The organism is Candidatus Kaiserbacteria bacterium, from assembly GCA_016699245.1.
In the GTDB taxonomy this organism is placed as follows: Bacteria; Patescibacteriota; Minisyncoccia; order Phycocordibacterales; family UBA918; genus Damh-18.
Genome location: CP064968.1, coordinates 1 through 57671, shown reverse-complemented (window position 1 = coordinate 57671; position 57671 = coordinate 1). Strand labels below are relative to the sequence as shown.

At 48.8% G+C, this 57671-nt stretch carries 40 protein-coding genes and 1 tRNA gene (1 of these 41 running past the window's edge); 7 read left to right on the top strand and 34 right to left on the bottom strand.

Annotated features, from left to right (window positions below):
• Both dnaE and IPH92_00200 read left to right on the top strand, forming a co-directional pair.
• Positions 1-1832 carry the 3' portion of a DNA polymerase III subunit alpha gene (gene dnaE / locus IPH92_00205; GenBank protein QQR64993.1) on the top strand. Its footprint begins 1417 nt before the window's first position, so only the last 1832 of its 3249 coding nucleotides appear in the window; its start codon lies off the left edge, out of view; the stop codon is at positions 1830-1832.
• 48 nt (positions 1833-1880) lie between these two features.
• Complete coding sequence (locus IPH92_00200) at positions 1881-2555, top strand: transposase (GenBank protein ID QQR64992.1); 675 nt, start codon at positions 1881-1883, stop codon at positions 2553-2555.
• An 86-nt stretch (positions 2556-2641) separates the two neighbouring features.
• Here IPH92_00200 and IPH92_00195 read toward each other — a convergent pair whose 3' ends face one another.
• Positions 2642-12094, bottom strand: a complete 9453-nt coding sequence (locus IPH92_00195; GenBank protein QQR64991.1) for a hypothetical protein — start codon at positions 12092-12094, stop codon at positions 2642-2644.
• Between the two features lie 274 nt (positions 12095-12368).
• Positions 12369-15992 (bottom strand): hypothetical protein, encoded by a 3624-nt coding sequence (locus IPH92_00190; GenBank protein QQR64990.1) that lies wholly within the window; start codon positions 15990-15992, stop codon positions 12369-12371.
• A 910-nt stretch (positions 15993-16902) separates the two neighbouring features.
• Here IPH92_00190 and IPH92_00185 point away from each other — a divergent pair.
• Positions 16903-18663, top strand: coding sequence for a threonine--tRNA ligase (locus tag IPH92_00185; GenBank protein ID QQR64989.1), 1761 nt, complete (start codon positions 16903-16905; stop codon positions 18661-18663).
• A gap of 493 nt (positions 18664-19156) precedes the next feature.
• Here the strand turns inward: IPH92_00185 and IPH92_00180 are convergent, their stop codons facing one another.
• Complete coding sequence (locus tag IPH92_00180) at positions 19157-19417, bottom strand: antitoxin (protein QQR64988.1); 261 nt, start codon at positions 19415-19417, stop codon at positions 19157-19159.
• Positions 19418-19514: 97 nt separating this feature from the next.
• On the opposite strand from IPH92_00180, the gene IPH92_00175 reads away from it, so the two are divergent.
• On the top strand, positions 19515-19763 hold the full coding sequence (locus IPH92_00175; protein ID QQR64987.1) for a type II toxin-antitoxin system HicA family toxin: 249 nt from the start codon (positions 19515-19517) through the stop codon (positions 19761-19763).
• A complete protein-coding gene (locus tag IPH92_00170) occupies positions 19760-20071 on the top strand; it encodes a hypothetical protein (GenBank protein QQR64986.1) in 312 nt (103 codons plus the stop codon). The genes IPH92_00175 and IPH92_00170 overlap by 4 nt, the downstream gene beginning before the upstream one ends.
• A gap of 119 nt (positions 20072-20190) precedes the next feature.
• Here the strand turns inward: IPH92_00170 and IPH92_00165 are convergent, their stop codons facing one another.
• The 3 genes from IPH92_00165 to IPH92_00155 all read right to left on the bottom strand — a co-directional run bounded on the left by IPH92_00165 (position 20191) and on the right by IPH92_00155 (position 23515).
• Positions 20191-20475 (bottom strand): hypothetical protein, encoded by a 285-nt coding sequence (locus IPH92_00165; GenBank protein QQR64985.1) that lies wholly within the window; start codon positions 20473-20475, stop codon positions 20191-20193.
• 14 nt (positions 20476-20489) lie between these two features.
• Positions 20490-22538 carry a hypothetical protein gene (locus IPH92_00160; GenBank protein ID QQR64984.1) on the bottom strand — a complete coding sequence of 683 codons (2049 nt, stop codon included), beginning with the start codon at positions 22536-22538 and terminating at the stop codon, positions 20490-20492.
• A 251-nt stretch (positions 22539-22789) separates the two neighbouring features.
• Positions 22790-23515 (bottom strand): sortase, encoded by a 726-nt coding sequence (locus tag IPH92_00155; protein ID QQR64983.1) that lies wholly within the window; start codon positions 23513-23515, stop codon positions 22790-22792.
• Positions 23516-23642: 127 nt separating this feature from the next.
• Between IPH92_00155 and IPH92_00150 the strand changes: the two genes are divergently transcribed.
• Positions 23643-24698 (top strand): hypothetical protein, encoded by a 1056-nt coding sequence (locus IPH92_00150; GenBank protein QQR64982.1) that lies wholly within the window; start codon positions 23643-23645, stop codon positions 24696-24698.
• A gap of 118 nt (positions 24699-24816) precedes the next feature.
• On the opposite strand, the gene IPH92_00145 is transcribed toward IPH92_00150, so the two are convergent.
• From IPH92_00145 to IPH92_00075, 15 genes are all read right to left on the bottom strand, one after another.
• The gene (locus tag IPH92_00145; protein QQR65434.1) at positions 24817-26916 is read right to left on the bottom strand and encodes a type IIA DNA topoisomerase subunit B; all 2100 of its coding nucleotides are present in this window, start codon (positions 26914-26916) and stop codon (positions 24817-24819) included.
• Positions 26917-27422: 506 nt separating this feature from the next.
• Entirely contained in the window at positions 27423-29348 is a 1926-nt protein-coding gene (locus IPH92_00140) for a phenylalanine--tRNA ligase subunit beta (GenBank protein QQR64981.1), read from the bottom strand.
• A 38-nt stretch (positions 29349-29386) separates the two neighbouring features.
• Positions 29387-29764, bottom strand: a complete 378-nt coding sequence (locus IPH92_00135; GenBank protein QQR64980.1) for a four helix bundle protein — start codon at positions 29762-29764, stop codon at positions 29387-29389.
• Between the two features lie 46 nt (positions 29765-29810).
• Complete coding sequence (pheS, locus tag IPH92_00130; GenBank protein QQR64979.1) at positions 29811-30533, bottom strand: phenylalanine--tRNA ligase subunit alpha; 723 nt, start codon at positions 30531-30533, stop codon at positions 29811-29813.
• A 5-nt stretch (positions 30534-30538) separates the two neighbouring features.
• On the bottom strand, positions 30539-31675 hold the full coding sequence (locus tag IPH92_00125) for a PEGA domain-containing protein (GenBank protein ID QQR64978.1): 1137 nt from the start codon (positions 31673-31675) through the stop codon (positions 30539-30541).
• A 272-nt stretch (positions 31676-31947) separates the two neighbouring features.
• On the bottom strand, positions 31948-33498 hold the full coding sequence (locus IPH92_00120; protein QQR64977.1) for a glycosyltransferase family 2 protein: 1551 nt from the start codon (positions 33496-33498) through the stop codon (positions 31948-31950).
• Positions 33499-33943: 445 nt separating this feature from the next.
• A tRNA-Thr gene (locus IPH92_00115) sits at positions 33944-34016 on the bottom strand.
• 86 nt (positions 34017-34102) lie between these two features.
• A complete protein-coding gene (locus IPH92_00110) occupies positions 34103-34537 on the bottom strand; it encodes a hypothetical protein (GenBank protein ID QQR64976.1) in 435 nt (144 codons plus the stop codon).
• Between the two features lie 4 nt (positions 34538-34541).
• Complete coding sequence (tsf, locus tag IPH92_00105) at positions 34542-35126, bottom strand: elongation factor Ts (GenBank protein ID QQR64975.1); 585 nt, start codon at positions 35124-35126, stop codon at positions 34542-34544.
• A 56-nt stretch (positions 35127-35182) separates the two neighbouring features.
• Positions 35183-35929 carry a 30S ribosomal protein S2 gene (rpsB, locus tag IPH92_00100; protein QQR64974.1) on the bottom strand — a complete coding sequence of 249 codons (747 nt, stop codon included), beginning with the start codon at positions 35927-35929 and terminating at the stop codon, positions 35183-35185.
• 51 nt (positions 35930-35980) lie between these two features.
• Positions 35981-36967, bottom strand: a complete 987-nt coding sequence (locus IPH92_00095; protein QQR64973.1) for a PCRF domain-containing protein — start codon at positions 36965-36967, stop codon at positions 35981-35983.
• A gap of 76 nt (positions 36968-37043) precedes the next feature.
• A complete protein-coding gene (locus IPH92_00090; protein ID QQR64972.1) occupies positions 37044-37313 on the bottom strand; it encodes a type B 50S ribosomal protein L31 in 270 nt (89 codons plus the stop codon).
• Between the two features lie 463 nt (positions 37314-37776).
• Positions 37777-39141 carry a lytic murein transglycosylase gene (locus tag IPH92_00085; protein QQR64971.1) on the bottom strand — a complete coding sequence of 455 codons (1365 nt, stop codon included), beginning with the start codon at positions 39139-39141 and terminating at the stop codon, positions 37777-37779.
• A gap of 109 nt (positions 39142-39250) precedes the next feature.
• Positions 39251-39907 (bottom strand): 50S ribosomal protein L25, encoded by a 657-nt coding sequence (locus tag IPH92_00080; protein QQR64970.1) that lies wholly within the window; start codon positions 39905-39907, stop codon positions 39251-39253.
• A gap of 193 nt (positions 39908-40100) precedes the next feature.
• Positions 40101-41075 (bottom strand): D-glycerate dehydrogenase, encoded by a 975-nt coding sequence (locus IPH92_00075; protein ID QQR64969.1) that lies wholly within the window; start codon positions 41073-41075, stop codon positions 40101-40103.
• Between the two features lie 82 nt (positions 41076-41157).
• On the opposite strand from IPH92_00075, the gene IPH92_00070 reads away from it, so the two are divergent.
• Positions 41158-42159, top strand: coding sequence for a carbohydrate kinase family protein (locus IPH92_00070; protein ID QQR64968.1), 1002 nt, complete (start codon positions 41158-41160; stop codon positions 42157-42159).
• Positions 42160-42657: 498 nt separating this feature from the next.
• Here IPH92_00070 and IPH92_00065 read toward each other — a convergent pair whose 3' ends face one another.
• The 13 genes from IPH92_00065 to IPH92_00005 all read right to left on the bottom strand — a co-directional run bounded on the left by IPH92_00065 (position 42658) and on the right by IPH92_00005 (position 57635).
• Positions 42658-43653, bottom strand: coding sequence for a transketolase family protein (locus IPH92_00065; protein ID QQR64967.1), 996 nt, complete (start codon positions 43651-43653; stop codon positions 42658-42660).
• A complete protein-coding gene (locus IPH92_00060) occupies positions 43643-44542 on the bottom strand; it encodes a transketolase (protein ID QQR64966.1) in 900 nt (299 codons plus the stop codon). Before IPH92_00060 ends, IPH92_00065 begins: the two co-directional genes overlap by 11 nt.
• Before the next feature lie 477 nt (positions 44543-45019).
• Positions 45020-45682, bottom strand: coding sequence for a hypothetical protein (locus IPH92_00055; protein QQR64965.1), 663 nt, complete (start codon positions 45680-45682; stop codon positions 45020-45022).
• 7 nt (positions 45683-45689) lie between these two features.
• Positions 45690-46136, bottom strand: a complete 447-nt coding sequence (locus tag IPH92_00050) for an RpiB/LacA/LacB family sugar-phosphate isomerase (protein QQR64964.1) — start codon at positions 46134-46136, stop codon at positions 45690-45692.
• 12 nt (positions 46137-46148) lie between these two features.
• Positions 46149-47183: an aldehyde dehydrogenase gene (locus IPH92_00045; GenBank protein ID QQR64963.1), complete on the bottom strand. Its 1035-nt coding sequence runs from the start codon at positions 47181-47183 to the stop codon at positions 46149-46151.
• A 244-nt stretch (positions 47184-47427) separates the two neighbouring features.
• A complete protein-coding gene (locus tag IPH92_00040) occupies positions 47428-49026 on the bottom strand; it encodes a hypothetical protein (protein ID QQR64962.1) in 1599 nt (532 codons plus the stop codon).
• A 7-nt stretch (positions 49027-49033) separates the two neighbouring features.
• Positions 49034-49801, bottom strand: coding sequence for a hypothetical protein (locus IPH92_00035; protein ID QQR64961.1), 768 nt, complete (start codon positions 49799-49801; stop codon positions 49034-49036).
• Between the two features lie 8 nt (positions 49802-49809).
• Positions 49810-50865, bottom strand: a complete 1056-nt coding sequence (locus IPH92_00030) for a DUF916 domain-containing protein (protein QQR64960.1) — start codon at positions 50863-50865, stop codon at positions 49810-49812.
• A 14-nt stretch (positions 50866-50879) separates the two neighbouring features.
• Positions 50880-51593, bottom strand: coding sequence for a hypothetical protein (locus tag IPH92_00025; GenBank protein QQR64959.1), 714 nt, complete (start codon positions 51591-51593; stop codon positions 50880-50882).
• 222 nt (positions 51594-51815) lie between these two features.
• Positions 51816-52664 carry a Bro-N domain-containing protein gene (locus IPH92_00020; protein ID QQR64958.1) on the bottom strand — a complete coding sequence of 283 codons (849 nt, stop codon included), beginning with the start codon at positions 52662-52664 and terminating at the stop codon, positions 51816-51818.
• 395 nt (positions 52665-53059) lie between these two features.
• Positions 53060-53896 (bottom strand): sulfotransferase, encoded by an 837-nt coding sequence (locus IPH92_00015; protein ID QQR64957.1) that lies wholly within the window; start codon positions 53894-53896, stop codon positions 53060-53062.
• Positions 53897-53904: 8 nt separating this feature from the next.
• Positions 53905-56244: a hypothetical protein gene (locus IPH92_00010; GenBank protein QQR64956.1), complete on the bottom strand. Its 2340-nt coding sequence runs from the start codon at positions 56242-56244 to the stop codon at positions 53905-53907.
• Positions 56241-57635: a hypothetical protein gene (locus IPH92_00005; GenBank protein QQR64955.1), complete on the bottom strand. Its 1395-nt coding sequence runs from the start codon at positions 57633-57635 to the stop codon at positions 56241-56243. The genes IPH92_00010 and IPH92_00005 overlap by 4 nt, the downstream gene beginning before the upstream one ends.
• Positions 57636-57671 lie beyond the last annotated feature (36 nt).

Here is a 57671-nt window from a genome sequence, read left to right as displayed (position 1 = left end):
GCCAAGGCTTCCCCATGACTATTGAAAATGCGATGGAAATCGAGCCCGATCTCAAAGCCCTCTATGCAAAAGACCCCGACACAAAAGAGGTGATTGATTTGGCAAAACAAATTGAGGGGCGGGTGCGCCATGTCGGTGTGCATGCTGCAGGAGTGGTGATTGCGCCCGCCCCACTCACCGAATTTGTACCCGTACAGCCCGACCCAAAAAGTGGCAAACTCATCACCCAGTACGAGATGCATTCTGTAGGTGAAGATGGTGTCGGCCTCCTCAAGTTCGACTTTCTCGGTATCAAAAATCTTTCCATACTTGCAGACGCAGTGAAGCGCGTCGAGAAAATTCGTGACATAGAAGTAGATATTGAAAACATTCCCGTCACTGACACCAAAACCTTCGAGATGCTCGCGCGTGGTGAGACTATGGGACTATTCCAGTTAAACGGAACAGGCATGACTGCATTCCTCAAGCAACTCCGTCCTTCCACCATTCACGACATCAATGCGATGGTGGCACTCTACCGCCCTGGGCCGATGGAATCTATTCCGCAGTATGTTGAGCGGAAGCATAATGCAAATCTCGTTTCCTATCTTGACCCACGATTGGAAAAAATCCTCGACCGTTCCTACGGGGTGATTACCTACCAGGACGACGTCATGATGATTGCACGAGAACTCGCGGGCTACTCGTGGCTCGAGGCTGACATGCTTCGTAAAGCGATGGGTAAAAAGATTCCTGCGGTAATGGAGGCGGAGAAAGAAAAGCTCCTCAAAGGCTTTGTGGAATATGGAAAATTGAGTGCATCGCTTGCAGACAAACTGTGGAAACTCATTGAGCCATTTGCCGCGTACGGCTTCAACAAAGCCCATGCAGCAAGTTATGGACGTGTCGCCTATCAAACTGCATACATGAAGGCTAATTATCCCGAAGAATACATGTCAGCAGTACTCACCGCCGATGCGGGTGATACCGAGAAAATATCTGAGATTATCGCAGAGTGTGTGCGCATGGGTATCGAAGTGCTTCCACCCGACATCAACGAAAGTTTTGGGCCCTTCTCGGTAGTGCCTGTTCAACGTGACAAAAAAGCACGCATACGTTTTGGACTAACAACCATTAAAAACTTCGGCGAAGGCATCGCCGAATCCATCATTGACGAGCGCAAAGAACATGGCCCCTACACATCCCTCCAAGATTTCCTTACCCGCGTCACAAGCAAAAACCTCAACAAAAAATCACTTGAGGCACTTATTATGTCGGGCTCATTCGACCGCTTTCATGAGCGCGGGATGCTTCTTCACAATGTGGAAACCATGCTTACCTATCACAAGGAACATAGTAGTCACAAAGAATCTTCCCAAGAATCCCTCTTTGGCGCGTTTGGTACTGCGGACATCCACGCACTCATCTTGGAGCCAGCAGAGCCTGCAGGTAAAGCAGAGAAACTCGTATGGGAAAAAGAATTACTCGGTGTGTATGTCTCGGGGCACCCCCTTGATGCATACAAAGATGAACTCGCAAAACGGCCAAAAATTGGTGTCATTAAGAAGGAGACCCGCAATGGCATACCCATAGTGACCGCAGGTATGGTGGAAAGCATCCACGAAATTCTCACGAAGAAAGGTGACAAGATGGGTTTTATTTTGGTTGGAGACGGAAGCGAGACTATCGAACTTGTTGCTTTCCCCGAGACATACAAAACGCACCACGACCTATTCGTCGTAGGCTCCTGTGTAGCAGTCTCAGGCAAACTCTCAATGAGAAACGAAGAGCCCACCGTTGTCATAGACCGCATAAAAGCCCTCGACCCGAACACCCCCATCCCCCAAGAGTAACACACATGACGGACATCGGATGTCCGTCATGTGTGTTAGAATATCAGTATGCATACAGAGTTTTTTCACGTACTCAACAGAGGAGTTGAGAAGCGTACGATATTCCTTGATTCAAGGGATTATGCCAGATTTATTCATGATTTATATACGTTTAACGTTCAAGGAAGAAGCGACACCAACCATCGACGAAACACAAAAATGACGGACATCCGATGTCCGTCATTAGCAGGTGAAGGTGAACGGCTGGTGCAGATACACTTCTTTTGTCTCATGCCAAACCACTACCACCTCATGCTCTCCCCTCTCGTTGAAGGTGGGGTGTCTCTCTTTATGAAAAAGATAAATATGGGGTACGCAAAGTATTTTAATGAGCGATATGAACGCTCTGGTGGACTCTTTCAAGGTAAGTACAAATCCATACGTATCACCTCAGATGCACACTTCATGTATCTCCCCTTTTATATTCACCTCAATCCACTTGACCTCACCACACCAAAATGGCGCGAGGGAGAAATTCCTTCTGCACAACACGTCGAGGAATTACTTTCAAAATACAAATGGAGTAGTCATCTCGACTACAGTGGCAAAAGTAATTTTGGTTCAGTTACTGACCGAACATTTTTTCTCAAATATTTTGGAGGCTCAGCAGGCTATACAAAAGCATTTCAGTCGCACCTCAAAAAATTTAACATACTTCACCTTGATGGTGTAACCCTTGAGTAATGCGTGTGCGCGTGTGAAGCATACAAAAATGACGGACAATGACGGACATCCGATGTCCGTCATTTTATCAATTTTATTTCTCTTTTCTAAATCGCCCCGCCACCACCACCGCCACCGCCCGTGGCTTGGTGGTATACCTTTGCTTGTATGGCATCCACAGAGAGGGTGTTTGCAGAGGTATTGCCAATAATTTCAATTGCAAAACTACCGTTTGCGAATTCGAGGGGAGTCCAGGTGCGACCCCAATTGTCCGATGATCCTCCGAGAACGAACACCGTGTCGGTGAGTCCGAGGGTGCTCGTGGTCTTCAGTGAGGTGAGTGTTGAGCCGTTATTCCAGGAGAGCCCTATTGAGATAGTCCCTGCTGCCGTACTGCCCGATGCCTCTACCTTTACCTCAACACCCACTATGGTGTTGTTGAGTGGTACATCAAATCCAAAGGTGGTGAAGGTATGGCGCGAGCCATTGCCACTCGTCGTCGTGTACACACCATTTGAGGTGTATACATTCGTACCATTCGTCCATCCACCCTGTGGGCTACCCTGCCCACTTGGTGCATTGAAGCCGGGTTCATTGCCTATCGGGGTGCCACTGTCGGGGTCGACGCCACCTCCTCCACCACCTCCGCCACCGCCACGTATTCCGTCACCCGCTGGAGGTGCACCCCCAATACCGGCGTGTACTCCGCCACCACTACTGCCACCACCGCCCCCTCTCATGTGTTGTACACCAGAGAGCGTGCTGAGGAGCGTGGTGAGACCGGTGGTGTCTCCGGTGAGTGCTACGTCGATGGCACTCAGGTTGAGTGTGAAGCCCTCGGTCACGCGTACATTGTCTACGGAGCCTACGAGTACATAGTTGCGTGCGGTGGAGGTTGCACTGAATGGTGTGCTAAAGGTCACGGTGCCGTTGTCACCCGTGAGGGTAACACTTGGGGAACCGCCCACGGCGGTATCTCCTGCGTCGAATGTCTTGCTGTTGTTGTTGTCACGGTAGAGTGCGAAGTTTGAGAGGTCACCGGTACTCACTCCATTGGCTCCCGTGATACGGAGGGTGAGGTTTGAAATGGTGCTGTTTTCACCCACTGAAGAGAGATTGAAGGCAAAGAGTGGGATGCCTGTCTCTGTGGTGGAATTGATATTGTCACTCACTTGGCCACTCGTGTGATTCAAGAGGGTTCCGAGTCCACTGATGCTCATCGTCTTATCGTCTGCATCGTCACTCACGGCGTCACTTGCGCCACCGAGGTATATGTTGAGTCCAGTGGTAGCGGTACTCACCCCGAGGAACTGGGTGAAAGAAAGCCCGTCTACGGTGAGGGTGTCTGCGGCGCTAAAGTCATTCGAAACAGGTATTACGAGTGTCGTGCCGTTGTTTTCGTATGAGACGGGGTTTGATACTTTGCCCGAGGCGGTACCGCCAAAGGTGGCGGTGGTGTCGGTGGTGTCCCACTTCATGGTGAGAGAGGTAGAGGCGATGCGGATGCGGATGTCGTTTGTGGCGGTGACAAGTCCGCCGGGGGTGTCGGTGATGGTCAGGGTACTTATCGTGGTGGTGGGTTCAGAGTAGTAGAAGGACTGGTTGGAGGCGGAGGAGAGGGATGGTACGGGATCAGCGATAAAAGTCCATCTATTATTATTACCTGAATCCACTGATGTGGTGGCGGTGATATTGCCGAGCGTTGTGGAGCCACTACTATCCTTCACATCAACGTACGAAATATCATATGCACCACTTATTTCAATACCAAAACGTGTCCCCTCAGTCGTTGAGCGAAGTTGTACCTTGTTGCCTGAGGTACCATACAGGGTAGCGGTATTGAGGGATGTGGTAGCGTTTTCTGCAAACTTCATACTAATACTTGGCGACGTTGCCTTGAAGTGGCCGGTGACGGCAAAGGGTGCGCCGAAGATAGTAGGAGCAGACGTATTGAGTATTTCCACGTTCTTAAATGCACTTGAGCCGGTCATGGTGCCGGTGGCGGTCTGTGTCGTATTGCCGTTAAAGGTCGTGGTGCCCGTTACTGCGAGGGTGCCCGAGTTGGTGTAGTTACCCGCAATAGAGAGGCTGGTTGATGACAGGGCTACCACGCCCGAGTCTATCGAGAGATTGGTGGTCGAAGCATTCGCATTGATAAACTTTGGACGTTCATTGTATATCGTAGCGATTTCTCCGGCGGTAAGAATTCGATTGTACATACGGATATCGTCCATGTCTCCATTGAAAGAACGATCATTCCCCGCACGGTCTCCGAACCAGAGGTTGTGTGCCGCATCACTATTCGCTGCACCCGAATTATTAGTGTCAAACGCAAGAGGACTCAATACACCGTTTATGTAAAAGACTGGATCATTGCTTGCCGAACTGTTGTCGTAGGTCACCGCGACATGTTGCCATGTGTTCCCTCCGGTAGTAATAGTGTTGTTTCCAGTATTCCAAAAACCAAGACCTCCTGCAAAATAATGTCCAAAGCGCAAACTACTCACATTGTCTCCGTTCGACACATAAAACAACCACCCAGTCGCTGTGCCTGCATCTTTATCAGCGATTCGCCCATAATCACTATCACCAAGGGTAACCGGATTTATCCATGCGGTGATGGTTTTTTGGGTGACATCATCGAGCGACGCTGGAGACCCCACATTGATATAATCATCATCTCCACCAAGATCAACGGCCTGGCCGACTTTACCTGCTTTCCAGGTTGGACCATTGGTGAGCGTACCGGTATTACCATTTCCCGATGAATCGTATGCTTCTGTCCCCGATCCTTCATCGAGGTTCCACTTCCCTATGAGTCCAGATGGAGAGGTGGTCGTATTACCCACAGAACTAAGTGTACCAAAGGCAGAGGTACCCGAGAGCGTACCACGCAAAAACTGTGCCTGTGTGGTGCTTGCGAAGAGTATCGTACCCCCATTGTGGGTAAAGGTGCCGTTGTTGGTATAGTCACCAAGAATCGTGAGCGTGCTAGCGGGTGCAACAACCGACGCACCTGCGTTGATAGTGAGGTTGGTTGTCGTGGCACTCGTGGCAAAGGACATGCTCGCGGTGTTTGCGAAAGTGACCTTACCAAGTGGCTGAGTGGCGTTAATACTCTTCCCCGTGGTAGACGCAGTGAATTGAAATGTACCATTATTTATGATAGTTGCCGTAGATGATGCAGTGAGTGAACCTCCGATATAGGTCCAATTATTATTTGGCATCATTTGCTTATATGTAGCACCACTCGCTATGTGGAGGGCACCATCGACACTTGAGGAACTGGCGTTGGCACCTATGGTTAACTCTCCATCAGGAGAAAATGTTTTCCCTGCATTGATATACAATTTGTTCCCTGAAAAGATTTGTCCTATATATCCCTCAGCATCAACCGCTTCAAACTGAATATCAGCATCATCACTATTATTATACCGAGTCATAGCTAAGAGCGTGATGGCTTCAGCACCCTCATGCGAGACAATCACCCTATTTTGATACAGATTAAGTCCTGATATATCGGCGGATGATGAATCTGCTTTGGTGACGAGCGACGCCCGCGTAGAACCGTCATTGTCTACCCAGACGAGAATAGGAGTCCCCTGAACAATGGTATGCCCTGCAGGTACGGTAAAACTCCAAGCACCTGATGCTGCAGAGGTCGTACTATGGAGACTCAGTGTCGATGTACCCACCATGATACCCAATGTCTTTGGCGCGGTAATAGGTGTTGTCCCTTCGTCGCTATAGAGGATACCGGAAAGTACAATCACTGAACCTGAGGCAAAAGTCCAACACGTGTTATTGCCACTGTCGGTGAGACCGGTACCACTGAGGGCAATGGCGTTATCACAGGCATTGGAATCTTTGACGTTTATATACGAAAGAGTGTATGTGCCCTCTATATCAAGGGGTGCTTGCGTGCCAGGGGTGGTGGCGCGGAGAGTGATGCTCTCTGTACTGCTACCAATGATTCCTGCAGTAGCGAAGGTGGTGGTGCCCTGTGAACTGAGGATGATGATAGTGCCGGGGGTCGTGGCAGTGAATTTGCCACTTACCGTCAGTGGAGTAACAAAGGTGGTGGAGGCGACACTGTTCGTAATAGTGAGGTTGCTAAACGCACTCGTACCCGTCATGGTGCCGGTGGCGGTCTGTGTCGTATTGCCATTAAAGGTGGTGGTGCCGGTGCCGGCGACGAAACGGCCGTTGTTTGTGTAGTCTCCGGAAAGAGAAAGGCTGGATGGAGCAACGACGATTGTGTTTGATGCAGTGGTGAAATTAGAGGTGCTCGCGTTACTTGCAAAGGTGGTGGTAGCGCTGGTGTTGGTAAAGGCGACGTTGCCGAAGGCGCTCGCGCCGGTCATGGTGCCATTGAGGGTTTGGGCGCTCACGCCACTAAAGGTGGTGGTACCGACCGCGCTTGTCATGACGCGATTGAAACCAGAGTACGCCACCGCCACAAAGAGGCCATTGCCGTAGGTGACGGAGACCCATTCGTTATTGGCGGCGGCGGTCTGGGCGGTCCAGTTGATGCCGTCGGGGGAGGTCATGACGCGGTTGTTCACGGTACCAGCTCCAGTACCAGACACCGCCACAAAGAGGCCATTGCCGTAGGTGACGGAGACCCAGGTGTTGTTGGCGACAACGGTGCGGGGGGTCCAGGTGATGCCGTCGGGGCTGGTCATGACGCGGTCATTGATGGTGCCAGAAAAAGCCACTGCCACAAAGAGGCCATTGCCGTAGGTGACGGAGACCCAGTTGTTGTTGGCAGCGGCGGTCTGGGCAGTCCAGTTGATGCCGTCGGGGGAGGTCATGACGCGGTCGTTGATGGTGCCAGTCTCAGCCACCGCCACAAAGAGGCCATTGCCGTAGGTGACGGACCACCAAGAGTTGTTGGCGGCGGCGGTGCGAGGGGTCCAGGTGATGCCGTCAGGGGAAGTCATGACGCGGTCGTTGATGGTGCCGGCACCAGTACCAGACACCGCCACGAAGACCCCATTGCCGTAGGTGACGGAGCGCCAGGTGTTGTCAGCGGCGGCGGTGCGAGGGGTCCAGGTGATGCCGTCAGGGGAAGTCATGACTTTGTCGCTTATGGTGCCGGAACCAGCCACTGCCACAAAGAGGCCGTTGCCGTAGGTGACGGAGTACCAGTAGTTATTGGTAGCGGCGGTGCGGGGGGTCCAGGTGATTCCGTCAGGGGAAGTCATGACGCGGTCGTTGATTGTGCCAGCGCCAGTACCAGACACCGCCACAAAGAGACCATTGCCGTAGGTGACGGATTGCCAGATGTTGTAGGCGGCGGCGGTGCGGCTGGTCCACACCTTCCCTCCTGGGTTTGAGGACGTGCCGTTGTTGGTGTATTGACCAGAGACGGAGAGGTTTTCCGGCGCGACGACCGTCGCGCCGGCATCCACCATAAAATTAGATGTACTTGCATTCGTAGTCGTCGTCGCAAAAGACTTGAGTCCTCCGCCGGTAAACTCCACGTTTCCAAAGGCGCTTGCGCCCGTCATGGTGCCACCGAGGGTCTGGGCGCTCACGCCACTAAAGGTGGTGGTGCCGTTGAAGGTGGTGGTGCCGGCGTTCGCGAGGAAGGCGCCTGCGTTCTGGTAGTCGCCGGCGATACTCAGAGATGGTGGTGCGGACACGACACCGGATTCAATGATGAGGTTGGTGGTAGAGGCGTTTTGTGAGAAGACTTTTGGACGTTCGTTATAGAGGTCGCTGATTTCGTTCGCGGTGAGCGCGCGGTTGTAGATTCGATTATCATCAAGAGAACCAGCAAAATAAGTCAACCCACCAGACGCGTTGGTCCACCCTGTGGTGTACCCAGCACCAAACTGCGAATAGGTTGCACCAAAATCAGTAATTGCATTACTGAGAATCCCCACAAACGAACCGTCAACGTAGAGGGATTGGCTATTACCGCCTGAGACTGCGAGCGCAACATGGTGCCAAGCACCGTCGGTATACGTTCCGGAAGTTGTGATTGGGTGTGTCGCACCATCCCATAGTTGAGCGTAAATTTTATTATCGGTACCGATATAGATAGCGGGAACATAACTACTGGGACCACTTCCCACCATACCAGCTTGATATCCCGCAATTACACCCGTTGTGGTCGTCTTGAACCACGTGGCGATAGTAATGTCACTACGATGAGTCTGTATCAAGTTAGGAATAGCTACATAATCTGTTGTTCCATTGAGCGAAATTGCCTTACCCCTATTCTCAGAAATCCAAGAAGGAGTTCCATTGAGCGTCCCCGTATTCCCACCCCCACTCGCATCCCGCACCGTCGTGCCACTTCCCTCCTCAAACATCCATTTACCGACGAGGCCTGATGTTGGAGCAGTGGTGGTAGCACCGATGATGCGGAGCGTACTGAAGGCCGACGTACCGGTGGCAGTACCCATGATACCCTGTGCGGCGGTGGTGGAGGCGATGGTGACCGTGGCGTTGTTGTGAGTGAAGGTGCCACTGTTCTGGTAGTTACCGAGGATGGTAAGACTGGTGGCGGGAGCAGTTAGGGTGCCGGCGGTGATGGTAAGGGCTGAGGTGGTGGCTGCTGATGCAAACGCCCATGCACCACCTGCTCCATTGAAGGTGGTGTTACCAAGGGTAGCGAGTGGTACATCAATACTCTTTCCGGTGGTCGTTGCATTAAAGGTGAGGGTGTGGGTGCCAGGGGTAAAGGTTGCGGAGGATGATGCGGTGAAATTGCCGGCAAGGGTGGTGGTGCCTCCTGCGGTGTAGATGCTACTTGCAGGAAGGTGAAGTGAACCATCGGTGCCGGTGCCGGCGTTCCCCTGTATGGTGACGGCGCCTAGGGGAGTGAAGGACTTCCCTGTTTGGATATGGAGTTCGTTGCCAGCGTTTAATACAAGCCCTGCGCTTGTTGTTGTCGCATTGTATTGAATGTCACTGTCGTTGTCGTTGTCATAGAAGGACATGTCAGTGAGTGTCGTTGAGGTACCACTTGTTGCCTCATGCGACACAATCACTCTATCTTTATAGAGACTAAGGCCAGAGATATTAGAGGTGGATGTTGCCTTCGTGAGGAGTGCGGCACGGGTGGTGCCGTCATTATCTACCCAAGCGAGGATAGGGGTAGAGGTGCCGATGGTGTGGCCGGTGGGGATGGTAGCAGTCCATACGCCAGAACCATTGGAGGTAGTGGTGTGGACTGAGGGGGTGGTGGTGCCGATAGCGAGAGCAATGGTCTTCCCTCCGTTTATCGTGGTGACCCCTTCGTCGCTATAGAGGGTACCGGAGATGATGAGATCACTCGTGGAGATGCTGGTGGTAGTACTTATATCGGCTGAGTATGAAGTACCGTATGCGTTTGTTGCGTATGCGCGGGCGTAAATGAGTGTGCCCTGGGGGAGACCGGTGCGTGCCTGCGTAAAGACACCCGTTCCCGTACCGCCTTCTGCAAGACAGTTGGTCACCGGGGACGCACTGGTGCCCCAGCAGGTACCACGGGCACTCAGTGGTGCTCCGCCGTCACTCGTGATATTGGCGCCGAATGTTGCGGTTGTAAAACTGACGGCAGTAACGGTGGGGGTGGTGAGTGTAGGGGTGGTTGAACTTACAAATGTGCCATCTGCTGAATATGCGGTACGGGTGACACTTGCACCGTCAGTATATGTCGTATACCCACGATAGTAGTACAGTGTGCCCGCTGTCAGACCTGTACGTGCCTGCGTGAAAGCACCTGTTCCCGTACCACCTTCTGCAAGACAGTTGATGGTGGGAGACGAATTCGTGTCCCAGCAGGTACCGCGAGCATTAATAGTGTTGGTACCTGTGGAAACAAGGGTAGCACCGAGGGTAGCGGTACTTGAACCCACGGCAGTAGCAGTGGGAGTAGTGAGTACGGGAACAGCATTGGTGCTAAAGGTACCATCTGCCGAATATGTCGTACCCGAGGCATTTGTCGCATATCCACGATAGTAGTAGAGAGTACCCGTCGCCATACCGGTGCGTGCCTGCGTAAAGACACCCGTTCCCGTACCGCCTTCTGCGGTACAGTTGGTGACGGGGGATGCGCTGGTGCCCCAGCAGGTACCGCGCGCACTCAGTGTTCCCCCACCGTCACTCGTAATGGTAGCGCCGAGAGTTGCACTATTAAGGCCTATAGCAGTGGTAGTGGGGGTGGTAACGGTAGGGGTGGTGGAACTAATACTCATCGTCTTATCATCGGCATCATCACTCACGGCGTCACTTGCCCCCGCGAGGTATATGTTGAGCCCGATGGTGGCGGTACTCACCCCAAGGAACTGTGAAAAAGAAAGTCCGTCTATGGTGAGGGTGTCCCCTGTTCCAAAGTTGGTGTCAACAGGAATCACAAGTGTGGTGCCGTTGTTTTCGTAGGAGACAGGGTTTGATACTTTGGCCGAGGCGGTACCGCCAAAGGTGGCGGTGGTGTCGGTGGTGTCCCACTTCATGGTGAGGGAGGTAGAGGCGATGCGGATGCGGATGTCGTTTGCTGCGGTGACGAGTCCGCCAGGAGTGTCGGTAATGGTGATGGTACTTATGGTGGTGGTTGCTTGACCATAGAAAAAGGCTTGGTTGGCTCCTGAGGAGAGGGTGGGTGCTGCGACGCCGAGGGTGGTAGTGCTTACGTCGGCTGAGTATGCGGTGCCTGATGCGTAGGTAACATACGCTCGAGCGTAGATGAGGGTAGCCTGGGGAAGGCCAGTGCGTGCATGGGTGAAGGCACCAGTACTTGTCCCTGAGGTGGCAAGGCAGTTGGTGACGGGGTTGGGACTCGTGCCCCAGCAGGTGCCACGTTCGGTGATGGGGTATGCGGAACCTATACTGGTTTTGTATATGATACCCGTAGCACCGGAGCCTGCGTAAATAGAACTATTCGCGAAATCGATGACGAGAGCGTTTATAGTGGTAGCGGGAGTGTCTGTTGCGGTGGTGAAGTCATTTGTAGAATCACAGCCTGTGGAGGTGAGGCACTGATATATGACACCGTTTGCGCCCGTGCCTGCGTAGAGGGTGCTACTTGAGATGGTGAGAGCGTAGATATCTGTCTGTGGGGTGTCTGTTGCCGTCGTGAAGTCACCCGAGGCGTCACAACCTGTCGTGAGAAGGCATCGGTAGATGATGCCGTTCGGGCTCGTCCCTACATACAGAACACCATTAGCTGAGTCACTCGTGAGGGAATAAATCTGCGATTCTGTGGTGTTGTATGCAAGGGTAAAATCCACATCAGCATCACACCCCGTGGAGAGGAGACAGCGGTAAATATTACCACCATTACCCGAGCCTGCGTAGAGCGTGCTACTGGCAATGGTGAGGGAATGGACGTCTATCTGTGCGGCAGGTGCATATGCAGTCGTGAAGTCAGTCTGGAAGTCACATCCCGAAGAAAGGGCACATCGATAAATTGTAAATTGATCTGAATTATCTTGACCCCCCATGTAGAGTATGTTGTTTACTGAATCTGCAACTAATGTACGGCTTGATTGAGGAGAAGATGGTGTCCATGCAGTCGTAAAATCACCCGAGGCGTCACACCCCGTGGAGAGGAGACAGCGGTACACAACAGTATTGTCTGTGCTTGTAAAGCCGTTAACAAACAGAGTACTACTCGCAATGGCAAGAGAGGAGATATTTGAATGTGTAGTGTCATACGCAATAACGAAGTCTCCTGTGGAATCACACCCTGTAGAAAGGAGACAGCGGTAGATGATGCCACTACCTCCTGACCCTGCGTAGAGAACACCATTTACGGAGTCAACGGTGAGGGCTTTTATGTTTGCCTCTGGCGTATCTGTTGCAGTCGTAAAAGTCGAGAAAGAACCTAAGATCGTCCCCCTATCGTTGCAGTACTCGTTCCCACTGCGGTGACATTCTCCGTACCCGGTACGAAGGTGCCTTCGGTGAGGAAGAGGGTGTCACTTGAGTATGCGGTGCCGGTAGCGTTTGTGGCATAGGCACGGGCGTAGATGAAGGTGGCCTGCGAAAGGCCGGTGCGTGCCTGCGTGAAGACACCCGTTCCTGTACCGCCTTCTGCAACACAGTTGGTGACGGGGATGGGGTCGTGCCCCAGCAGGTACCACGGGCGGTCAGTCCCCCACCGTTACTTACGATGGTGCCACCGAGGGTTGCGGTAGTGGAACTAATGGCGGTGGCGGTGGGAGTGGTGAGGGTGGGCAAGGCGGAATAGATAACTATCGTCTTATCATCAGCACCATCACTCACGGCGTCACTTCCTCCCGCGAGGTACATGTTGAGCCCCGTGGTTGCGGTACTGGTGCCGAGGAACTGGGTGAAGGAGAGTCCACTCACCGTGAGTGTCTCTCCTGCACTAAAGTTGGTGTCTACAGGTATTACGAGTGTCGTGCCATTGTTTTCGTAGGAGACGGGGTTTGATACTTTGCCCGAGGCGGTACCGCCAAAGGTGGCGGTGGTGTCGGTGGTGTCCCACTTCATGGTGAGGGAGGTAGAGGCGATGCGGATGCGGATGTCGTTTGCTGCGGTGACCGATGCGCCCACGTTATCGGTAATGGTGATGGTGCTGATGGTGGTCGTTGCTTGCGCGTATGAAAAGACTTGGTTGGAGGCGGAGGAGAGGGTGGTTGGTGGCACACTAAGAGTGGTGGTACTTATGTCAGCTGAGTATGCGGTGCCTGATGCATAGGTAACATACGCGCGCGCGTAGATGAGAGTGCCACTCGGAAGACCAGTACGTGCATGGGTGAAGGCGCCGGTACTCGTCCCTGAGGTGGCAAGGCAATTGGTGACGGGGGATGGGCTGGTTCCCCAGCAGGTGCCACGTTCGGTGATGGGGTATGCGGGACCTATTTCGCTTTTGTATATGATGCCGTCTGCGCCCGAGCCTGCGTAGAGCGCATTATTTGCGGAGTCGATGGCGAGAGCGTAGATAGCGGTCGCAGGGGTGTCTGTTGCGGTGGTGAAGGCGCCGAGGCCATCACACCCCGTGGGGAGGAAACATGCGTAGATGACTCCACGAGGACCCGTGGCTGCGTAGCGTGTGGTGCTTGAAAATATGATGGAGTATATTTCGTCATCGGCCGTGTTCGCGGGACTATTAAAATCACCCGAGGCGTCACACCCCGTGGTGAGGAGACATGGGTAAAAGATGCCGTTCGGACTTGTCCCTACATGGAGGACGCCGTTAACTGAGTCAAACGCGAGAGAAAGAATTTTTGTTTCTGTGGTGTCGAAAGCAGTTGTGTAATCTACCGTAGCGTCACAGTCTGTAGAGAGGAGGCATCGGTAGATAATACCTTCTGTGTCCGTTCCTGCGTAGAGGGTGCTACTTGCGATGGTCAGGGAGATAATTTTTTGACTTACAAACGTGCTATACGCTTGTGAGAAGTCACCCCAGTCTTCACATCCCGTGGAGAGGAGGCATCGATGGATAGACTCCTGGGTACCAGCATAACTTCCTCCTACGTAAAGGACACCGTTAACAGAATCAACGGTGAACGAATAAAAGAAGTCAACAGGACTACTAAGCACTTCTGTAAAATCACCCGAAGCGTCACACCCCGTGGAGAGGAGGCATCGGTGGATGGTGCCAAAACCTGCACCTGTTATTGCTGCTACATACAAAGTACTACTCGCAATAGTGAGTGCGAACATATCTGTAGACGCAGTGTCATATACAATAGTGAAATCTCCAGTGGAGTCACACCCTGTAGAAAGGAGACAGCGGTAGATGTATCCATTCGTATCTGACCCTGCGTAGAGAACACCATTTACGGAGTCAACGGTGAGGGCTTTTATGTTTGCCTCTGGCGTATCTGTTGCAGTCGTAAAAGTCGAGAAAGAACCTAAGATCGTCCCCCCTATCGTTGCAGTACTCGTTCCCACTGCGGTGACATTCTCCGTACCCGGTACGAAGGTGCCTTCGGTGAGGAAGAGGGTGTCACTTGAGTATGCGGTGCCGGTAGCGTTTGTGGCATAGGCACGGGCGTAGATGAAGGTGGCCTGCGAAAGGCCGGTGCGTGCCTGCGTGAAGACACCCGTTCCTGTACCGCCTTCTGCAACACAGTTGGTGACGGGGGATGGGGTCGTGCCCCAGCAGGTACCACGGGCGGTCAGTCCCCCACCGTTACTTACGATGGTGCCACCGAGGGTTGCGGTAGTGGAACTAATGGCGGTGGCGGTGGGAGTGGTGAGGGTGGGCAAGGCGGAATAGATAACTATCGTCTTATCATCAGCACCATCACTCACGGCGTCACTTCCTCCCGCGAGGTACATGTTGAGCCCCGTGGTTGCGGTACTGGTGCCGAGGAACTGGGTGAAGGAGAGTCCACTCACCGTGAGTGTCTCTCCTGCACTAAAGTTGGTGTCTACAGGTATTACGAGTGTCGTGCCATTGTTTTCGTAGGAGACGGGGTTTGATACTTTGCCCGAGGCGGTACCGCCAAAGGTGGCGGTGGTGTCGGTGGTGTCCCACTTCATGGTGAGGGAGGTAGAGGCGATGCGGATGCGGATGTCGTTTGCTGCGGTGACCGATGCGCCCACGTTATCGGTAATGGTGATGGTGCTGATGGTGGTCGTTGCTTGCGCGTATGAAAAGACTTGGTTGGAGGCGGAGGAGAGGGAGACGGTGCGTTGTTCACGTAATGCCATAGTGAGTGCCGCCATTGAATTGTTCGCCTGTGTACCTAAGTCCATAACAAATGCTGCAGGATCTTCGGCGCCTGATGTCCATGCCTTATACGCACCAACTGATGCAGAAGTGTAGTTGGTGGAATCAAACTGCAGATATGCATGAGCGTACCCTGCAATTGCAGGAATCGCAGCGTCGACATTTGCTCCCGCACCCCCTCCTGTACAGAGTACGTACGATCCACTGGTGACGGGGGTTATTGCGGGACAATCAACGTCTTCTGTAGTGTTACTGGTTGCCGTCGTCGATGCGACATCCATCGGCGTCGTGAGATCCACACCCCGAAAAACCATCGCGAGGCAGGTCGATGCACTACCGGCCGTTGCACTCCCGTTACAAGAAACTGTTGTATCGGGAGTCGCCGTCATAAACTTATAATTCACTGAGAAATTAACGTCTCTGTTATTATTTGCATACAAATCGGCCATTTCTGTATAGCCCGCTGTGCCGACGCCAGGATTACCATCTGCAGTACCAACGTATGTATTTACCACAACAACAAAATCATCCTGTGCTGCAGTACTCGAGATACCCCCCGTGAGTCCGGTGAGGGAGAGATTGTATGCGGCATTATCGCCCGATGCAGTCGTAGAACCGACAAATTGAATTGCGGCCTCAGCCTTTGCCGAAGGAAAACAAACCACTATCAAAAAAAGTCCAAATGCAACAATCAGTGAGACCTTCTTATGATGCACTCCTCGTGCATGTAAAAAACACTGAGTAAAGAAAAAACCTATTCTTTCCAAAAAGAACTGGTCGCGCGAGGTACTCACTGTGGCATCAGACTGTTGCATGTACGAATACATATATTGTATCGAAAAAGTGACGCAACACAGAGTATTTTTCGTGGATAACTTTCAACACTTCATTTTATATTTAAAGGAAAAATTAGGAGATCGAATGTCCAAATTTTTAAGAGCACATATTCTCGCGAGACAAGACCTTAGGCAGGTCAGTGGCATACCCCGAAGTCTTTCCCCTAGGATAGCCCTCGGGGCAACTTTACGATGGTCGACATCGTAAGTCGAACAGACGTATGGGTGACTTACGATGTCACACATAGAGCATGATTTAACTATGTGCGCACTCCGAGAACTATCATAGGAGATTCTCCTAGGTTAGTCCTCGGGGTTACAAAACCCATTATTATATAAATATCTCGGCTAATCGAGAATGTGGAAGCATTCTTTTTTTTAAAAAGTGAGTGCTTTTATCTTAGTTCGGATACTGGTGAAAAAGAGGTTTCAACCGGATGTATCCACATGAGATATCCTCATGCATACTTCCGCGCAAGATGTATTTTGTCTGGCTATTTTACACCACTCCACATCCCATACCAGTTCCCCTTCTCGCTTCCCTATGCTCCAATTTGACATTGGGTGCAGACACGCTACCATAGTGAATCAGAAGTTGTGACGTCTACCAAACGTCAGCCCTCTTGGGCGTACTCATATATGAGCACCTAATCTGCATATAAGCGTCGAGAGCAAAACTCTCGGAAGCTCGGTGGAACCGCGGCTTGCAGGAATGCAAAGATCGTCCGAGCAAAAACATGAGAAATCGTGTTTTTGCTTGGGCGTTTTTTAGATGAGCAAACGAACACAAAGAGGTTGTCGAATCTGAATCTCGATTCTCCCCTTCTCGGGCTAATCGCTAGATCCAGCGACACGGACTTTTATTCAGAGTTAAATATACAAAATTATTATGGAACCACTTTTAGAGAAGAAGCGACACACCCTTGCCCACCTCCTTGCGACTGCGGTGCGCAAAGAATTTCCACACGCAAAACCCACCATCGGTCCGGCTATCGAAACGGGGTTTTACTATGACTTTGATTTTAACGGAGGACCGACACCGAAGGATGAGGACCTGAAGAATATCGAACGTCACATGAAAAAGATGCTTGCAACGTGGAAAGTATTTTCACACACAGTGGTGACCCCCGATATTGCGCGCGACACCTTCAAAAATAATCAGTACAAGATAGAACTCATTAACGACCTCGAAAAAAATGGTGAGACCATCACTCTGTACACTGTGGGAGAGGGTGCAAGTGAGTTCACCGACCTCTGTCGTGGAGGACACTCAGAGTCTCCTGCAAAAGATATCGACGTCGACTCCTTTACACTCACCTCCGTGGCCGGTGCATACTGGCGTGGGGACGAAAAAAATGCGATGCTCACGCGCTTGTATGGTCTTGCTTTTGACACGAAAGACGATTTAGTCAAGTACCTTGCCGGTGTCGTGGAAGCAAAGAAGCGCGACCATAGGAAACTGGGTAAGGAGCTTGACCTCTTCACTTTCTCTGAATTGGTGGGGTCTGGTCTCCCCCTCTATACCCCAAAAGGTACGATTCTGCGCGATGAATTAGGGAAATTCTCTGAATCACTCCAGTCACGTGCTGGCTTTGAAAAGGTCTGGATTCCGCATATTACAAAGATTGATTTATACAAGAAATCAGGCCACTGGGATAAGTTTGGCCACGAACTTTTCCTTGTAAAGAGCCAGGAGTCGAGTGACGAATTTGCACTGAAGCCCATGAACTGCCCGCATCACACACAGATTTATGCCTCACGACCACGCAGTTATCGTGACCTCCCCGTGCGGTACATGGAGACCACCACGTGCTATCGCGACGAGAAGACAGGTGAACTCGGTGGGCTCACGCGCGTACGTTCGCTCACGCAGGATGACGCACATGTCTTTTGTCGTCCCGACCAAATTGAGCAAGAGTTTGAAAGTATTATGCAGATGATTAAGTCACTCTACCGAGCACTCGGTATGGAGTTTAAGGCGCGCCTCTCATTCCATGATCCCGAGCAAAAAGAAAAATATCTAGGTGATTCTGAACTATGGAAAAGTGCTGAAGAAAAAATTGAGTTGGTGGCAAAGAAGCTTGGACTCGACTATCACGTCGCTATTGGTGAGGCAGCATTCTATGGTCCAAAAATTGACATTATGGTTATCGACGCACTAGGGCGAGAATGGCAGTGTGCTACCCAGCAACTCGACTTTGTGCAGCCGGGCCGTTTTGACCTAGAATACACGGATAAAGACGGGACGAAGAAAACCCCAGTAATGATCCACAAAGCGCTCCTTGGCACCATAGATCGCTTTCTAGGGGTATATATAGAGCATACCGCAGGTAATTTCCCTCTTTGGCTTGCTCCTGAGCAAATACGCATTATTCCGGTGGCGGATGCACACCACGAATATGCACAGCATGTGTATGAGGAATTGAAGGCAGTGGGTATTCGTGTCACCCTTGTTGACGCCAGTGAATCCCTGGGCAAGCGTATTCGTGCCGCAAAGACTGATAAACTTCCCTACTTTGCTGTGGTCGGTGACGCAGAAATTACCAACAAGAATGTGACACTCGAATCGAGAGGCGGTGGCACAAGCCAAATGAAACTCGACAAACTCGGCAACCACCTCCTCGCTGAGATTGAGGCAAAGGTGTTGTAGTCGCAAACTCTAAAATTCTTTTTCGGTTAGAATCGCACAGATTGGAGACAGAACTCTTTTTCCGCACTGCTTTTCTTCAGCACGCATAAGACCCAAAACCTCATTCTACGAATGCGGGTTTTGGGTCTTTGCTCCGCTCCTCCCCTGAGGTCGTCCTGGTCACCACATTGCATTGTGAGAGCATGTGGCGACAGCCAAGATTTTCTAATTTGCTTCGCTCATAAGAAGAATCTAGGCAGGCTGAATAAAAGCAGTACGTCAACGAGTTCTTTTACTAAAATCCGTTGAGTTACAACTTTTGCAGCGCCTCGCGGAGCCCTCATTGGGCGAGCGGAGCAAAGGCCTGAGAACTAAAAGCATTGCTTTTAGTTCTCAGGCCTTATGCGTGCGGGGCAAAAGTTCGTGACGAGAAAGGATTTTAGGAAAAGAGTTCAGAGAAAGAGTTCTGTCACTTTTCTTTCAAGAGGTTTCTATGTAGTGTTGTCCACCCCGACTACACATTCTTCTGAATAAGCGCAGTGATGTATGTTTGGTATGACAGTCCCTCACGGGCGGCTGCTGCTTTCACACGGAGAAGATTGCGTTCGGAGATACGGAGTGTAATCATCTTGTTTCGTGCAAAGGTATTTTGTGCGATTTGCGCATATCTCTTTTTTTCTTCCGCGAGATTGGGGACAGAGGAATACGCACCCTGTGCAAACGCGTTCTCAATTTCCTGCTCTTCCTTCGTTAATACAAATGGATCTTTTTTCATAATTTATTAGTTGAGATACTTCTCTATCTCCTTCCTGATTATATACCACTGCTTTGATACTTGCATTGTAACTACATTTATATATAATGTAGTTACAATGAGTCAGATTGAAAAACTGCTTCAAAAGTTTGACCATTCACCACAGAATGTTCGTTATGCAGATATCGAAAAAATCCTTATTTACGTTGGTTTTGAGAAAATATATGCAAAAGGCAGTCACGTAAAGTGGAAACACTCGCAGTTACAACACGATATTATTGTCCCCGTACACAACAATGAGTGTAAAAATTTCTACAAGCAGCAGATACGCACTCAGATACAAGTATTCATAAAAAGAAATATATGAAAACAAAAGCAAGTATAACTATAAAAAATAAAATATATCCCTATACGCTTGAAAAAACAAAGTCAGGGACAGTGCATTTTATTGCGAAAGGCGCATGTATTGATCAAGAGTTTCTTGAGGAAGATTTATCATCGGTCATTCTCGATCTACCTAATCTAATTATTGCCGAACAAGAGTATGGGCGGAAACAGTCAGACGTCATTCGTTTTCGTGTGTCAGGAGCAGATAAGGCGCGTATTGAAAAAAGAGCGATTGAAAAAGGGTACGATTCTGTATCGCAGTATGTGCGGGACTTGGCTCTGGGATAATATCTCATGGAGCAACAGAAGTTACTCGCCTTCCCTATTTGCCCGAAGCAAGACCTTAGGAAATGTGGCGTGAACAGCAAAACCCCGCGGCGAAGTCGCGGGGTTTTGCTGTTCCTCACTTATGCGAGGAGTGTTATGACGCGTTCTTTGTTGAGTACGGTCCACTCATTTTCAGTAGGATACTTGGTCTTTGCGCGTGCAATAACTTTATCCAAGAGTTCCATCTGTTCAGCACGGGTGCCGTGATTCGCAATGAGACGGAGTGCATCACTCGAGATGAGTGTTGCATGTATGTGCGCATGCGTTTCAAGTGCTTTGAGCGCGTCAATTTCATCCTCCACTTCACCTTCTGGCAATACCGGAAGATTGGGAGGAATTTCAGGTGTCGCCACGGGTGTGACCACATCTTCCTCCCTAGTTACTTTGAGAGCATCCGGGAGTGCTTTTTTTTTAGGACAAGCGCGTAGGCGAGTACAAGACCCCAGAGAGCGATTGCACCGTAGAAAATAGCGGTAAGCATTGGCCCTGCTTCAAATCCTGTGTAGGGGACCTGTGAGAGTGAGATACCACTCACGGTGCCCTTTCCAACTTCAACATTGAGCACGCACGTTTCCTTCTTGTTGCCGTCATAGACATCAAGGGTATACTTGGTGGTCTTTGATGGCTTTACGGTAAGGAAATCTACATCCTCATCGATATCACTATTCTTCTTTGAGTCTGCAAGTGTCTTGCCGTTGTTGTCCTTGAGGACAAGGCGGTCAGTAGCGTCGTTTATCCATGAGAGGATAACGCTCTCACCGGTGCGGATAGCACTGTCGGAAACGCTAAATTCACAACGAAGTTTGTCGTTATCATTGTTGTCATCATCTTCGTCTACCTTGACACTCACGCGACACGTATCAGTATCGCCATCACCGCGCGCAGTCAAGGTAAAAGTGGTGTCTTCATCGATGGTTACTGTTTCGCTTCCATCATCGTCAACATCACCCACACCTTGGTTAATATCAACATCGTCTGCGTCGGTAGTCTTCCAACGGAGTGTAACTTTATCTCCTTCTTCGACACGAGAATCACTTACCGTGAATGAATCACAGCGAGCATCATCGTCATTGTTGTTGTTATTACGGCTACTTCCACCACTGTATGAGTTGTAGTTATAGTTGCTGTTGTTGTTTACATTCGTGATAGTAGTTGTCGCAACGTAGTTATTGTTTACATTCGTGATAGTAGTTGTGGTTCCGGAAGTAGTATTTTCCGCATCAACACCGACCGATACCTGACACGTATTGGTTTCAGCACCATTACGCGCGGTGAGAGTGAAGGTTGTACTACGGAAGAGATAGACCGTGGTATTCCCATCGAGTGCGACTGTACCAACACCTTCGTTGATGAGCACACTCTGTGCGTCAGTAGTATTCCACGCGAGTACCACTGCTTCTCCTTTCTTGATATGTGATTTACTTGCAGTAAACGAATCGCACTTCACTACTTGTGTTGGTGGATTCACTTTTGGTGTTACGTGAACGGAGTCGGTACACTTTACCGTACCACCATTTCCTGTTGCGGTAAGTTCATAGTTTTTTGTCTGTGTTGGGTACACAACTTTTGTACCATCAACAGTGACTGCTCCAATGGTGTCAATAGACACTGCGGTTGCATTGGTGGTATCCCATGTAAATGTTGCTGATCCACCTTCCGTAATAGATTCAGGATTAATACTGAATGTACAGAGTGGCGCTGGATATACCACCTCTTTTGGAGTTACGTGCACTGACTTTGCACATATTGCCGTACCACCTTCACCTGTTGCGGTAAGCGTATAGGTCTGTGACTGTGTTGGTGTAAGGTCCTTAGAGCCATCAAGTACCACAGAACCAATTCCTGCAATCGAGACTGCAGATGCGTAACTGGTATCCCATACAAGCTTTACTGAATTCCCCTCTACGATTGAACTAGGGAGAACATTCAAGGTACAGGTAGGTGCATGAGTTTCTTCCTCCTCACAGCCCCATGTACACTCGTCGTGATCATCACAATCGTGGTAATCACACCAGTCATGACCACAGGTGTTTGTATGCACGTGTGCAGACGCGTACGCGCTGCCGGTGTTCCAGGCGTAGGCTTCCCCAGAAGTGACTCCCGCATCATCTGTCCCTGTTGATGACCATGCGTAGTCTTCAGTATTAGCACCTGCTTCTGCCTCGGCACCATTACCAAAAGCGGATGCGTGCGCTGATGCGTCAGACTCAGTTTCAGCCTCTGCACCTGCATCTGTTCCTGTACCCCATGTCCATGCGTCCGCATCTCCGAATACATCAGCCTCAGCTTCTGCAAAGGAAGACTGTGCAGTACTTCCACCGTTCCAGTCGAATGCATTTGTTGTTGCAACTGCTGGCACGATGAACAAGAGCGCTACCGGGAGTGCGATAATCGCACCTATGTATGCAATTGTGTATTTGTTCTTCATATAATGAGTTCGATAAAATTAAGTAATGAGTTCATACCTCTAAATATGCTCACCTACGCGTGTACGTAAACATATTGAAAGCATGGAAAGATTCCGCTTTTGACTGAAATTAATGTACAAAGCAAAATATGATTATTTTGCCATGAGCCATGCACACAGGCGCATGAAGAACAGAGGAGAACTATATAAAAATATTGTACATCACAACCTATTTTTTGTCAAAGTTCGGACACTTCTCCTCTCTCGACACACTAATCCTCAAGCGGGTATGAGTCTACGAGCGTGGCTTCCACTACGAAGCGGTCGTCCTTACTCGCAAAGGTATTACAGGTCGCGAGCACAAGCTTTGCGATATCATATTGCAGTGGCACCTCGGCGCTTGAAGCCTTTGCTTCGTATACCCTATCTACCGTGTACACGTATTCGGTGTCGCTGGAGCGGAGACGAATAGTATCTCCCCACTTTAGTTTTTGAATACCATTAAACGCTTGGAAGTTTTTATTCATGACATTCGGCAGATAACTTGAGTGTCCCAAAAGGAATATGGTGCCCTTCTCGGCAAAGTCTGCTGAGTCAGGATGACGAATCACACCAGAAAGAAGTGCTGCATCAAGTGCCTCCACCGAAGAAGATTCTGGATTAAGGACACGAACTTTTCTATCATCGAGTGAATCAAAAATGATAGCAATAGGAAAGGTTGCGTCTTCACTCACTACTGCAGTTGTATCGTGGGCGAGCGTATCCTGCTTTTCAGTTTCTTCATCACTGAGTGTCACATTCTCTGTTTCAGATACAGCCATCTGCTCCGCTTCCATGCGTGAGGGAGTTTCGTTACCATCGGTCTTTTGCTCCGGAAGGAAATCGACTATATAGAAAAAAGCATAGGTAAGCGCTATAGTCCCTACCGTCACAAAGAAAAAGACAATACGCTGTTCGCGCTTTGAAGAATACGGTGCGTAGGGATTTGCTTGAGTCATATATTAAAAATTGAGATTGATGTAGTTGTTAGAATAGTACATCATTTATAGTTTTTGTCAATACACTGCTTTTGCGCCATTTTTTGTGTGTTGACATAGTAGAATTATCGTGGTAGCATACTTGCATATGAATGAAACACAAACTCTAAAGAGTGCCGTCGTGAAGACACTTGCGATTGTTGGCTTTCTCGTCACCATCGCCTTTTTCGTGTATATCACCGTCGAAGGCAGTAAGCGTGCACCGGAAGGTTTTGCTTCCCTTGCGTCTATTGCAGAGACTATTAATCTCTACCGCCCTGCAAAAGAATTAACCATAGCGACCGAAAAGATTGTCGTAAATTCTGCTGAGTCATTCCAAATTTCTTGGACAGACTTCCGCACTGAAGGTGAATATGCCCTTACGTACGAGTGTGTCCCCGGAGTACGACTCGAGGTACGAAGTGGTGACGATACTTTTATGCCTATCGCTTGTACTGACACACTGACCCTCCCGGCGAATGTGCATGGGCTTTCCCTCACCGCGCTTTCTGATGACTTCCGCTTCACCGATATTCCCCTCACCGTTGCCTTCACAAATAATAAGACGGGAGATACTCTGAAACACACCACAAAGGTTACTGTCGTTAACGCAACAATTCCTGTACGTGAAGTAGCACACAGAGAAACGGCAACGACGACTGAAGTAGCTATCGTCGATACTGAAAAGAAGCCTGCGGATGTAAAGCCTGTACCTGAGGCGGTGAAGGAGCCTACCCAAAAGCCAGTTACGCCTACGGTGCCTCAAGAGCCAGTTGCGAAGCCCGTCATCCCTGTAGCACCTGCAAAGGAAATGTATACCGACCTCAGTGTGCAGATTCTGGGCTCTGGAGTGCTTCAAAATGGTGTCTTTGGATTCACCAAGACATTCAACACTGATGCACATAATGCGATTCGCTTTGATGTAATTAACCTCGGTACCAAGACTTCAGGCAACTGGTCATTCACCACAATCTTGCCTACGGGCGAAGTGTATACTTCACCCGTGCAGGCACCACTTGCCCCACAGTCACATGTGATGTTCACTCTTGGATTCTATCTCGATGTGGAGGAGGGTGAAGTAGTCACCTTCACCAATACGCTTTCAGTAGCTGGTGACACAAAGACAGGAAACAACACTGCGTCACTCAGTGTGGTGGTGGAATAATTGAAGCAAGAAAAATAAGCAAATCGCCGGCGCCCTACGGGCGCCGGCGATTTTGTATACCTACCAACAACAAAGCCAGGCATCCGCATGACGGACATCCGATGTCCGTCATTTTAGTTTAAACGTCGAGATTGGCCATGTGGGCGTTGGACTGGATGAATGACTTGCGACTTGAGACGTCGGTACCCATGAGAATATCGAACACCTTGTCAGCTTCGAGCGCATCGACAATAGACACCTGTTTCAATACACGATGGTCTGGATTCATGGTGGTTTCCCAGAGTTCTTCGGCATTCATCTCTCCGAGACCTTTGTAGCGTTGGATACGAATCTTAGGAGTCTTTGCTGTTGCCTCTGCCTCTACTTCTTCCTCCACAGGCTCGGGGGTCTCCTCCCCTTCTTCTACTTCTGACACGACAGCATCTTTCCCAAGAATCGCCATTTTTTCTTCATCATTGTAGGCATACATAATCTCCTTACCACGTTGAATCTTGTAGAGTGGCGGCTGTGCGATGTAGATATATCCCCCATCAATCACGGGACGGAAGTACCGGTAGAAAAGGGTGAGAAGAAGCGTGCGAATGTGCGCACCGTCCACATCGGCGTCTGTTGCAATAATGATTTTGTGATAGCGAAGTTTTGAAAGGTCAAACACATCACCAATAGCAGTACCCATAGCAACCACAAGATTCTTCACCTGTTCTGAGGCAAGCATCTTGTCGAGGCGAGCGCGCTCCACATTGAGAATCTTTCCGCGAAGCGGAAGGATTGCCTGTGTACGGCGATCACGACCCATCTTTGCCGAACCACCCGCAGAGTCTCCCTCTACAATAAAGATTTCTGATTCTGCAGGACTCTTTGTCTGGCAGTCAGCGAGTTTCCCCGGAAGGGTCATACCTTCAAGTGCGCCCTTGCGGAGAACCGAGTCCTTTGCAGCCTTTGCTGCCTTACGCGCCTTTACGGCAATCACCACCTTGTTGATGATTCCCTTTGCGTCATCCGGGTTTTCCTCGAGGAACTCGTTGAATGCATCACCAAAGACTGTCTCCACGGCACTGCGAGCCTCCACAGAGCCTAGTTTTGCCTTTGTCTGCCCTTCAAATTGTATTTCAGGCATCTTTACCGATACTACCGCAGTAATACCCTCAAGAACGTCATCTCCAGTGAATGCACCGTCTTTCTCTTTGAAGTAATTATTTTTCTTTGCGTAATTATTGAGAGTACGGGTGAGCGCAGTTTTAAAGCCCGTGATGTGTGTACCGTGCTCGGGGTTGAAGATGTTGTTTGCAAATGCACTAATGCGCGGACTGATATCATCTACATATTGGAGTGCCACCTCTACTGAAAGTACTGCAGGGTCTACATTCTGCTTCTCCACATAAAAGATATTTTTATGCACCGGCGTTTGGTAGTGATTGTTAAAAGCCACAAGCGAACGGAGCCCTCCCTCAAAGAAGAAGTGTTCGTGTGGTACCTCAAAGTGTTCATCAGAAAGATAGGTCTTCCCGAGAATACCCGACATAAACTTCTGCACATCTTTCTCAGTCACATCCTTTGTCTCCTCCTCAGTAGGACGTGCGTCAATGACACTAATGCGCATACTCTTTACTAAGTACGCTTGCTGGCGCAAGTGAGACACAATCCGCTTAAACTCGTACTTAATCTCAGGAAAAATAGTTCCATCAGCACGAAAGGTGATAATAGTGCCATGGAATTTCGAAGGGCCAACTTTCTTGACCTTTGCTTTTGGCTTGCCGATGGTGTACTCCTGAATGAAATACCCCCCATCACGATGCACTTCAGCAATCATGTGCGTAGAAAGCGCGTTTACCACCGATGCGCCCACGCCGTGGAGACCGCCAGAGACCTTGTATCCACCATCCTCCCCACCAAACTTTCCTCCCGCATGGAGTGTGGTGAGAATTGTCTCGAGAGCCGAGACTTTTGTTTGCTTGTGAGTATCCACCGGAATACCACGACCGTTGTCGACAACGCGAATATAGTTGCCCGGAAGCAGTGCTACCTCAATGCGATTGGCAAAGCCACCCATGGCCTCATCGCGCGAGTTGTCGAAAATCTCCCAAATGAGGTGATGCAGACCATCAGGACCAGTGGTACCGATGTACATGCCCGGGCGCTTGCGCACAGGCTCAAGACCTTCAAGAATCTGAATCGAATCAGCGCTATATGAACTTTGTTTACTCACGTTTTTGTCGATTTATAAATACCCAATAATAGCCAAAAGTATAGCAAATTTAAGCCATTTTGTCCCCCTTCCCCCTGTGGCAAAAATGCGTGGGAATTGGCGAGAAAAATGGAGGAAATTCCCTCTCGTCGCGAACTCTGTATGTTGGCGACAGAACTCTTTTTCCGCACTGCTTTTCTTCAGCACGCATAAAACCCAAAACTCACATTCGTAGAATGTGAGTTTTGGGTCTTTGCTCCGCTCGGCCTGTGGGGCCTTGCGCGAGGCTGCATAAAAGCAGTGCGTCAACGAGTTCTTAATGGCATATACGTAAAAATCCGTTGAGGCACAACTTTAAAAAAGCATTGCGGAGCGCACACAGCGCGAGCATAGCAAAACCTAAAACCACCAATCCGAAGGATTGATGGTTTTAGGTTTATGCGTGGTTTTTTCAAGTTCGTGCCGAGAAAGGATTTTAGATGGCCGTAGTGGTACGGAGAAAGAGTTCTTTGGATTCTTGGAAAGAAAGAACTTTAAAACTACCGAATCTCAAAACCTTTTGCGGTGAGGGTGGTGGTGAGGGTTTGCATTATAGGTCCTACCTCATCATCGGTGAGAGTTTTTTCGTGAGACTGAAAGATGAGGCGAAAGGCGTAGGAGACTCTCCCCTCTTTTGTAAAGGAATCAAAGAGGGTCACGCGGGTGAGGAGTGTACCGGCATGCTCGCGGATTTCTCTTTCGATTTCTTCAGCCGTCACTGCCTCGGGTACCCAGAGTGCGATATCGCGTGAGATGAATGGGTATGCGGAAAAAGGAGTAAAGGAAACAGGCTCTTGTGGCACATACGCATCGTAGGTCTGTGGTACCGGAAGCGTGTTGAGAGCATCGGTGAGATTACACTCATAGACACCTTTGTCACTTACGCCATTAAGCATGACTCCCAGTACTTCCTCTACGTGCGTCACAAGTGAGGCGAGTAGTGCATCGTCTTTGGGTGTGTAGCCCTGTTGCTTTGTCCGTACACCAATCGCAAGCGATATATGCTCCATCACATCATCGCCCATCGTAGTCTTATTAAACACAGTACCAATCTCAAAAAGTGATAGCGTGGTGAGTCCGAGGAGGTCGACGTTCGGCATATTTTTGTCGAGTGCTTCGCGAATGTTGTGGGTGAGCGTACTTCGCAAAGACCCCTTATCACTTGCAAGTGCATTTTGGAGTGTGATGACATCTTTCTTGCGGAATGAAGAAGTAATTACCTCAGAACATCCTGCTTCAACAAGCACATGACGAATTATCTCACTGTAGTACTGGCGAGCATTACACTCCGCAAGTGGCATGGGTAGAGGAAGTACCGACGCAACATGCTCGTATCCATACACGCGACCAATATCTGCAATAACGTCCGCAGGAATGGTGACATCAGTGCGTCCCCATGGCGCAGTGACGGTCCATGCGTCTCCGTCTTTGATAAATGAAAATCCAAGGCGCGTGAGAATATCTTCTACCTCTTTTTCCGTAAGTGTCATGCCGAGAAGTGCATTCACCTGTGTAAGTGAAACGGTGACGGGAACACTCTGAAATGGTGTTGGATACACATCGGCATATCCTGCACAGGTTCCCCCTGAAATTTCAGTAATGAGGCGCACTACTTCTACGAGTGCGTAAGGCACGAGTTCGGGCGAGAGATTGTTTTCAAAACGCTTTGAAGCGTCGGTTTGGAGTTTCAAAAATTGTGCGGCTTTGCGTGTAATCTGTGGAGCAAAGTTTGCTGCTTCAAGAATGATATTTGTAGTCGCTGCATCTATCTCGGCAAGTTTTCCTCCCTTTATACCTGCGATGCCGAGAGGCACACCACTCGGTGCATCGGTAATGAGTTGGACTAGTGGGGTAAGTGAGTAGGTGTCGCCCGAAAGTGTCGTGACCTCCTCCCCTTCACGAGCCATACGGACACCAAAATGCCACATATCATTAGTATGCGGGAACTTGGCCGCGTCGTATGCGTGGAGAGGCTGTCCAAGTCCAAGCATCACATAGTTGGTCGCATCGACCACATTATTGATGGAGCGTTGCCCGAGTGCGTGAAGACGCGCTTTGAGCCACTCGGGTGATTCCTTCACCGCAACACCCGTCATAAGCGCCGCACCAAAGCGACGACATGCCTGTGTATCTTCTATAGTTACTTTGATTTTTTCAGTGAGCGGTACAAGTGCTACCGGTTCTCGAAGCGGGTCATGCGTGAGTGGTGCGCCCATAATTGCGGCAAGTTCATGGGCGATACCCCGATGTGAAAGACAATCACTCGCACGGTCTGGCAAAACTTTAATATCGAGCACATCCTTCCCCTCCACCACTTCAACACCATCTACCTCAAAGGCATGAAACGTGAAAAGGTCTTCGCAGGTGGCGACGTCAGGCATTGCGTCCCCCACATACTCTTTAAGCCAATCGTGAATTACTTTCATATGAGAAATATAAGATAGAAAATAGAAGATAGAAGATATTACAGTTTCGACCTCAGGGTTTTTAATGAAGCATGCAAGATATTTATGAGCGCTTCATTTTCATTACGTACGAACTCGATATCTTTTATCTTACTGTTATAACGCTCTATTACTTGTATCCAATATCGAGTTTCTCTAGCTGATTTAAGTGCGATTTGAAAATAATTTGCAAAATCTTTTTTAGAATTTGCTCCCTGTGCTTCATTAATATTTGCTCCAATCGAAGTTGCACTTCTAATCAGTTGATCACTCAACGACCAAAGTGTGGGATCTTTGCGAAAATCATGACACAGTTTCATAGTTGAAACAGAAAAATCAATAAGTCTCATCTTAAAAACTTCCTTCTCTGTCTGTGACACTTCTTTTTTATTTTCCATATCTTCTATTTTCTATTTTATATTTTATATCTTCTATTTTCTATTTCTAAAACTGATTTACAAATCTGAGGTCACCACTATAGAGTGTGCGGATATCATCAAACTCGTATTTCATAAAGCCGAGTCGATCAAGCCCCATACCAAAGGCGAAGCCTGAGTATAGTAAGGGGTCAATGCCAGAATCAAGGAGTACATTAGGATGAATCATACCGGCACCCATAATCTCAATCCACTTCCCCACGAGTTTTGAGTTACCTGAGTTGAGACGCATATCCACCTCGACACCCGGCTCCACAAAACCAAAGAAACTGGGACGGAATCGTACCTCCACATCCCCTCTGAAGAACTTTCCGAAAAAGTATTCAAGTGTGCCCTTCAAGTGTCCGAGGTGCACCTCTTTGTCCACGTAAAATCCTTCAAACTGATAAAACTGTGCTTCGTGAGTGACGTCGGTTGCCTCATTACGAAACACTTTCCCCAACGCAATAGCACGCATGGGGGGAGTATGTGCTTCCATAAAGCGACCCTGTACAGCAGAAGTGTGTGTGCGGAGCACAGTAGGTTCCTTCACATCACTACGGCGAAACCAAAACGTATCTTGCATATCGCGTGAGGGGTGATCCTTGGGGACATTGAGCCTATCAAAATTGTAGTGCTCACGCTCTGCCTCAGGACCTTCTGCAAACACAAAACCAATCTCTGCAAAAATACTATTAATTTCTGCAATCATCTGCGTAAGTGGGTGCTGGTGTCCGTTACTCGGTGTCATAGTACTTATTCAGTTTGCAATAATACTTGATAAATAAGAGCACCGTCGTATACATAAATCGAGCCGTTCTCTATATGAAATGCAAGATCTGTACCCATGATAAGTGGTTGCACATTCTGCCATGAGCGGTCGTCTACCTCTACCACATAGATGCCGTCACTCAGTGCCATCACCACAAAGTCGGTGCTTCCGGGGAAGAAATCAAAATCACTCACCTCCTGCCATTTTCTATCGATACGAATACGTGGGTCACACGCCGTATCTTTTGGAATAGTTTGTACGGGGCCCATAATGCCTTCCTCAAGGAGAATTACTTCATCTTCAGGCGTAGGAATCACTTCAGAAGGTAAGGTATCAGCAGGTGATGAAGTGCTGTATGCAGGGAAATCGGGCGCACAGTAGTAGTACGGCATCTGCTCAAACGAGCCAACCCATGTCGCAAAGACCTCGTCGCTCGCACGTATGAGTTGTACACCGTTATAGGTAATGGTCGAAGTAGCTTCTTCCCCCTTCACTTCGGTTGTCGTGCTCGTGTTGAAAATATCTTTAATTTGTTCTGCAGTACTTTCCTGTAACTCGGTGGTGGTTGCATTGAAGTTTTCAATGAGCCGTGTGTACTCTCCATTATTGATAAAGGTAGATGTTGCCGTAGTGGTAGTAGCGAGCATCATCTCGGAAGTGGATGCAGTGAGAAGGGGTGTACGTACCACAGGAGTGCCCGTTGCAGACAGAAACGGAGTAATAACACGCACCTGTGGTACAAGAGGGAGATTAAACGCTTCTGCCTCGGTGACAAGTCGCTTTGAAACGGGAAGTTCTTTTACCCACGTATGGTATCCGTCTTTCTGCACATGAACACGGTGTGTGCCAGCATCTAATCTTTGAGCATAAAAAGCCTTGCGAAACGTGCGTGTCTCTCGCACGAGTTCTCCGTCGATAAATATGTCTGCGCCGGTTACATCAACCGCGACATATATACCACCGGTACTGACGAGGTTTGTAGGTTTCTGTAAATCAAAACGATACCCCGTAGCATAGAAGTACAGGAATGGGAGAGATACAAGAAAAATGAGTACCAGAAACAAAAATGTTCGCTGACGCGTTTTGTGTGGGAGTGGCTGTACCTCGATATGTGGGCCCATAGTAGATGTAGGGTACCACGAAGTAGAGTCATTTTCAAAACTTAAAACTACACTAAAATATGAGTCATATTCCTTGGACGTACATTAGATACATTGTTTTAAACCGAGGCGTACCGTACGCTTCCGCCAGATTGATTTGATTGCCCCAGCACCACCGGTGACGCACGAGTGCCACAGATGCGCGGCGCACAAAAAACTGCTGTCGAGGCGTACATGACGTACGGTGAGGCTGCAGTTTTGCAGGGCAACAAAGCAGATGAGGTGCTCGTGCGTCACCGGGATTTGGGAGTAACCCAAAAACCCATATACTTACCGAGCATAAGTCGTGTCTGCGCATCGAGCCCGGGAATCGCACTAAAGATAACCATCGTAATCGGCACCAGAACCCACTGCAATGCCATCACAATATACACGAAACGACTTTTCCCCTCAGGACGTTTTGGAATGAGTGTGAGAGATATCATGGAAGAAATCACAAGACCAAACATCGCGAGAATAAGAAGGTCGCGTACCACAATAGGAAGATTGTAGGAAAGTACCGTCTCATGAAAGACACGTCCTCCAAAAAAGATTGGTGCCCAACCGAGAATAATGAGCATAATCGGATTCGTGACCATAGACCAATACCCTTCTGCCTGCTGGAGCGCAATTTTAATGCGACGGCCAAGGGGAATATTTTTATTCTTCGTGAAGTGATACACCACGTAGACGAAGTTTTCAACACCATAGGTCCACCTGCGGTGCTGTTTGTATATATTTTTAACTGTACCAAAAAATGTCGGTGCGGCATTAGCGTCCATGGAGACAGGGTACGAAAGCGGAATCACATCGTACTCTCCATCATTCGCAAGGAGAAGATTCCAGTAAATGCGCGAATCCTCGGAGACCATGTTGGTCTGCCAGTAGCCAATTTCATACAATGCTTGAAATGAGACAGAATGGGAAGAAAAAGTCGCCATGCGCTCAGGGCGCTCCTGCTGTACCATTTCCCAAAAGGTGGAAGACATCGCCACCACACGTGCAAGTGAAGATGCTTCCCACATATTATTGTTGAAAACTGGTACTGGCTGGAATGAACTCTTGAGTGGGCGCGGTGCTGTTATAAAATGCCATACGAGACAATTGAAATAGTCGGAATACACGACGGTGTCGATATCAAAAATTGATACCAGTGTATGATTGTAGCGGATACCATGAGGGTCAAGAACTTTTTTTCGTACATCTTCTGCTGCCCACGTGGCATTGGAGCCCTTGCCGGCCATCTCACCCGGGAGATTTGCAGGGTGTGCAGAAATATGAAAACTGCCAAAGGTACTTCCCCACTTTTCTTTCATGCGTTCTGCAACGAGTGCAGCGCCTTCACCTGCACGCTCTTCACGCGCAAGCACCACAATCATACTTTTTTTGTCATACCGTACTTCTGCGAGAGAGGCGAGAGATGTATTAATTACTTCTTCAGACTCATTGTAGTATGGAAGAATAATGAGATGATACAGATGTTCATACTCAAAACGCTCAATCATCCTTTTCCAATCAGCAGTCATGTGACTCCGAAGACGCTTCCAGTTATAACGAAGGTGGTATGAAAGAAAAGCAGTTTTAAGGACCCAAAAGACAGCAAATGCAATAATGAAGTATGCCGCAAAAAAGGGTGTATAAATAGACATGAGAACCATGCCCACAAGTGCTGTCCATGATGCTGCACCTGGAAGGATTTCGAGAAAACGATACAGCACTCGGTCTCGACCGGTAAGTTCGGGTGCGCGACCAACTTTAAAATCTGGTCGGTTTGCATAGGGGAGTAGGTGCGAATGTTTTGCCATAATATGGGAGTATAGCGCACTTTAGGGATTAAAAAAGCCCCGATGAGTTACCATCGGGGCTTTTTTAATACATGTGTGACCTAGTTTCTATTTCTTTTCTTTGAGCCGTCTCTCGGGCTTGCACCACAAGGGCATTTCCATTTTTCTAACTCCCTTAAGGTCGTAAGAAAAATTGGTCAACCGAGGACCTACGGTTTACAAAACTTTAAAACAGTGCCCCGCACTGTTTTAACTCCACCACCTTCGCTAAGACTACTTCTATTTCTTTTCTTTGAGCCGTCTCTCGGGTTTGCGCCACAAGGACATTTCCATTTTTCTAACTCCCTTAAGGTCGTAAGAAAAATTGGTCAACCGAGGACCTACGGTTTACAAAACTTTAAAACAGTGCCCCGCACTGTTTTAACTCCACCACCTTCGCTAAGACTACTTCTATTTCTTTTCTTTGAGCCGTCTCTCGGGTTTGAACCGAGGACCTACGGTTTACAAAACCGTTGCTCTACCAACTGAGCTAAGACGGCTCAAAGAAAATAAATATTTTCTGTGTACAAAAAATGCGCTTTTGCGCACGGGGTGTATTATGAAAGAAATCGTCCAAAAATGCAACCTATTGATGCGGATGGCCCCGCAATTCCTTTTCCCTACGTATGCGCTTCTCATCCTCGGTAAGCGCTGTTGCTACTTTGTGAATTGCTATTTCTTCGAGTTTAGTACGCGTGACACTCTCACGCTCAGCACGCTTTGCCAATGTCTTATTGATGCGTATCATATTACGTAAGCCCTTTTCAGCACTTCTCGTAAACTCAAGCACATTGCGAAGAATTGTATGAAAGAGATAATGTGCCACTTGACGGACAAAATCACGCCCTGTGTAGTTGAGTGCCGTATGAACGTATTTCGTTGCTTTGAGAACTATATAATCAGTGCGAATACGAAGATGCTCTCCAAAACGCTTACCGTTCTTTCTCTCAACATGAAAAAGCAAAACGAGAGCAACCACAAACAAAACACTTATTAAAAATACTTGTTCGAGAGTACTCATTACTCTATTTTACTGAAAGTCGAGAGATTGCGCTAATGACAACGTTTTCGCCAAATTTCTGAATAGCATTACTTACCAAGGTTCCAATGGTCTTGTCTTGATCCTTAATGAAGGGTTGTTCCATAAGGATGCGGTCCTTGAAGTATGCGTCAATTTTGCCAGCAAGAATTTTCTCCTGCATTTCTGCAGGTTTATCCTTCACTTCTGCCATAAAGACTTCTTTTGCCTTTGCGAGTATTTCGTCGGTGACTTCTTCACGAGTGATGTAGAGAGGACTCTGTGCGGCAACATGCATAGCAATTTCGCGTGCAAGTGCACTGAACTCCTCATTTTTTGCGACAAAGTCGGTTTCACAAGAAAGTTGCACGAGCGCAGCAACTTCATGGGTGGAGTGTACATAACTTCCAATAGCACCTGCACCGAGTGCACGATCTGATTTCTTGAGCGCAATTTCTCCCCCCTTCTTCTGCAGGATAATCTTTGCTTTCTCCATGTCACCTCCTGCCTCTTCAAGAGCCTTCTTGCACTGCATAACAGAGATTCCGGTCAACTCTCGTAATTCCTTAAGCTGTGCTGATGTAATTTCCATAAATATAAAGAGCAAATTAAATAATTATCAAAGTACTGCTTTGGCGGTGCTTTGTATTAACGACGTACTTCTTCGCGGCGGGGAGTAGGGAGAGGAGTAAATTCTGCAACACCCTGAGTGTACGCAGTGGTAAGTTCGTCAAGAATAAGTGAGACACTCGATTGAAGTGCATCATTTGCTACGATTGGATAGGTAATAGGACGAAGATTAGTATCTGAACTTGCAATAGCGATAATTGGGATATTGAGATCGGTTGCTTCCTCTACGGCAATAAAATTGTGACGAGGGTCAACAATAATCATTGCGTATGGAAGACGATCCATATGCTGAATACCAGAAAAATTGTGTACGAGTTTGTCGAGTTCACGACCAATCACGACACGTTCTTTTTTTGTGTATTTGCGTTCAAGCTCTCCTGATTCTCCTTGAGCTACCAAATCCTTAAGACGCTGTACACGTTTTTTAATTTCAGAAAAGTTGGTAAGCATACCGCCCACCCATCGATTCACCACAAAAGGCATTTTTGCCTGTTCTGCGTGAGCCTTTACGGTCACGGTCATTTCTTCCTTTGTGCCGACAAAGAGAACTGTCTTCCCTGCCTTTCCCGCTTCGAGACAGAAATTTTTTGCATTCTCGAGTGCGAGTGCTGTTTGTTCAAGATCAATAATGTCAGTCCCCTGCTTGTTCCCAAAAATAAATGTGGTTGCAGTAGGGTGACGACGTGACTTCGTAAAGCCAAAGTGTGCACCAACGTCAAAAAGACGCTCGATAAGAGATTTCTCCGATGTGTGATTTATATTCATAATTAAAAATACGCCCATTAAAAGAGCAGTCGGATAGTACCACAGCACCCCTTATTCTGCAATCTCGCCAGCACTAGCTCCTGCCTCGGCTCGTTGTAGGGATTTCACGACATCAGCAAGATTGCCTGCGAGGATTTCATGGATATTGTGCCATGACTCTTTGATGCGATGGTCAGTGATGCGGTTCTGTGGCACATTATATGTGCGGATTTTTTCTGAGCGGTCACCGGTACCAATCTGTGACTTGCGGGTGGCAGCATGCTTTTTTGATTCTTCTTCCTCGTGAGCCATTTCGAGTTTGGCGATGAGCATAGTCATGGCCTTTTCTCGATTTTTCAACTGACTGCGCTCAGACTGGCAACGCACGTCAAGGCCTGTCGGGCGGTGAATGAGGCGCACTGCCGTTTCCACTTTGTTGACGTTCTGCCCTCCTGCACCTCCCGAACGAGAAAACTCCATATCAAAGTCGCTCGGATTCACCTCAATAATAGGTTTGCGACGCATGGGGAGAATGACCACGGATGCGGTAGAGGTGTGGATACGTCCCATTTTCTCAGTAACGGGAATACGCTGGACGCGGTGGACGCCAGTCTCATAGCGGAGTGCGTCGTAGGCGTCATTACCAATAATCTCAAATGTCGCTTCCTTAAAGCCACCCTGTGAAGCGCGCGACTCAGATGCGGTGGAAGTCTGCCACCCCTTCATCTCGGCATACCGTAGGTACATATACGCGAGTTCTTCCGCAAAAAGCGCAGCCTCCTCTCCCCCTGCCCCTGCACGTACTTCAAGGAGTACCCCATAGGGCTTAGCTTCTTCAACTTTAGAATCTTCGAGGATGCGCTCCATTTCTGTATACAGGTGTGTCGTTTGCTCGTCGAGAGACGCGATTTCTTCCTGCACCAATTCTGCCATCGTGGGGTCAAGCGCAAGTCCTTCTGCTTCCAGACGCTTAGCGCGAAGCGCATCAAATTGCCCACAGAGAAACTGCGTTTTGTGATTTTCCCTAAAGAGGGCAAGATGTTCATTATTGAATTCCATACGATAGATGTGAGACCATTCAAGTATAGCAAATTACAGGCAACAAAAAGCCGGACGTGCGAGTCCGGCTTTTTCCTTACGCCTTCTTTCCCTTTGCCTTTGACTTCTCCACACGAGCCTTGAAACGTTCGACGCGTCCTGCAGTGTCCATCACCTTTTCCTGTCCTGTGTAGAATGGGTGCGAAGCACTTGAAACGTCTACAAATGCAATCGGGTATTCGTTGCCATCTGTCCACTTTTCAGTCTTTTCCGTGTGAATCGTAGAACCAACGAGAAACCGCTCTCCACTTGAGTTGTCGTGGAAAATGACTGTTCGGTAGTTCTTTGGGTGTATATCTGCTTTCATAGTCGTGACACTATACCAGAATTGCTTTATTTGGCAACCGGTATCGCCCATCCCCAAAGACTTATTTGCGTACAAGTTCAAAAACCACAAATCCTTTCTCGGCACGAACTTTTGCCCCGCACGCATAAAACCTAGAATACCAAATGCTTCGCATTTGGTATTCTAGGTTTTTGCTCCGCTCGGCCTGCGTGGCCTTGCGCGAGGCGCTGCAAAAGTTGTGCGTCAACGGATTTGTTCATGTGCATCTTCGTATCAAAACTTGTTGAGTGCGCCACTTTAGAGATGCCTCGCACAGCCCTCATTGGGCGAGCGGAGCAAAGCCCCAGAATTAAAACCTTTAGGTTTTAATTCTGGGGCTTATGCGTGCAGATATAAAGTGGTGCCGAATAAGAGTTTTGAGGTGGCACCGCTTTCTAGGATAGAACCCTGCTCGTTTTAAAACAGTTGGGTTTAGGTCTAGGTACTACTGATTATTCAAGAAATCGATGTTGTCTTGGTAAACTTCGGCGTGGCCGAGCACACTGGCTGCGTATCCGAGACCATAGAGAGCCCAGTTGCCTCCTGCATAGTAGCGACCTGCGGACTCACGCTCTGCAGAGTACCCGCCACGCGCTGCGCCCAAATCTTGAAGAAATAGTGCCGTAGCCATGATAGCGTGTTGAGGATTCCATGGGTCACCCACGGGGACGCCAAAAGCAGTGGCGATACGCCCCTCGTATCCTTTCCATGTTGAGGGAATAAACTGAGTAGGACCCATTGCTCCTCCGTATCCGATGGACTGCGGACAAGAAACGGGAGTGAGGTACGGGTCACGTCCCAAGCGCTTCATCATGTCTATGAAGTACGGAACATCGCGGTCTGGCTTCATGACATTTGAAAATGGCGTACCCGTGTTCTTCCCCTTTCCTGCTCCGGTCGTCGCATCCGTGAGAAGACACTGTCCTACATTCACCCCCAGATTGGACTCCTGACGCAAGATACCAAGAATGAATGCTGCACGCACACCAGTATAGCGAGACGCTTCCTGTGCATAGGCGAGCGCGTCTTTAAATGGAATACCACCACCATCAACACCACGGAGACGAAAGAGTGCAGCGTTGATTTGATTTGCCTTTGCTTGTCTGTCAGCCACAATTTGCTCGTATGATTTTGCCTCTTGTTTTGTGGCGGCGAGTAACTCTTTCTTCTGCTGTTCAGTCTTGGTAATCGTCTTCTTTTTTATTTCTACATCATATTTTGCATCGAGTTCTTGATCTTGGATCTCGCCGAGTCGTTCTCGCTCCTCCTCAGTTTCTGCTATAGTTTCGCGAACAGCATAAAAGTGATCTTCAAGCCCACGCTGAATCGAAAGAAAAGAATCGAGGTCCACAAAAAAATCAGAGAGTTTCTTACTATCGAGTATTACCTCAGCAAGCGAGTAATCGTCGAGTTCATTCGTACGACGGAGGAGTTGCGCGAGTGACTTTTTTCCATCGTCAATGAGTACTTCGAGACCGTCAATTTTCTTGCTCCGCACATTAATATCTTTCGTGAGTTGAGAGATGGCAATGTTTTTAGATTTGATGGTTGCCTCGGCTGATTTGATTTTGGCCGTGAGCGCCTTTACGTCGCCGTCGATAGTAGTCACCTTGTCGCGTGTGCCCGTGAGGATACCCTGCCATTTTGCAATCTCTGCATTACAGAGCGCAAGGTCAATTTTAAGTTGGTCTTCTGTCTTCCCCGTAACGTCGTCGTTACAAATGGCGGGTGCTTGGCCTCGCACAAAGGATGGCAATAAAAAACTGCCACTCACAAAAATAACACTCAGTACCAAAATTTTGATATACATAACTCTTGTCTGTAGTATACCAATTTGAGGCTTTGGTATCTACTTTTTCACCCACAGAAAAAGGCCCACAATTGCTCTGCAATTGTGGGCCTTTTCATTTGCTTCATAATTACTCAGCAACTTCAGTCTTTCCTTTCTTTTCTACTTCAATAGCCCCAAGGTCTACGGCTACAGGGGTCTCTACTTCTTCACTCACCGCCTGTACGAGTGCCACCACTTCATCCCCATCGTTTTCGAGAGTGACGTTTGCGGGAATAGTGAGGTCACGCACGTGAATCTGTTTTTCAAAATCATCGAGTCCCGATACGTCCACGAGAATCTCCTTTGGAAGATGTGCGGGCATACAGGTAATAGACACTTCATGGAGTACCTTAGTAAGTGTACCTCCCTGCTTTATTGCAGGAGCCTCACCGACGAATTCAAGCGGTACATCAACCGTAATTTCCTTCCCCGCCTCAACAGCGTAAAAGTCAACGTGAATCACTCCACCACGACGTGCATCAAAGGCAACGTCGTTCACGAGCACCTCTTTTGGAGTCTTAAGACCAGTAAGTGTAATCACGCTTGATTCTCCCGTCTGCTTAAAGAGTTTTTCAAACTCAACACGGTCGATGGTTAAAGCAGTTGCTTCTTCCTTTGGACCATACATAATTGCAGGAAGTTTTCCTGCTTCGCGCAACTGCACGAGTTTCTTTCCTCGCTCGGTACGCGCCTCTACGGTAAGTGAAAATGTCATAATGTAATGCTTAATTGTGTGGGTTACCATACCATACGTACGCAAAACTTCAACTTTTCTCAACCATGACCGACGTGGTGCGTCGCTTTTTCCTCCGGGGGGAGGAAAAAACGACGGGCTCTTAGGTAGGGTATATTTTTTAGAAGGTATGAGTGTACGCGTCGTTTTTACCTCCGGGGGGAGGAAAAAACGACGGGCTCTTAGAATATAGTCGTTACACTCCTTATTCTAAGGCCACCCTATTTTCAGGTACCTCCCCTGCGAGGAAATCAATCACATTTTGCGCAGCCATGACAGACATCTTTCCACGGGTCTCATCTGAGGCTGATGCAATATGCGGGGTAATCACCACGTTTGGAAGTGATGCAAGACCCTTTGCGAGCGTAGGCTCGTACTCATACACATCGAGCGCTGCTCCTCGAATCACTCCCGTTTGAAGTGCGACGACGAGTGCATCTTCGTCCACCACGGGTCCACGTGAGGTATTAATGAGATATGCAGATGGCTTCATGAGTGCAAGACGCTCGGCATTAATGAGATGCTTTGTAGTAGGCAAAAGTGGCACATGAATAGAAACGACATCCGCGAGAGGAAGGAGCGCTTCAACTGAATCCACAAAGGTCGCTTTACAATCTTTTTCAAGTGTCGGTAACTGCACCACATCATAGTATGCAATGTTCATACCAAGACCATGATACGCACGTCGTGCTACCTCGTAGCCAATACGCCCTGCACCCACGATACCAAGAGTCTTTCCCTTTACGTCGGTACCGATAAATAATTCTGGTCCCCATCCCACAAACTTCCCCGTCCGAGTAAATGTTTCTGATTCAGGGATACGATGTGCAATCGCGAGCATAAGTGCGATGGTAAATTCGGCAACGGTATCATTGAGCACTCCGGGGGTATTAGTAATAGTTACCCCAGCAGTCTTTGCATCCTCGAGATTAATGTTGTTGTACCCCACGGCATAATTTGCAAAAATCTTTGCCGTGGGTACTGCGTCAAAGATTTCTTTATTGATGGTATCGGTAAGAAGTGAAATGACTGCATCATACGGTTTTGCGCTCACGGCACTCACTAATTCTTGTGGAGTGAGCACACCGTCCTTGGTGCTCACATCCACCGTGTGCCCTGCGGCGCGAAGTAAATTGATACCGATTTCTGGAATATGACGTGTAATGTAAATGAGTGCCATAGTGCATTGTGTGGTTACGCTGTGTAATAATCCCCCCTACTATACCATGATGCAAAGTGTGGGATGCTATACTACTCTCATTATGGATCAACAGTATGATTTCGTTGCCATTGGCGACACGACCGTAGACGCATTTATTGAATTATCACAAGAAGACGCTAAAGTAACCGTAGATGAAAAGACCGGACGCAAGAAACTCGAAATGGCTTTTGGTGGCAAACTTCCGTACAAGGACGTCGTTGTCGTTAATGCTGTGGGTAATTCTGCAAATGCAACAGTTGCAGCACACCGTCTCGGGTTGCGCGCAGCGCTTGTGTCGAGCCTTGGACACGATCGTAATGGAAGTGATTGTCTCGACACCTTGCGTAAAGAAGGTATTGATACCGACTACATAAAGATTCATGAAGGCAAAAAGACGAATTATCACTATATTCTCCGGTACGGTGCAGAACGTACTATTCTTATTAAACACGAGGAGTTTCCGTACCAACTCCCTGATTTCAAAACATCACCACGCTTCCTCTACTTCTCATCCATTGGCGAAAACGGTGTTGCATTCCATCACGAAATTGCAAAGTATGTAAAAGAGCATCCCGAGACCAAACTTGCGTTTCAGCCGGGCACCTTCCAGATTCGTCTTGGCTATGAGGAACTGAAGGACCTCTACGCGGTTACAGAAATCTTTTTCTGTAACAAAGAAGAAGCACAGGAGATTCTTAAAACTCAAGAACAAAGTATTCCTGCCCTCCTCCGCATGATGAAGGCTCTCGGTCCAAAGATTCCCGTGATTACCGACGGGCCTAATGGCGCATACGCACTCGAAGGCGATACCGCGTGGTACATGCCGATGTACCCCGACCCGAAAGAACCGGTCTCGCGCACCGGTGCCGGTGACTCATTCTCATCCACATTTGTAAGCGCACTTATTCTTGGACACGATGTGAAGACAGCACTCGCATGGGGCCCTATTAACTCCATGTCCGTAGTACAACACATTGGTGCCCAGAACGGCCTCCTCACCAAAGAAAAGATACAAGAATACCTAAAAACCGCCCCCGCAAATTACGTCGCAAAGATAGTGTAAGGACACAAAAATAAATCCCCGATGGCCAAGGCTAGCGGGGATTTATTTTAACTAGAGATTGTTTTAATACCTCAAAACTCTTATTCGGTACCATATTACCTACAATCCACAAATCCTTTCTCGGCACGAACTTTTGCAGGGCACGCATAAGGCCTGAAAACTAAAAGCAATGCTTTTAGTTTTCAGGCCTTTGCTCCGCTCCTCCCCTGAGGTCGTCCGCGAGGCCCTGCAAAAGTTGTGCCTCAACGAATTTGTTCACAGGCTTCCTCGTATCAAAACTCGTTGAGATACCACTTTAGATATGCACCACAGAGAGTACATCCATTTTTATAGTCGCCATTCGGCTCCTTAAAAATTAGGTGCCTCGCGCAAGGCCACACAGGCCGAGCGGAGCAAAGACCCGAAACCCGCATTCGGAGAATGCGGGTTTCGGGTCTTATGCGTGCAGATATAAAGTGGTACCGAAAAAGAGTTTTGAGGGTTAGCACATAGTACGCCCTAGCCTAAAAACTTCTCTGCCTCGCGAGCGATAGAGGCGCTGTCCATACCGTAGCAGGCAAAGAGTTCTTCGGGAGTACCAGATTGTCCGAAGACATCGTTCATACCAAGACGTAAAATCTTGGTAGGACGTACAAGGCTCAAGTGCTCTGCGATAGCGCTTCCTAAGCCCCCCACGCGTTGATGCTCTTCTACGGTGACGAGTACATTATGTATTTCTGCAAATTGTTCGACTGCCTTGGTATCAAGTGGCTTTATGGTTGCTACATGAAGTACTGATGCACCGATACCGCGCTCATTCAGTGTCTTCGCAGCTACAAGCGCCTGGTACGTCATGATGCCCGTTGAAATAATACCAACGGTCTTTGTGTGTTCAGGCGACTTGGTGTAGAAGACCTCTGCCTTTCCAATAGCAAAAGGCGTGCCGGAAGTAGTGATGCGGGGGCTTGCTTCACGAGCAAGGCGCATATATGCAGGGCCCACATACTTTGCCATAGCAAGTGTTGCTTTCTTTGCCTCATCATAATCACACGGTGCGATAACAACCATGCGGGGAATGATACGCATCGTTGCCAAATCCTCCACTGCCTGGTGCGTTGCACCGTCCGGCCCTACCGAAACTCCTGCATGGGCGCCGATGATTTTCACATTGACACCATTGTATGCAATCGTGGTGCGAATTTGTTCCCAGTTGCGTCCTGGAGAAAATGCCGCGTACGATGCAAAAAAAGGAATCTTCCCCATTGCTGCCATACCTGCGGCAACTGAGGCAAGGTTTTGCTCTGCAATACCAATCTGCACAAATCGCTTTGGAAATGCTTCCGCAAACACATTGGTCTTTGTGGAAGAGGTTAGGTCTGCAGAAAGCGCGACAACACGCACATCAGCCTCCCCTGCTTCTTTGAGCCCATCACCATAGCCATTACGATTTGGTGCTGTTTCGACATCCGACTTAAAAAGGTTCGGATTGAGATGTGATGCAATGTTATTCGCCATATTCGTGCATGTGAAGGTGACCATTAAGTGTACGTAGCTTCTTGAGCGCAACGGTAGCCTGCTCGCTCTTTTGTACTTGGTCCTCGGGGCCGAGGCCGGGAGGATTGCCGTGCCATCTAAAGTCGCGTTCAAACACATCGACGCCTTTTGAAGGAATGGTATGGGCAATAATAATAGATGGCTGTCCGTAGACTGCATGTGCCTTGCCAATAGCATCGTTGATAGCACGGATGTTATGTCCATCTACTTCCTGTACATCCCAGTTGAATGATTCAAATTTTTCACGGAGCGGCTCAAGGGGCATCACGTCTTTGGTTAAGCCATCAATCTGAATACCGTTCCTATCGACAATTGCCACAACATTATTAAGTCCTTCCTTCCCTGCAAGCATCATCGCCTCCCATATCTGCCCGCAATCAAGCTCTCCATCCCCCATGAGGCAATAGAAAAACTTTGCGGAATAGGGATTATCGATACGTTCAGCAAGTGCCATACCTACCGCCTGTGAAAGTCCCGAGCCAAGTGGACCTGAACTCGTTTCAATACCCGGAAGTGTTTCTCGGTGAGGGTGTCCCTGCAAGCGTGAACCGAACTTACGCAAGGTAAGCAGTTCCTCTACGGGGAAATAGCCCGCGTGCGCCATCGTAGCGTAGAGCCCGGGGCAAATATGCCCATTTGAAAGAATCACTCTGTCGCGCTCGGCCCAGAAAGGATCTTTCGGATTATGCTTGAGCACCTCAAAATAGAGCGTGGTAAAAATATCAGCCATTCCGAGCGGGCCCGCGGTGTGACCACTTTTGGCTTCGACAAGCATCTCGATGATGCTCTGCCTAATTTCATTCGCTTTAATTTCAAGCTCGTGAACTTCTGTGTCCGAAAGATAATGCATATAACGCTAGTATACCGTGTCTCCGCATAAGTAGAGAGTGACGTGTGTTAATTACCAAATAGTTTTGATTAAAAATAATGCTTCAAAATTCTTTTTCAGCACGAACTTGAAAAAACCACGCATAAGACTAAAAATCCTAATCCTTCGGATTGGGATTTTTAGTCTTTGCTATGCTCGCGCTGTGTGCGCTTGCGCAATGCTTTTTTAAAGTTGTGCTTCAACAAATTTTTACGTATGAGCTTTTAAGAACTTGTTGACGTACTGCTTTTATGCAGCCTCGCGGACGACCGCAGGGGAGGAGCGGAGCAAAGACCCAAAACCCGCATTCGGAGAATGCGGGTTTTGGGTCTTATGCGTGCTGAAGAAAAGCAGTGCGGAATAAGAGTTCTGTCCCCAACATATATAGAGTTCGTACCGAAAAAGGATTTTAGGAAAAGAGTACCGAAAAAGATTATATGCCTTACCTACCGCTCTTCCCTACGCTGCAATGGCAAAAAGTGATGTGAGTGTGTTGTACGCTTCTTCGGGATTTTTTTGTTTCAAAATTGCTGAGCCGGAGACACATCTATTTGCACCTGCGTGTGCGAGCCTCCCTACTGTCTCTATATTTACGCTCCCATCAATACTGATAAGAAGTGTCGGGTACGCGGCGCGGAGTGTTGCGATAGTAGTGAGAACACGCTCATCAAAGGGCTGCCCTTGTGAGCCTATATGCGCAATACCCATGAGTTGCACATAGTCTGCGTATGCGATGACATCAGTGAGTGTCGTAAGCGGTGTGTCATTGTTAATAGAAAACCCCAATTTAAAATCAAATTCTTTTTTGAGAGCGAGTATCTTTTCAAAATCACGTACACTCTCGAGATGCACCACCACGCGCCGTGCACCTGCCCTCACATACTCCGCGAGTACTGTCTCAGGCTCCATAAGCATCAAATCCACTTCTACCAAAGCCTCCGAGGCAAGAGGTGCCATATCAGCAACGTGCCCGCCCGCTACATACGGCCATGAAGTAAACGGCACAAAAACACCATCTACAATATCTACCTGCACTTCATGCGTAAAAGGAGCAACAAGGTCGATAGATTCTTTAAGGTGCGCGAATGATGTGGGTATGATAGCGGGGACAATGGGTGACATAGAATAGTTAGTTATCAATCTGCGCGATACGGCGCACGTGTCGATCATCATGAGTAAAGGGAGTACTAAGCCAGAGCGCGACCGCTTCCTTTGCATCTTCAACACTCACAAAGTGTGCGCCAAAGGAAAGCACGTTGGCGTCATTGTGCTCACGCGAAAGGCGAATGATTTCAGGTTGTCCTCCGTAATAGACAACTGCGCGTATATGGGGGAAGCGGTTCGCAACTATCGCTTCCCCTTGTCCCGACCAACCAAAGATAATGGCCTTTGCTCCTTCGGGATTTTCGGAAACCGCGCGTGCTGCCTCCTTCATGAATAGAGGATAATCGTCCGTTGGGTTAAGCGTCAGATCGCCACAATCTACAACTTCATATCCTAGTTCTTCACGGACAAACGGAAGAATGTGTTCTTTGAGGGGAAAACCAGCATGATCGGTCGCAATATAAATTTTCATACAGAAATAGAATTATGACTTTTGTAGCAAAGAGGCAATGTGTGCAACATGATTAACCAAGGTGCTCGTGTAGCCTGTTTCATTATCGTACCATGCGAGCACTTTTACGAGATTTCCTCCTACCACACGCGTGAAGGTGAGGTCGGCGATAGATGCCACCTCTGCACCGATAATATCAGAGGAGACGATGGGTGCCGCGGTCACCGCAAATTTCCCCTGCCACGGTGCCTGCGTTGCTGCTTTGGTAAGTGCTTCGTTTACCTCTGCCGCTGTTGTGTCACGCTTTGCGATAAAGGTAAAGTCGACAATAGAACCTACCTGTACGGGCACACGAATAGAAATACCATCAAACTTGTCCTTCAGTGAAGTATGTACAAGTGTCGTAGCAATTGCAGCACCCGTAGAAGACGGCACGATATTTTGTGCTGCTGAGCGACCCTCTCGAAAGTCCTTTTTGCTCGGTCCATCCACAAGTGATTGTGATGCCGTGTATGCATGCACGGTATTTAAAATTGCTTTCTCAATACCAATTGCCTCGTTTAAAATTGCCACGAGTGGACTCGTCGCATTTGTGGTACATGACGCATTGGAAGACACCGTGCATGTCGCGAGCGCATTCTCGTTCATCCCCATGAGCACCGTCTGTGCGAGTGCACTGTCAGCCCCTTCGTCTTTGAGGGGTGCCGTCACCACAACACGCTTTGCACCTGCTTCAATATGGGCTTTCGCCTTCTCGTAGGAAGTGAATACTCCTGTGGACTCCACGACAATATCAATATGCTCTTCCCCCCAGGGTAGTTTTGCGAGTTCGCGCTCACTCGTGCATCGTATCTTTTTTCCGTCGACAATGAGTGCACCTTCTTCGGCTACAACACTATACGGTACACGCCCATACGCCGTATCATACTCAAGCAGGTATGCAAGATTTTTAATATCACCCAAGTCATTCACCATGACCACCTCAAAATCAGGATGGTCATATGCCAACCTAAAAAAGGTGCGGCCGATACGTCCAAACCCATTAATTGCTACGCGAACTTTTTTCATACAAAAAATAAAATTAGTGTATGTAGTATACCATCGCAAATCCAAGGAATCTGCACAATATCCATATGAACGACGTCGGACGTCGAACATTGACCACTACCCCGCGCACTGTCTCAGGCTAACAAATGTATGGTCGACATCGTAAGTCGACCATACATACACTAAACACAAACCTATTCCCATTTTAAAATGGTTGGGCTTGGGTCTGGGTTTTAAAATGGGGATGGGTTTGTGTAGTACTCCATTAAGATTCTTGCTTGCGTACGAGTCGCCAACCGAGGAGGACTAGGATAATGAGGAGCAAAATAAACCAGAGGAGGTATGAGGTGAAAAGGTGGAGAAGGTATTGTGGGAAACTCACCTGCTCGGGGACGTGCGCAAGAGTGGTGATGCGCGCATCAAGTACTCCCCCGGCATACCCTATCTGTGCTGTAGTGAAATCGAAGACCGATACTGACACCGGAAACTTTCCACTTACACCGAGCGGTGCCAAAGTACTTGTGTACAATGTGTGCTCTTTGTTGACTCGAAGCAAAAACTGGAATGTGCGCTCAGGGTTAGTACCGTCGCCAAGCACCACCAAAATAGTCTTGAGGTGCTCGGGCATGAGTTCGTACGGGATTGCAATGGTGAGTTGCTTTGCACCATCTAGAGCCACCACTCCATCCACAGCATGAAGCGTTACTCCCTCTTGGATAAAACGAATGTCATCAAACGCAAGTCGTATCTCATTTTGCACGGGGTCTACAATACCGGGCTCTCCCAGGGGCGTCGTAGACGCCCCTGGGGTAATAGGAGACACCACACCGGGCGTACCAAAACGTATCGCCACTACCGCTCCCGAGGAAATATTCCCAAGTGCATCATAACTAAACACCGTATAAAACTGCCGTTCTCCCGTGGCCGCACCCTCATCACGAAAGCCACTTGCGAGCCCTTCATATACCACCCACCCGTCAGCAATATCGCTCGGGTAAAAGCGGTCATTCCGCACCACACGTACGTACGCAAGGTCGGGGTCTTGTGGCAATTTCCATGAAAGCACCACATCATCTTCTGAGCGCGTGGCGGTGAGACCGGTCACGTTTCCTGGTGGAAAAATATCGTCCGGCTCTTGTGTGGTGAATGTTCCTTCATGGAGAACACCCTCTCTCCCAAACGCATCCTTTCCTTCAATCACAAAGCGATACGTAGTACCGGGAATAAGTCCCGCAATCTTTGTCTCATGCTTTTTAATAAATGCCTGCTCTGAAAGAGAGCCTAGTTCATATGAACTTGTCCTTCCCCACTTAATGACTGATTGGATGTGCATATTCGTCACGTAGCGAATAATCACTGAGTCTTTCTGGGGCAAAATCTCAAGTGAGAGAATAATTTGATCGAGTGGTGTCAGGCGATATCCGTATTGATTTCCACTTGGTGTATCAGGCGATGGTGGCGGTATGACAATAATGCTGGGTGTTGTGGTAGACACCGGTGTCGAAGATGCGGATTCATTTGCAAAACTATCATACGCAGTAATGAAGTAGGTATACGTGGTACTCGCGGTCAAGCCCGTGTCTAAATACGTGAGTGCTGTAGTCGTGGCTATCTGTACATCGTCCCGCCACACATGGTATCCCGCGAGTAGGTAATTATCTGTCGAGGGAAGCCAGGTAAGATCAATCTGTGACGATGCTACAGGGGTAGCAGTGAGCCCAGTAGGCACCGTAGGAGGCATAGTATCTCCTCCGACAAAAGCACGAATAATAAAATCATCGGTAACCGCCTGCGCTATCACTCCCGGAAACACCATACCAAGAATAAGGATGGTGAGTATGCCTCTCTGAAAAAAAGTACGCATAGCACTATTATAATGCAATTGCCGTGAGTGTCGTAGTAGCAACGTAGGTACCACTCGTCTGAACCACCGAGCCACCTATTCCCACACGAAAATTAACCGTGGTTGTAGAGCCATTCGGAGTATTAGCAGACATGCGACGCACAATTTCTACTGCACTCATACTGAGCCCATCCCAGCAAGCAAGATCTGCTTCCTGTGTACCACCAGTACCACAGAGCGCCCCATTATCCTTAAACCGAGAGGTAACATCGACACCCGACGGTGAGTAGCCTAAGTGCGCATCAGCGGGATTCGTTATAAATGTAAAATCAGGATTTCCTACCGGTACATAATCGGGAATAGTATCACTTCCCTTCTGCATCGCTGGACTCTGTGAAGCAGCAATAGTCATTTGGTAGCCTGCAGCACTATCGGTCGTTACCGTCACGGTGGTAGAGCCGTTTGCAATACCTCCTGATATTCCGGGGATAGACGGTGTCATGAGTATCGAAGAGGCTGCGGTCATAGAAATAAAAGTCGTGAGCATCTGCTGATACCCTGCTTTAAGGTTATAGTTAGTACTTGTGGAATCACCTGTTGCTACCTCACCCGCAGTAGATTCCAGTGAATAATTAGTTGATGTCGAAAGTCCCCCACCAAAATTCACCGAGTCGCTTTGAATGCGATAATTAGTACTTTGCATCACCTGTGCACTGGTAAGCGAAACACCAAAAAAAACCATAGGGGTAAAAACAAGCGCGATAATTGTGGTGACAAGCGTATCACGGAGACTCATACGCTTCGTTATTTACGTTTAAATTCAAATTTCTTGAAGAATGCACGGATGAGGAAAAGAACAAAAAAGACAATGGCAAATCCTCCTGCAAGGGGCTTCCACGGGAGTATCCAGAATGAGTATGTCAACGTATCAACAGCATCATCATACCCTCGTTCAAGTACCAGTGTAGCCGTATATCGTCCAAACAAAAGTTCACGGTCCCAGATCACCTCACGAAGTCGCAGAGCACCAGGGAGTACGAACCAAGGTTCTAGAGTAATCTGACCAACTTCTTCACCAAATGTATTCACCACACGTATTTCTCCTCGAGGAGTAAGGTGTATGGATCCCGTATTTTCAAAAAGAATACCAAAATTAATGGGGCCCTTTTGATAAAATTTCTTATTACCGACAGTGCCAAACTCTTTGAGAATACCACTTTTATCAACATCCCCAGGAATAGTGATAAAAAATATACTTCCAATACGAGCAACAATAGCAGACTGAGGCTGAGTGGTTCCATCACCACCAGGTTGTGCTTCTTGTGAGACCGTACTCACCAGCATGCTTCCATAACGACCTCCCGGTTCGGCATCGGCAGGTATATGAATAGTTACCGGGATGCGTGCTCGCTCGTTGTGTGGGAGTGAAAATCGTTGTGCCGGTACCGACACAAGGTCTTTCATGGAATACGGTCCTCTATCGTTTCCGAGGAGTATAATTGTTTGATTAGGATCAGAGGATCCTCTTGCGTCTTCCGCAACAACTTCAAATATACGCTCTTTCCCAGTTCGATTACTCACCGTAATCTCAACAGTTTTTGTTTCTCCTGGATTAATGGTTAATTCAAGTTTTCCTGGACCGATAACAAAGTCTCCATACACCTCGTCACCCAAAAGCTGTTCCGTACTGTATGGCATCACCGGTGCAGTAACGGGTGCAGTAGTAGTTGCCAGTGCTTCTTGTAGAGACACGGGTTCTTGAGCAGACACCTGTGTACTGTGTGCAAAACCACAAATAATTGCTACAAGAAAGAGTAGTACAATGCGAAAAGTAGAATGAGCAAGTGAGGTAGCAAACATATAGCGATAGCCTACTACGGGTTATCGGTAGCAGTCAATGTTGCCGTTGCGGTGTATGTACCGTCTGGTACTACGGGAGATGGGTTGTTGGGGATGGTGATACGGAACTGCACAGTAGAGGTCGAACCCGATGATGGTGTCGGTGCCGCCGTATTTATGAGTTGTGTTGATGCAGCCACGTTTGTGCTTGATGCACCACGCCAACAATTATTATTTACGAAAGTACTTCCATTGGTTGATCCACAGAGTGTGGTGCCATTGCCTTCAAATACCGTTGAAATATCTGCCGTATTTGATGCGTTTGCAGTAAAACCAATCTGTGAGTATCCCACAGAAGTATTAAAGCCACTTGGATAATTCGTGGTGCCTGTTGAGTACTGGTATGTTGAAATCGTACCACCACCGCCATTCCTAATCATAGGTGCAGTACTCGCAAAGGTGATACTCATTTGATAGCCTGTTGAGTTGTTGGTACGTACACGAGCAGTCGTCGTACCGTATGAGGTACCACCCGTAAGACCGTCGAGCGTTCCTTGCATAATCACATCCGAAGAACTTGCCATAAATGATATAGCACCAGAGACTGTCTGTGTAACTTCGAATACCTCGACTGCACTTCTTCCCACTGTTGGTTCGAGGGTAAAGAATGCAAAAGCACCAAGCATAAGTACGAGCGTTGCTGCAAGGAGTGCGCCCTTTGCTGAGTATAATAAATGGGTTCGATTCATAGTAAAATTTATAATTAATTAATGTTTGCTCCTTTGGTATTCATACTATTGTACTTAATTTGCGCTTACTTTTCTCTACTATATATAGTAAGTATGTGCATAACTTCGTTCTACGTTGCACCATGATGACCCCGTCGTCTGTTTTTACATATGCATAAAGTTACTCCGCATTCTTTTTATTAATCATCTTGCTGGATTTATTGCTTTTTTTTAGACTAAGGTTTAACCTTGGTCTGAGGTTTTGTTAATAATTTTTTTGGTAGATTTGTTGCTTTTTAAAAAATTTTGCTTTGTCACCACTGAACGCCTGGGTTTTTGTTCCAATTTTTTTCGCGCTCCCCCTGCAATAGAGCCTCCTATTTGTGCGTCTTTCTTTAATTTTGCAACACCACGAGAATTTTCTGTGCGATGAATTTCTGTGGTGGCTCGTTCTCCGAGCATTCTAAAGATGAGTTCAAAATCGTCGATGTGATCTCGCAGGTTTTCTCGTTTCAAACCCTTGAGTTTTTTGTATTCATGCGGAGTGACTCCAAAGGTCGCCTTTGAAATTTCTGCAGTGAGAATTTCATAATCGATGTCTTTCTGTGCGCCTCGTTGTTGCCATTCGTCAGTCAATTCTTCACGAATAGCGATACCGCGCATGCGCTTCTCAATCCAATCGTCAGGATATCCCTTGAGTTTGTATAGCATTCGCGTTCGTTTTGTCGCTAATTCAGGATTTTCTATCTCTTGTACACGCTCATACCCCACCTTTGCAAGCCAACGCTTAAATGGCTCGGCTTTTGGTGAAGGGATGGACTGCACGATGCGGAAAATACCTTCTATATTTGCACAATTCATCATTTGCTTTCCACCCTCTGTTTGAACTTTAAGGGGGGTGGCAATTTGCCCCCACCCTTTAGAGAGTTCTTCATCTCGACGACGCATGTCCTTGATATACCCTTCTGGCTGGACAGAGTCAGTGAGCGCCTTAATTACGTCATTAATCACAAACCACCACTCATTATTATGAAGAGTTTTACGAATTTTTATATTTTTGAATAATACTATTTTTGTGTTTTCGGTATTCATATGTTGATTTGTTAATTGGGTCGATGTGAATTAAGCATGTCGATTTTACGGGTGGTTGATGCCGATGTTCTCAGGAATTCGCAATTTGATTTATTTTTACTATCTGTGACCATATGTAGACAAATGGCTTCGGCCCGACTCTGTCGCAAGACAGAGGTAACAAATGAAAAATGCTCAGGGTAGTAATGCCTTGAGCTTTTTTCGTAACTCATCAAACCCACTTTCTGTCACACCAAGGTAGCAGTACCACACCTCTCTCACATGAAAGAATGGACGCACCTCAATGGTATCTATGTTTGTTTTCTTTATATTCCATTGTGTAAAATCTTTTTGCATGTATTTGGATGCCCTTGTCGGCCAGCCCTAGGTTAACCCTAGGGCTGGGAACTGAGGGTTTACGGGTGCCAGTGGTAGACTACTTCGTGGAAGGGTTGGTTTTCGGGCCACCAGAAGTTCATTTTGCCGTACTCTTCGGCAAATGTGCCGAGCACTTTTTTCCACTGCGGGTCCATAGGGCGTACCTGCGTGCGGATGGTGTGAAGGTCTTTCGCCCCGTGCACAGTGTCATCTTCCCAGGTGACCTGCTCAACATTTTCAAAATCATGCGCATACGGTTCTTCCTCGAGGAAGGTATAGATACGCGCGAGTTCTGCTGCGGGTTCACTCGTCAGTTTTTCAAACTCCACAAAGTACATCCTATCTCCAAAACCACGCTTGAGCGCATCCCGGATGCGGTGATATGCAAGGCCCACGGGCTTGTCGTTTTGAAGGAGTATTTGTGCCCTGCCCTCGGTGGTCTGTGCAAGGAAGTACTGCTGGGCTTCAAAGTTGGGCTGGTGGAGGCTCGCTTGCTTACGGTGGATTTTTTCAAAACTCGCGAGGACATCACGAAGGTCGCGTACCGGTATGAGCACTTTCGCTTTTCGTTCCAAGACCATCTCCGCCATCTCAAGGAGTGACACCCACCCTCTCGACTTATCAAACACCACTGGCCGTTCGCTACTCGCGAAATAACTATCAAGGATTGCCCTAAGGACACGCGCTTTTGCGTCGTCGTCGGGATGGGCTTTAAACTCGACTAAATTGTCCCAGTTGTTGCGTACCCCAAACATGATGTCCATAATGCCACTCGTCGCCGTGGTCTGAAAACGAGGGTTTTGTGCGAGTATGTTGCAGAGAAGCGTGGAGCCACTGCGCGGTAAGCCGGAAATAAAGTGAATTGTTTTTTTCATAGGATGTATTATTCAGTAGAAATAGTAGTTGCTGCGGGTTCGGGTGTTGGTTCTTGCTCTATGGGTGCTTCAGGTGTGGGCGCTTCCACTACAGGCGGTTCTTCAGGTGTTGGAGGGGTAGGCTCTTGAGGGACGGGAGCGACTGGGGTACTCGGCTCACCGCTATCATCACCCTCAGAGGACCCGCCCGTACTTCCCTCGCCTCCGGTGTTATTCTCTCCTCCCCCAGTCTCCCCACCGCCCGTCTCACTTTCGGCTGGAGCACCTGCCCCACCGCTTCGCGTACTTTGGAGAATCGCGCGGAGATCGTCGGCAGTCACACACACCCCATCGACACAGAGTTCATCCTTCACTTCTATCCTGTCTGCTTTGATACCTGTAACGCTGAGTACCCCATCGACAAATCGAGAAGCAAGTGCCTTGATACTGTCCCACAGCGTCACGTCACTTCCCGCAAAGAGTGGCGACGTCGTTGCGAGTTCACTGAGCACCATGCGTTCGCGGTCTACCTGGTACCACGAGAGTTCGATAAACATAAGCGCCTGCCCCACCGCGAGTGTTTCTCCGGCAGCACTCGTCGCCATCTCTGGTGTTTCATTCGTCAGTTCTGCGAGCATAGATGCGCGTGTCTCTTCTGGATTTTCACTCATCACCGTAGTAGTGAACACCTTCTGTACCACACACACTGCTTCACCAAGGGCGTTACCACCGCCGGTGTAGCAACCATCTTGTGAGCGTGGGTCGAGCTTGGTTTTCTTGATAACGCGCTCCTTGAGCATATCGTCACCGAATTGGTTCAGGAATCCAGCACTGTACGCACGAACACCATCATAATCCTCAAGCGCAATACCCACCACACGGCTACTCGCATCAGCCTTCATACCGACGCCCGGAATAGACGAGAGCGCGATGCGGTCACCCTTCTTAATAGGGCCGTTCTCGGTAGAGAGTTTAATCGGGACACGTCCTTTAAGTCCTATTGGGTATGCTGTTTCTCCGGCGGTGAGCGACGTATCATCAAATCCGAGTGTCATACCTGGCTTCGTGGATACGACACCGACAATATCTTCCTCGGTATCTCCATTCGCGCGTTTCACCGAAAGTCCGCCCGAAAGTGACACAATCTCTCCTGCATGAAGTGCTTGATTAGAGAAATACATTTCGGCAAGGTCTGAGTTACCGAGCGCTGAAGTCACCGAGCGGATTTGGCCCGTGGTCGTTGACACGCAGGAGCCGTCGCTATCGACGCAAATGCCACCACGAGGAATCATGAGTCCTGCGTTTACCGTACCGTCACCAATAGTGGTAGAGCCGTTAGCGGCAATCGTGAATTTTGAAACACCCCCTACCTTGAGGTCCATAAATTTACCTGTGCTTGTTGCGGCAAAGGAGCCCCCTGCATTACCGAAGTCCATCTTGAGACCGGTACCGATGAAATTGGTGGTGTCCTGGAAGAAGTACACGAGACTTTCGGTCGTCATGGTACCCGAGTATGCGCGGAGTGCATTACCCTGCGTAGAGCCCTCTGATTCGGCAAAGACACCGGCAGGGAGATAGGTACTTCCTGCGTCTCCGAGTGTCGAGCCACGTACACCGAAGGTTCGGCCAAAGCCCGAAATACCCGTATTTTCACCCTTGGTATTACTTCCCCGGTATGCCTGCACCTCGAGGCCACGTACGGTATTCCCGAGTGCGCTCGTGTCTGCAATACGAATCATCTTGCCCACGAGTGTTGAGGTGGCCGTAGGAAGATTGGTAATATATGTCTCATCACCATACATCAGTGCACTCAGCGTGGAGTTGGCAAATCCAAGGTACTGCTTGATACCCGCCACCCCTGCGCCCGTGAATCCAGATTTATCTATAGTGAGCAGTGAAGAAGGTGTCGTGGTACCGATGCCGACGTTACCAGTGAGGTACGTATTCCCCGAGACGGTGAGTGCGGTAGATGAGGCAAAGCCAAGGGTTGAGGACGCGGTCACGCGAAGGCCTGCAAATTGTGCGCTTCCGGTGAAGGTTGGTGAGTTACTGAAGACCACTGAGCCAGTTCCCGTCTCGTCGGTAAGCATTGAGAGGAGGTTTGCTGAGGTGATGTCTGATGCGGTCACGGTCAATACGTCGAGTGAGCCGAGTGCAGTCTCGAGTTCTGCTTCAGTATCGATGTCGGTCATGGTGCCTCCGTTGAGACCGAAGAGACCATTGCTGTATCCAGAGACATCAACGCCCATACCGCCGTATGCGAGACCGATTGCAGAACCGTTCCAGGTACCTGCGCCAACGGTGCCGAGTGCTGAGGTGCCGGTGACGCGGAGGTTAGTGGTGGTCGCGTTCGTTCCTGTTGCATTCACGAAGGTGAGATTTTGAATGGTTGATGAACCACTGAGGGAGATGCCGTCAGTTGCAGTGAGGGGGTGAGGTAGGTACCCTGGTCTGTCCAGTTGCTCAGTCCTGATGCGTTGAGTATACCGTTCGTGATTGAAAGGCCGGTACCGGTGATGTCGGTGATGTAGTCAGTACCAACACCGAGAGTGGCAGTACGGAACGTCGTTGAGGTGGCATTGGTCGTGGTGCCGTTCGTGGCGGTGTATGAGGTGAGGGCAAGCGCACCACCAATGGTGAGGGTACCGGTGTTGCTCCAGGTACTGCCGGGGGTGATGGTGTTGCTCCCGAGGGTACCACCAGAGAGGGTAAGAATGTCACTCACGTATGAGTCACCCACAGTGGTCGATGCGGCAACGAGGCCGGTGGCGTTGGTGGTGAGGATACCTGCTGCGGCACCGATGGTTGCATTGGTGAAGTAGCCGTTTGTTGCGGTGAGTGCGGTAGATGAGGCAAAGCCAAGGGTTGAGGACGCGGTCACGCGAAGGCCTGCAAATTGTGCGCTTCCGGTGAAGGTTGGTGAGTTACTGAAGACCACTGAGCCAGTTCCCGTCTCGTCGGTAAGCATTGAGAGGAGGTTTGCTGAGGTGATGTCTGATGCGGTCACGGTCAATACGTCGAGTGAGCCGAGTGCAGTCTCGAGTTCTGCTTCAGTATCGATGTCGGTCATGGTGCCTCCGTTGAGACCGAAGAGACCATTGCTGTATCCAGAGACATCAACGCCCATACCGCCGTATGCGAGACCGATTGCAGAACCGTTCCAGGTACCTGCGCCAACGGTGCCGAGTGCTGAGGTGCCGGTGACGCGGAGGTTAGTGGTGGTCGCGTTCGTTCCTGTTGCATTCACGAAGGTGAGATTTTGAATGGTTGATGAACCACTGAGGGAGATGCCGTCAGTTGCAGTGAGGGGGGTGAGGTAGGTACCCTGGTCTGTCCAGTTGCTCAGTCCTGATGCGTTGAGTATACCGTTCGTGATTGAAAGGCCGGTACCGGTGATGTCGGTGATGTAGTCAGTACCAACACCGAGAGTGGCAGTACGGAACGTCGTTGAGGTGGCATTGGTCGTGGTGCCGTTCGTGGCGGTGTATGAGGTGAGGGCAAGCGCACCACCAATGGTGAGGGTACCGGTGTTGCTCCAGGTACTGCCGGGGGTGATGGTGTTGCTCCCGAGGGTACCACCAGAGAGGGTAAGAATGTCACTCACGTATGAGTCACCCACAGTGGTCGATGCGGCAACGAGGCCGGTGGCGTTGGTGGTGAGGATACCTGCTGCGGCACCGATGGTTGCATTGGTGAAGTAGCCGTTTGTTGCGGTGAGTGCGGTAGATGAGGCAAAGCCAAGGGTTGAGGACGCGGTCACGCGAAGGCCTGCAAATTGTGCGCTTCCGGTGAAGGT

Excerpts from the sequence above, each read along its gene's own strand:
- IPH92_00200 (QQR64992.1), top strand. The coding sequence starts at position 1,881 with ATGCATACAGAGTTTTTTCACGTACTCAACAGAGGAGTTGAGAAGCGT.
- IPH92_00190 (QQR64990.1), bottom strand. The coding sequence starts at position 15,992 with ATGCAACAGTCTGATGCCACAGTGAGTACCTCGCGCGACCAGTTCTTT.
- IPH92_00185 (QQR64989.1), top strand. The coding sequence starts at position 16,903 with ATGGAACCACTTTTAGAGAAGAAGCGACACACCCTTGCCCACCTCCTT.
- IPH92_00180 (QQR64988.1), bottom strand. The coding sequence starts at position 19,417 with ATGAAAAAAGATCCATTTGTATTAACGAAGGAAGAGCAGGAAATTGAG.
- IPH92_00175 (QQR64987.1), top strand. The coding sequence starts at position 19,515 with ATGAGTCAGATTGAAAAACTGCTTCAAAAGTTTGACCATTCACCACAG.
- IPH92_00170 (QQR64986.1), top strand. The coding sequence starts at position 19,760 with ATGAAAACAAAAGCAAGTATAACTATAAAAAATAAAATATATCCCTAT.
- IPH92_00160 (QQR64984.1), bottom strand. The coding sequence starts at position 22,538 with ATGAAGAACAAATACACAATTGCATACATAGGTGCGATTATCGCACTC.
- IPH92_00155 (QQR64983.1), bottom strand. The coding sequence starts at position 23,515 with ATGACTCAAGCAAATCCCTACGCACCGTATTCTTCAAAGCGCGAACAG.
- IPH92_00150 (QQR64982.1), top strand. The coding sequence starts at position 23,643 with ATGAATGAAACACAAACTCTAAAGAGTGCCGTCGTGAAGACACTTGCG.
- IPH92_00140 (QQR64981.1), bottom strand. The coding sequence starts at position 29,348 with ATGAAAGTAATTCACGATTGGCTTAAAGAGTATGTGGGGGACGCAATG.
- IPH92_00135 (QQR64980.1), bottom strand. The coding sequence starts at position 29,764 with ATGGAAAATAAAAAAGAAGTGTCACAGACAGAGAAGGAAGTTTTTAAG.
- pheS (QQR64979.1), bottom strand. The coding sequence starts at position 30,533 with ATGACACCGAGTAACGGACACCAGCACCCACTTACGCAGATGATTGCA.
- IPH92_00125 (QQR64978.1), bottom strand. The coding sequence starts at position 31,675 with ATGGGCCCACATATCGAGGTACAGCCACTCCCACACAAAACGCGTCAG.
- IPH92_00120 (QQR64977.1), bottom strand. The coding sequence starts at position 33,498 with ATGGCAAAACATTCGCACCTACTCCCCTATGCAAACCGACCAGATTTT.
- IPH92_00110 (QQR64976.1), bottom strand. The coding sequence starts at position 34,537 with ATGAGTACTCTCGAACAAGTATTTTTAATAAGTGTTTTGTTTGTGGTT.
- tsf (QQR64975.1), bottom strand. The coding sequence starts at position 35,126 with ATGGAAATTACATCAGCACAGCTTAAGGAATTACGAGAGTTGACCGGA.
- rpsB (QQR64974.1), bottom strand. The coding sequence starts at position 35,929 with ATGAATATAAATCACACATCGGAGAAATCTCTTATCGAGCGTCTTTTT.
- IPH92_00095 (QQR64973.1), bottom strand. The coding sequence starts at position 36,967 with ATGGAATTCAATAATGAACATCTTGCCCTCTTTAGGGAAAATCACAAA.
- IPH92_00090 (QQR64972.1), bottom strand. The coding sequence starts at position 37,313 with ATGAAAGCAGATATACACCCAAAGAACTACCGAACAGTCATTTTCCAC.
- IPH92_00085 (QQR64971.1), bottom strand. The coding sequence starts at position 39,141 with ATGTATATCAAAATTTTGGTACTGAGTGTTATTTTTGTGAGTGGCAGT.
- IPH92_00080 (QQR64970.1), bottom strand. The coding sequence starts at position 39,907 with ATGGTAACCCACACAATTAAGCATTACATTATGACATTTTCACTTACC.
- IPH92_00075 (QQR64969.1), bottom strand. The coding sequence starts at position 41,075 with ATGGCACTCATTTACATTACACGTCATATTCCAGAAATCGGTATCAAT.
- IPH92_00070 (QQR64968.1), top strand. The coding sequence starts at position 41,158 with ATGGATCAACAGTATGATTTCGTTGCCATTGGCGACACGACCGTAGAC.
- IPH92_00065 (QQR64967.1), bottom strand. The coding sequence starts at position 43,653 with ATGGCGAATAACATTGCATCACATCTCAATCCGAACCTTTTTAAGTCG.
- IPH92_00060 (QQR64966.1), bottom strand. The coding sequence starts at position 44,542 with ATGCATTATCTTTCGGACACAGAAGTTCACGAGCTTGAAATTAAAGCG.
- IPH92_00055 (QQR64965.1), bottom strand. The coding sequence starts at position 45,682 with ATGTCACCCATTGTCCCCGCTATCATACCCACATCATTCGCGCACCTT.
- IPH92_00050 (QQR64964.1), bottom strand. The coding sequence starts at position 46,136 with ATGAAAATTTATATTGCGACCGATCATGCTGGTTTTCCCCTCAAAGAA.
- IPH92_00045 (QQR64963.1), bottom strand. The coding sequence starts at position 47,183 with ATGAAAAAAGTTCGCGTAGCAATTAATGGGTTTGGACGTATCGGCCGC.
- IPH92_00040 (QQR64962.1), bottom strand. The coding sequence starts at position 49,026 with ATGCGTACTTTTTTTCAGAGAGGCATACTCACCATCCTTATTCTTGGT.
- IPH92_00035 (QQR64961.1), bottom strand. The coding sequence starts at position 49,801 with ATGAGTCTCCGTGATACGCTTGTCACCACAATTATCGCGCTTGTTTTT.
- IPH92_00030 (QQR64960.1), bottom strand. The coding sequence starts at position 50,865 with ATGTTTGCTACCTCACTTGCTCATTCTACTTTTCGCATTGTACTACTC.
- IPH92_00025 (QQR64959.1), bottom strand. The coding sequence starts at position 51,593 with ATGAATCGAACCCATTTATTATACTCAGCAAAGGGCGCACTCCTTGCA.
- IPH92_00020 (QQR64958.1), bottom strand. The coding sequence starts at position 52,664 with ATGAATACCGAAAACACAAAAATAGTATTATTCAAAAATATAAAAATT.
- IPH92_00015 (QQR64957.1), bottom strand. The coding sequence starts at position 53,896 with ATGAAAAAAACAATTCACTTTATTTCCGGCTTACCGCGCAGTGGCTCC.